The organism is Hymenobacter rubripertinctus, from assembly GCF_003583925.1.
In the GTDB taxonomy this organism is placed as follows: Bacteria; Bacteroidota; Bacteroidia; order Cytophagales; family Hymenobacteraceae; genus Hymenobacter; species Hymenobacter rubripertinctus.
Genome location: NZ_QYCN01000006.1, coordinates 1 through 57138 on the forward strand (window position 1 = coordinate 1; position 57138 = coordinate 57138).

General features: G+C 60.4%; 48 protein-coding genes and 2 tRNA genes (1 of these 50 only partly in view). 20 read left to right on the forward strand and 30 right to left on the reverse strand.

Translation table 11 applies throughout. The features are described from left to right. Positions 1-329: 329 nt before the first annotated feature. The 4 genes from D0T11_RS05590 to D0T11_RS05605 form a co-directional block, all read right to left on the reverse strand. Entirely contained in the window at positions 330-1601 is a 1272-nt protein-coding gene (locus D0T11_RS05590; RefSeq protein WP_119654800.1) for an adenylosuccinate synthase, read from the reverse strand. After that, on the reverse strand, positions 1601-1948 hold the full coding sequence (locus D0T11_RS05595; protein ID WP_119654801.1) for an STAS domain-containing protein: 348 nt from the start codon (positions 1946-1948) through the stop codon (positions 1601-1603). Before D0T11_RS05595 ends, D0T11_RS05590 begins: the two co-directional genes overlap by 1 nt. After that, positions 1938-2432 (reverse strand): Fur family transcriptional regulator, encoded by a 495-nt coding sequence (locus tag D0T11_RS05600; protein ID WP_119654802.1) that lies wholly within the window; start codon positions 2430-2432, stop codon positions 1938-1940. Before D0T11_RS05600 ends, D0T11_RS05595 begins: the two co-directional genes overlap by 11 nt. 145 nt (positions 2433-2577) lie before the next feature. After that, on the reverse strand, positions 2578-4785 hold the full coding sequence (locus D0T11_RS05605) for a RelA/SpoT family protein (RefSeq protein WP_119654803.1): 2208 nt from the start codon (positions 4783-4785) through the stop codon (positions 2578-2580). Positions 4786-5076: 291 nt separating this feature from the next. On the opposite strand from D0T11_RS05605, the gene D0T11_RS05610 reads away from it, so the two are divergent. The 4 genes from D0T11_RS05610 (at position 5077) to clpX (ending at position 8954) form a co-directional block, all read left to right on the forward strand. Beyond that, positions 5077-5158: transfer RNA gene (locus tag D0T11_RS05610), tRNA-Leu, on the forward strand. 127 nt (positions 5159-5285) lie between these two features. Beyond that, positions 5286-6614, forward strand: a complete 1329-nt coding sequence (tig, locus tag D0T11_RS05615; RefSeq protein WP_119654804.1) for a trigger factor — start codon at positions 5286-5288, stop codon at positions 6612-6614. Positions 6615-6798: 184 nt separating this feature from the next. Continuing rightward, the gene (locus tag D0T11_RS05620; protein WP_119654805.1) at positions 6799-7509 is read left to right on the forward strand and encodes a ClpP family protease; all 711 of its coding nucleotides are present in this window, start codon (positions 6799-6801) and stop codon (positions 7507-7509) included. Positions 7510-7730: 221 nt separating this feature from the next. Beyond that, positions 7731-8954, forward strand: a complete 1224-nt coding sequence (clpX, locus tag D0T11_RS05625) for an ATP-dependent Clp protease ATP-binding subunit ClpX (protein WP_119654806.1) — start codon at positions 7731-7733, stop codon at positions 8952-8954. A gap of 113 nt (positions 8955-9067) precedes the next feature. Here the strand turns inward: clpX and D0T11_RS05630 are convergent, their stop codons facing one another. From D0T11_RS05630 to D0T11_RS05655, 6 genes are all read right to left on the reverse strand, one after another. Next, a complete protein-coding gene (locus D0T11_RS05630; RefSeq protein WP_119654807.1) occupies positions 9068-10195 on the reverse strand; it encodes a hypothetical protein in 1128 nt (375 codons plus the stop codon). Further along, positions 10192-10827, reverse strand: a complete 636-nt coding sequence (locus D0T11_RS05635) for an ABC transporter ATP-binding protein (RefSeq protein ID WP_119654808.1) — start codon at positions 10825-10827, stop codon at positions 10192-10194. Before D0T11_RS05635 ends, D0T11_RS05630 begins: the two co-directional genes overlap by 4 nt. A 239-nt stretch (positions 10828-11066) precedes the next feature. Further along, the gene (gene lpxB / locus D0T11_RS05640; RefSeq protein WP_119654809.1) at positions 11067-12176 is read right to left on the reverse strand and encodes a lipid-A-disaccharide synthase; all 1110 of its coding nucleotides are present in this window, start codon (positions 12174-12176) and stop codon (positions 11067-11069) included. Between the two features lie 169 nt (positions 12177-12345). Further along, positions 12346-12762 carry a 6-pyruvoyl trahydropterin synthase family protein gene (locus D0T11_RS05645; RefSeq protein WP_119654810.1) on the reverse strand — a complete coding sequence of 139 codons (417 nt, stop codon included), beginning with the start codon at positions 12760-12762 and terminating at the stop codon, positions 12346-12348. A 101-nt stretch (positions 12763-12863) separates the two neighbouring features. Continuing rightward, on the reverse strand, positions 12864-13865 hold the full coding sequence (locus D0T11_RS05650; protein ID WP_119654811.1) for a FecCD family ABC transporter permease: 1002 nt from the start codon (positions 13863-13865) through the stop codon (positions 12864-12866). A 77-nt stretch (positions 13866-13942) separates the two neighbouring features. Then, entirely contained in the window at positions 13943-14869 is a 927-nt protein-coding gene (locus D0T11_RS05655; RefSeq protein WP_119654812.1) for an ABC transporter substrate-binding protein, read from the reverse strand. A 162-nt stretch (positions 14870-15031) separates the two neighbouring features. On the opposite strand from D0T11_RS05655, the gene rfaD reads away from it, so the two are divergent. Together rfaD and D0T11_RS05665 are read left to right on the forward strand one after the other, a co-directional pair. Next, a complete protein-coding gene (gene rfaD / locus D0T11_RS05660) occupies positions 15032-15997 on the forward strand; it encodes an ADP-glyceromanno-heptose 6-epimerase (protein ID WP_119654813.1) in 966 nt (321 codons plus the stop codon). A gap of 164 nt (positions 15998-16161) precedes the next feature. Continuing rightward, on the forward strand, positions 16162-17559 hold the full coding sequence (locus tag D0T11_RS05665; RefSeq protein WP_182888263.1) for an FAD/NAD(P)-binding protein: 1398 nt from the start codon (positions 16162-16164) through the stop codon (positions 17557-17559). 173 nt (positions 17560-17732) lie between these two features. Here the strand turns inward: D0T11_RS05665 and D0T11_RS05670 are convergent, their stop codons facing one another. From D0T11_RS05670 to D0T11_RS05685, 4 genes are all read right to left on the reverse strand, one after another. Next, on the reverse strand, positions 17733-18020 hold the full coding sequence (locus tag D0T11_RS05670; RefSeq protein WP_119654815.1) for a hypothetical protein: 288 nt from the start codon (positions 18018-18020) through the stop codon (positions 17733-17735). A gap of 98 nt (positions 18021-18118) precedes the next feature. Then, positions 18119-19135 (reverse strand): zinc-binding dehydrogenase, encoded by a 1017-nt coding sequence (locus D0T11_RS05675; protein ID WP_119654816.1) that lies wholly within the window; start codon positions 19133-19135, stop codon positions 18119-18121. A 114-nt stretch (positions 19136-19249) separates the two neighbouring features. After that, complete coding sequence (locus D0T11_RS05680) at positions 19250-19657, reverse strand: thiol-disulfide oxidoreductase DCC family protein (RefSeq protein WP_119654817.1); 408 nt, start codon at positions 19655-19657, stop codon at positions 19250-19252. Positions 19658-19735: 78 nt separating this feature from the next. Continuing rightward, a complete protein-coding gene (locus tag D0T11_RS05685) occupies positions 19736-20515 on the reverse strand; it encodes a Dph6-related ATP pyrophosphatase (protein WP_245990613.1) in 780 nt (259 codons plus the stop codon). Between the two features lie 120 nt (positions 20516-20635). On the opposite strand from D0T11_RS05685, the gene D0T11_RS05690 reads away from it, so the two are divergent. Further along, on the forward strand, positions 20636-20962 hold the full coding sequence (locus tag D0T11_RS05690) for a hypothetical protein (protein ID WP_119654818.1): 327 nt from the start codon (positions 20636-20638) through the stop codon (positions 20960-20962). Positions 20963-21092: 130 nt separating this feature from the next. Here D0T11_RS05690 and D0T11_RS05695 read toward each other — a convergent pair whose 3' ends face one another. Continuing rightward, the gene (locus D0T11_RS05695) at positions 21093-21602 is read right to left on the reverse strand and encodes a DUF4126 family protein (RefSeq protein WP_119654819.1); all 510 of its coding nucleotides are present in this window, start codon (positions 21600-21602) and stop codon (positions 21093-21095) included. A gap of 401 nt (positions 21603-22003) precedes the next feature. On the opposite strand from D0T11_RS05695, the gene D0T11_RS05700 reads away from it, so the two are divergent. Next, positions 22004-25204, forward strand: coding sequence for a TonB-dependent receptor (locus D0T11_RS05700; protein ID WP_119654820.1), 3201 nt, complete (start codon positions 22004-22006; stop codon positions 25202-25204). Between the two features lie 204 nt (positions 25205-25408). On the opposite strand, the gene D0T11_RS05705 is transcribed toward D0T11_RS05700, so the two are convergent. Then, a complete protein-coding gene (locus D0T11_RS05705; protein WP_119654821.1) occupies positions 25409-27262 on the reverse strand; it encodes a DUF885 domain-containing protein in 1854 nt (617 codons plus the stop codon). Between the two features lie 181 nt (positions 27263-27443). On the opposite strand from D0T11_RS05705, the gene D0T11_RS05710 reads away from it, so the two are divergent. Next, positions 27444-28163 (forward strand): 3-ketoacyl-ACP reductase, encoded by a 720-nt coding sequence (locus tag D0T11_RS05710; protein ID WP_119654822.1) that lies wholly within the window; start codon positions 27444-27446, stop codon positions 28161-28163. Between the two features lie 122 nt (positions 28164-28285). Here the strand turns inward: D0T11_RS05710 and D0T11_RS05715 are convergent, their stop codons facing one another. Next, the gene (locus D0T11_RS05715) at positions 28286-29968 is read right to left on the reverse strand and encodes an ABC transporter substrate-binding protein (protein WP_119654823.1); all 1683 of its coding nucleotides are present in this window, start codon (positions 29966-29968) and stop codon (positions 28286-28288) included. Positions 29969-30043: 75 nt separating this feature from the next. On the opposite strand from D0T11_RS05715, the gene D0T11_RS05720 reads away from it, so the two are divergent. From D0T11_RS05720 to lepB, 6 genes are all read left to right on the forward strand, one after another. Beyond that, on the forward strand, positions 30044-30724 hold the full coding sequence (locus D0T11_RS05720; RefSeq protein ID WP_119654824.1) for a metal-dependent hydrolase: 681 nt from the start codon (positions 30044-30046) through the stop codon (positions 30722-30724). Between the two features lie 88 nt (positions 30725-30812). Then, entirely contained in the window at positions 30813-31643 is an 831-nt protein-coding gene (locus D0T11_RS05725; RefSeq protein ID WP_245990614.1) for a ParA family protein, read from the forward strand. A 236-nt stretch (positions 31644-31879) separates the two neighbouring features. Next, a complete protein-coding gene (locus tag D0T11_RS05730) occupies positions 31880-32830 on the forward strand; it encodes a ParB/RepB/Spo0J family partition protein (protein WP_182888264.1) in 951 nt (316 codons plus the stop codon). A gap of 161 nt (positions 32831-32991) precedes the next feature. Beyond that, complete coding sequence (locus tag D0T11_RS05735; protein WP_147374536.1) at positions 32992-33630, forward strand: DUF5683 domain-containing protein; 639 nt, start codon at positions 32992-32994, stop codon at positions 33628-33630. 75 nt (positions 33631-33705) lie between these two features. Beyond that, positions 33706-34425, forward strand: coding sequence for a 4-hydroxy-tetrahydrodipicolinate reductase (gene dapB, locus D0T11_RS05740; protein ID WP_119654826.1), 720 nt, complete (start codon positions 33706-33708; stop codon positions 34423-34425). Positions 34426-34557: 132 nt separating this feature from the next. After that, a complete protein-coding gene (gene lepB, locus D0T11_RS05745) occupies positions 34558-35766 on the forward strand; it encodes a signal peptidase I (protein WP_119654827.1) in 1209 nt (402 codons plus the stop codon). 204 nt (positions 35767-35970) lie between these two features. Here the strand turns inward: lepB and D0T11_RS05750 are convergent, their stop codons facing one another. After that, positions 35971-36636 (reverse strand): uracil-DNA glycosylase, encoded by a 666-nt coding sequence (locus D0T11_RS05750; RefSeq protein ID WP_119654903.1) that lies wholly within the window; start codon positions 36634-36636, stop codon positions 35971-35973. Between the two features lie 113 nt (positions 36637-36749). Between D0T11_RS05750 and apaG the strand changes: the two genes are divergently transcribed. Both apaG and D0T11_RS05760 read left to right on the forward strand, forming a co-directional pair. After that, the gene (gene apaG, locus D0T11_RS05755; RefSeq protein ID WP_119654828.1) at positions 36750-37136 is read left to right on the forward strand and encodes a Co2+/Mg2+ efflux protein ApaG; all 387 of its coding nucleotides are present in this window, start codon (positions 36750-36752) and stop codon (positions 37134-37136) included. A gap of 371 nt (positions 37137-37507) precedes the next feature. Continuing rightward, positions 37508-38338 carry an O-methyltransferase gene (locus D0T11_RS05760; protein ID WP_119654829.1) on the forward strand — a complete coding sequence of 277 codons (831 nt, stop codon included), beginning with the start codon at positions 37508-37510 and terminating at the stop codon, positions 38336-38338. A gap of 186 nt (positions 38339-38524) precedes the next feature. Here D0T11_RS05760 and kdsA read toward each other — a convergent pair whose 3' ends face one another. Together kdsA and D0T11_RS05770 are read right to left on the reverse strand one after the other, a co-directional pair. Next, the gene (kdsA, locus tag D0T11_RS05765) at positions 38525-39349 is read right to left on the reverse strand and encodes a 3-deoxy-8-phosphooctulonate synthase (protein ID WP_119654830.1); all 825 of its coding nucleotides are present in this window, start codon (positions 39347-39349) and stop codon (positions 38525-38527) included. A gap of 148 nt (positions 39350-39497) precedes the next feature. Then, the gene (locus tag D0T11_RS05770) at positions 39498-40121 is read right to left on the reverse strand and encodes a methyltransferase domain-containing protein (protein ID WP_119654831.1); all 624 of its coding nucleotides are present in this window, start codon (positions 40119-40121) and stop codon (positions 39498-39500) included. Positions 40122-40235: 114 nt separating this feature from the next. Here D0T11_RS05770 and D0T11_RS05775 point away from each other — a divergent pair, with 114 nt between their 5' ends. Next, positions 40236-41183, forward strand: coding sequence for a hypothetical protein (locus D0T11_RS05775; protein WP_119654832.1), 948 nt, complete (start codon positions 40236-40238; stop codon positions 41181-41183). A gap of 151 nt (positions 41184-41334) precedes the next feature. On the opposite strand, the gene cphA is transcribed toward D0T11_RS05775, so the two are convergent. From cphA to D0T11_RS05805, 5 genes are all read right to left on the reverse strand, one after another. After that, complete coding sequence (gene cphA, locus D0T11_RS05780) at positions 41335-43965, reverse strand: cyanophycin synthetase (RefSeq protein WP_119654833.1); 2631 nt, start codon at positions 43963-43965, stop codon at positions 41335-41337. Positions 43966-44397: 432 nt separating this feature from the next. Beyond that, positions 44398-44468 (reverse strand) — tRNA-Cys (locus D0T11_RS05785). Between the two features lie 193 nt (positions 44469-44661). Beyond that, positions 44662-46485 (reverse strand): 30S ribosomal protein S1, encoded by a 1824-nt coding sequence (rpsA, locus tag D0T11_RS05790; RefSeq protein ID WP_119654834.1) that lies wholly within the window; start codon positions 46483-46485, stop codon positions 44662-44664. 836 nt (positions 46486-47321) lie between these two features. Next, positions 47322-48386, reverse strand: coding sequence for a fatty acid desaturase family protein (locus D0T11_RS05800; protein ID WP_119654836.1), 1065 nt, complete (start codon positions 48384-48386; stop codon positions 47322-47324). Between the two features lie 197 nt (positions 48387-48583). Next, positions 48584-49855: a DUF3298 and DUF4163 domain-containing protein gene (locus D0T11_RS05805; protein ID WP_119654837.1), complete on the reverse strand. Its 1272-nt coding sequence runs from the start codon at positions 49853-49855 to the stop codon at positions 48584-48586. A 149-nt stretch (positions 49856-50004) separates the two neighbouring features. Here D0T11_RS05805 and D0T11_RS05810 point away from each other — a divergent pair, with 149 nt between their 5' ends. Continuing rightward, positions 50005-50871 (forward strand): alpha/beta fold hydrolase, encoded by an 867-nt coding sequence (locus D0T11_RS05810; RefSeq protein ID WP_119654904.1) that lies wholly within the window; start codon positions 50005-50007, stop codon positions 50869-50871. A gap of 141 nt (positions 50872-51012) precedes the next feature. Here the strand turns inward: D0T11_RS05810 and D0T11_RS05815 are convergent, their stop codons facing one another. From D0T11_RS05815 to tsaD, 5 genes are all read right to left on the reverse strand, one after another. Next, positions 51013-51507, reverse strand: coding sequence for an HNH endonuclease (locus D0T11_RS05815; protein WP_119654838.1), 495 nt, complete (start codon positions 51505-51507; stop codon positions 51013-51015). A 203-nt stretch (positions 51508-51710) separates the two neighbouring features. After that, entirely contained in the window at positions 51711-52517 is an 807-nt protein-coding gene (locus tag D0T11_RS05820) for a C40 family peptidase (protein WP_245990615.1), read from the reverse strand. A gap of 152 nt (positions 52518-52669) precedes the next feature. Further along, positions 52670-53134, reverse strand: coding sequence for an SsrA-binding protein SmpB (smpB, locus tag D0T11_RS05825; protein ID WP_119654839.1), 465 nt, complete (start codon positions 53132-53134; stop codon positions 52670-52672). Positions 53135-53220: 86 nt separating this feature from the next. Next, positions 53221-53616 carry a thioesterase family protein gene (locus D0T11_RS05830; RefSeq protein WP_119654840.1) on the reverse strand — a complete coding sequence of 132 codons (396 nt, stop codon included), beginning with the start codon at positions 53614-53616 and terminating at the stop codon, positions 53221-53223. Positions 53617-53801: 185 nt separating this feature from the next. Beyond that, entirely contained in the window at positions 53802-54803 is a 1002-nt protein-coding gene (tsaD, locus tag D0T11_RS05835; protein ID WP_119654841.1) for a tRNA (adenosine(37)-N6)-threonylcarbamoyltransferase complex transferase subunit TsaD, read from the reverse strand. Between the two features lie 214 nt (positions 54804-55017). Here tsaD and D0T11_RS05840 point away from each other — a divergent pair, with 214 nt between their 5' ends. Next, positions 55018-57138, forward strand: the 5' portion of a protein-coding gene (locus tag D0T11_RS05840) for a translocation/assembly module TamB domain-containing protein (RefSeq protein WP_119654842.1). Its footprint extends 2472 nt past the window's final position; the window shows 2121 of its 4593 coding nt (coding positions 1-2121); its start codon is at positions 55018-55020; the stop codon falls past the right edge of the window.

Sequence of the window (57138 nt, forward strand, 5' to 3'; positions counted from 1 at the left end):
GTGCAAAGGTAGCAAACCCGGTGGGAAGTTTGCAAGCCCGCAGCAAAACTATTTTTTCAAGCCCGGGCTGCCTGAGCGGCCGGTCCCTTCCGCGTTTCGGATTGGGAGTGCAAAAGTGCGCCCTTTCTGCTAACTGTGCAAACCCGGACGACAACTTATTTTGACAACCCAGTCATCTGTAGTTTCGAGTAGGCTGGATAGTAACAGTTTAGCGTCGCGATTAAGTTCGTATTATCCTGATTTTTTTTCTAGTGCTGTGGATAAGCACATGAAAAAACCCGGCTTGCCGTTCGCAATCCGGGTTTCAGGGAAGTGAAACTTATCGCCTATTATGCCATGTGCAGTGTGCTTACCCGATCGGGGCCGACGCTGACGATGCTTATGGGAACCTCCAGACGCTGTTCGAGGAAGTGAACGTAGTCCTTCAGTTGCTGGGGCAGGGCCTGTGGATCGGTTATTTCCTGAAGGTTGGTGCGCCAGCCCGGTAGGCTTTGGTACACCGGCGTCAGTTTTTCCAGGTCGCCATAATCGGGCAGGTGGTCAGTTTTCTCACCGTTGGGCAGCTCATAGTGCGTGCAGACCCGAATTTCATCGAACTCATCGAGCACATCGGCCTTCATGAGGTGGATTTCGGTAACCCCGTTGAGCATGATGCTGTAGCGCAGGGCCGGCAGATCGATCCAGCCGCAACGGCGGGGGCGGCCGGTGGTGGCACCGAATTCGCGGCCGGCCGTACGAATCTGCTCCCCTACCCCATCGTGTAGTTCGGTGGGGAAGGGGCCGCTACCCACGCGGGTGCAATAGGCCTTGCTGATTCCGTAAACCTTATTGATATGGCGCGGCGCAATGCCGAGGCCGGTGCAGGCCCCAGCCACGATAGTGCTCGATGACGTGACGTAAGGGTAGGTACCAAAATCAATGTCCAGCATGGAGCCCTGGGCCCCTTCGGCCAGTACGTTTTTGCCCTGGCGGAGCAGGTCGTTCAGCAGATACTCCGTGTCGGTGAGCTGAAGAGTGCGCAGAAACTCAACGGCGGAAAAGAAATCGGCCTCGAATTCTTCAATTTCGAGGCCGCGGCCGTGGAATTCAGCAATGGTGGCGTGGCGGGCCACGGCTTCCTGGTACCGTTCCCGGAAATCGGACAGGAGAATGTCGCCGACGCGCAGGCCGGTGCGGCCGATTTTATCCTGGTACGTGGGGCCGATGCCTTTCAGAGTGGAGCCAATTTTGCTGCCACCCCGGGCTTCTTCGTTGATACGGTCCAGAGCACGGTGCGAGGGCAGGATCAGTTGGGCTTTGCGGGAAACGTACAAGTTCTGGCCCCAGTTCACGCCCCGGTCGGTGAGTTTTTTGAGCTCCTGCCGGAATACCACGGGGTCGAGGACCACGCCGTTGCCGACTACATTGATAATATGGGGATGAAAAATACCCGATGGCACCTGGTGCAACACGTGCTTGATACCATCGAAGGTGAGGGTGTGACCGGCATTGGGGCCACCCTGGAAACGGGCTACTACGTCGTAGGTGGGGGCTAGCACATCGACAATCTTGCCTTTGCCTTCATCTCCCCACTGCAATCCTACTAGTACATCAACGGGCATTAGTTCGCGGTTTTCAGAAGTTGAGCAGCCGATGACTCATCGTCGGCAACGGAAAAAATAGCGTTCAGTTTGGTTAAGGCCAGCATTTTGCGCGGATGGTCGGCCGGATTGATAAGGACCAGCTCGCCGCCGCGGCTCCGGAACTTGGTCAGCAGCGACACCAGCACCCCGATACCCGTGCTGTTGATGTAGCGAATACCCGATAAATCGACGGCGCAATAGCGCAGTTCCTCCCCGAGGTGCTGGTCCACGTTCTGGAGCAGTTGCTGGGTATCGGGGCTGCCGATCAGGTCGCCGGAGAGGCGCACAAAGAGAATACCGTCTTGGACGGTGGAATCAGTTTTCATCGGCTTGGGAGCGGGCGGCTTTCGCGCGGCAGTCGCCGCACACGCCATAAAGGTTCAAAGAGTGGTGCAAGATATGGAAGTTGAGTAACTCCCCGACCATCGTTTGGATGCCGTGAATGCGCGGGTCGCAAAATTCGACCACTTTGTGACACTCGGTGCAAATGACGTGGTCGTGCTGACGGTAGCCATAACTTTTTTCGTACTGGGCCAGGTTGCGCCCGAACTGATGCTTGCTCACGAGGCCGTGCTCCACCAGCAGATCGAGGGTATTGTACACCGTAGCCCGACTCACCTGCAAGCCCTGCTGCTTCATGCCGGCGTAGAGCTCTTCCACGTCGAAGTGGCCGGTGCGGGAGTAAATTTCCTCCAGAATGGCGTACCGTTCCGACGTTTTACGCAGACCTTTATTTTCGAGGTAAGCAGTGAAAATCTTCTTGACCTCCTCATACTTTTCCTTGTCCAGATGCTTTGCTGAAGATGCCATAATGGGGCCTTATATATAAGGAGTGAAAACCGGTTTGATTCGTGACTGGAACTCCAGTCTCCAAACGGGCGCTGGAATCTGGGGGGCACGCTTTTCTTGTGCTGTTTTGTGCGCCCGGTTTTGAGAAATACTTTTTAAGACCACTTCAGGAATCGAAGCGTTCCACCGTCAGCACCCCGCTTACTTTACTCAGGCGCTGAATAAGCCGGTCCAGGTGAGCGGTATCGTTGACGAACACCATGATCTGGCCCTCGAAGATACCGTCGTTCGAGTCCATCGTGATAGAGCGCATATTCACCTTGAGGCTGGTGCTGATGATGCGCGTCACGTCGTTGACCAGCCCTACCCTATCCGAGCCCTTGATGCGGATGCCGGCCAGGAAAGCCAGCTCCAGCTGTTCCGTCCATTTGGCGCGCACAATGCGGTTGCCGTAGTTCGACATCATCTGCACGGCTTTGGGGCAGGAGGTGCGGTGAATAACGATGCCGTTATCGGTTTCGAAGCCGAACACGTCGTCGCCGGGGATGGGGTTGCAGCAGGGAGCGATGGTATAGTCGAACTTGTCGGTTCGCTCGCCGATGACCAGCATATTGGCGTTCACGCCCCGCACCTTCTGCACTTCGTGGTCGAAGGCCCGGGGTTCGAGGCGGGAAGGCAGGCGCGGGGTTTCGCTGGTCGTGTCAAACAGCCCCGCCACGATTTCACGGCCATCAACCTGGCTCACGGCCACGCGGTAGAAGAACTCGGGCAGGTTGGCCGTGTTGAAGTGGGCCAGCAGGCGGTTCAGGTTCTCCTGGCTGGCTTCCACACCCAGCAGTTCCAACCGCTTTTCCACCAAGAAACGCCCGTCCTCCGATTTGGCTTTGCGGTCGTCGCGAAGCCAGTCTTTGATGCGGGTGCGGGCCTTGGAGGTGGTCACGTACTGGAGCCACTCCTCAGTGGGCTTCTGCTTCTGAGAGGTCAGCACTTCCACCTGGTCGCCGTTGCGGAGCTGGTAGCTCAGGGGCCGCAGCTTCTGGTTGACCTTGGCCCCCAGGCATTGCAGGCCGATGTGGGTGTGGATTTCGAAGGCAAAATCGAGGGCCGTGGCCTTGTCGGGCAGGATGATGAGCTTGCCCTTGGGCGTGAAGGCGTACACCTCCTTCACGAACAGGTTCTGGCGGAACTCGTCCATGAATTCGAGGGCGCTGGAGTTGTTGGTTTCCAGCATCTCACGCACCTTGTTAATCCAGGCTTCGAGCGTCGACTCGGGCTGGGGTACGCCCGTGTCCTTGTATTTCCAGTGGGCGGCGTAGCCTTTCTCGGCAATGTCGTCCATGCGGCGGCTGCGCACCTGCACCTCCACCCACTGCCCGGTGCGCGACATGACGGTGGTGTGCAGGCTCTCGTAGCCGTTGGCCTTGGGCGTGCTTACCCAGTCGCGCAGGCGGTCGGGGTTGGGTTGGTAGAAATCCGTCACGATGCTGTATACCTGCCAGCAGGCTGCCTTTTCCTGTTCCGGCGGCACGTCCAGAATCACCCGCACGGCAAACAGGTCGTACACCTCATCGAAGGTGATGTTCTGCTTGCGCATCTTTTTGAGGATGGAATAGATGCTTTTGGGCCGCCCCTTCACCTCGTACTGGAAACCCTGCGCTTTCAGTTCCTCATCAATGGGCTGCACGAAGTCCTTGATAAAGCGGTTGCGCGAAACGCGGCTCTGGCGTACCTGCGTTACCAACTCGTTATATACTTCGGTGTCGGTGTACTTCAGATACAGGTCCTCCAGCTCCGTTTTGATGGCGTACAGGCCCAGGCGGTGGGCCAGCGGGGCGTAGAGGTAGATGGTTTCGGAGGCAATTTTGAGCTGCTTGTGGCGCGGCATCGAGTCCAGCGTCCGCATGTTGTGCAGGCGGTCGGCCAGCTTGATAAGAATCACCCGCACGTCGTCGGAGAGGGTGAGCAGCATTTTGCGGAAGTTCTCGGCCTGCTCGGAGGTACCGTAGTCGAAGACCCCCGAGATTTTGGTGAGCCCATCCACGATGCGCGCCACCTTGGGGCCAAACTCGCGGTTGACGTCGGCCACCTCCCAGGGCGTATCCTCCACCACGTCGTGCAGCAGCGCCGACACGATGCTGGTAGTGCCGAGGCCGATTTCCTCCACCACGATCTGGGCCACGGCCAGCGGGTGCATAATGTAGGGCTCGCCCGATTTGCGGCGCATTTCCTTGTGCGCCTCCAGGGACGTGTTGAAGGCCTTTTTGATCAGTTTAGCGTCGCCGTCCTTGAGGGAGGGTTTGGCGGTGCGAAGCAGGCGGCGGTAGTGACGCAGAATTTCCTGACGCTCTACTTCGGGGTCGATGACAGTGGACATGGCAGGCAGGCGGCACCCGGTGGTGCCAGAAATACGAGTAGCGAAGGTACGGCACTGGCCGGACGCATTCTAGTTAAAAAGCAACAAGAACGGCGGCCACTTGGTGCACAGCACCCAACGCACGAAGCGGCCGGCGCGCCTGTTGCTAACCCGCTGCTTTGCAAACGGCACCGCGCCCGGGCCTTGTTTCCCCTGAATTTGCCGGCCCGGACAATACGTTATCCGAAAATTCATTGGTTATTTGCCGACACTTGCGTAGTTTTGCGCCCCCGAGGTAAACGACTTCGTAATGCGGATGTGGCGAAATTGGTAGACGTGCCAGACTTAGGATCTGGTGCCGCAAGGCGTGTGGGTTCGAGTCCCTCCATCCGCACATAGTGGATTTCGGTTTGGCTGAAATCATTATTAAACCCTCAACCCACCCGTTGGGGGTTTCTGTTTTTGTGCCGGCTGCGGCCGGCTCTTTACCCCAACGTAGTACCCTTAACCGACCCTTAGTTTTGGACATTACCCTCGACAAGCAAGACGACCAGCTCAATGCCATCCTGACAGTGAACCTCACGGAGGCTGACTATGCCCCCGCCGTGGAGAGCAAGCTGAAGGAATACAGCAAGAAGGCGCAGATCAAAGGCTTCCGCCCAGGCAAGGTGCCCGTTACGCTGGTGCGCAAAATGTACGGCAAAGGCATCCTGGTGGACGAAATCAACGGTTTGCTGGGCAAATCGGTGGATGAGTACATCAAGAGCAACGACCTGAAAATTCTGGGCGAGCCCCTGCCCGTAGCATCCGACATCGATTTCGATGCTCAGAAGGACTACGCGTTTCAGTTCGAGCTGGGCCTGCTGCCCGACTTCGAGCTGCCCGCCGACCAGGCCGTGACCGTGGACCGCCACAAGGTGACGCTCGACGAGAACACGCTGAAGGAAACCTACGAGCAGCTGGAGCGCCAGTTTGGCGAATCTACCGAGCCCGAAACCGCCGAAGCCGGCGACTACCTGCTTGGCAAGCTCAAGAAGGCCGACGAGGAAGGCGAAGGTCGGATGGTGATGCTACCGACCAGCAAGCTCAAGAACGACGCCGACAAATTCGTGGGTGCCAAGGCGGAGGACGTGATTACGTTCGACCTGAAAAATGCTTTCGACGGCGACGCTACTGCCATTGCTGGTTTCACCGGCATGAGCAAGGAAGAAGCCGGTTCGCTGGAAGGCGACTACACGCTGGCCGTGGACAAAGTGCAGCGCACCGCCGCCGCCGAGTTCAACCAGGAGCTGTTCGACAAAGTATTCGGCAAGGACATCGTAACGTCGAAGGAAGACTTCGATGAGAAGGTGAGCTCCACCGTGATGGAGAACTACGACCGGGAGTCGGATAACCTGATGAATCGTCAGCTTATTGACAAAATGCTGGAGAACACCACCATTGAACTACCCAAGGAGTTCTTCAAAAAGTGGTTGCTGCGGGCCAACGAAGGCAAGCTGACTGCCGAGCAGATTGAGGAGCACTACGACGACTACGAGAAGGAGCTGAAGTGGTCAATGATCCGCAACAAGGTGGTGGAAGCCAACGCGCTGAAGGTGGAAAACGAGGAAATCGTGGACCGCACGATGCAGAAAATCCTGGGTCAGTTCAACATGGAAATGACGCCCGAGCTCGAAGAGTCGGTGCGCGGTTTCGCCGACAACTTCCTGCGCCAGGAAAACGGCAAGAACTACGTGCAGGAGTACGAAGCCATTCTGGCAGAGAAAGTGCTGGAAAACCTGCGCGGCAAAGTTGTTGTTAACGACAACGAGATTACGGCCGAGGACTTCCGCAATCAGAACGCCGGCTAATTCTGCCGCCGTTCGGGTTTTCAAAACCAACAAAAAAGCCCTTACTTGTCGTAGGGGCTTTTTTTATTGAGAAGCTAGGAGTCGGGAGCTAGAAGGTAGAATCGCAATTCTGCTTCTGCCCCCTCGTTCTTAGCCTATCGATTCTAGCTCCTAGCTTCTGTATTCTAACTCCTTTTTTCTCTCCATGCTGAATAGACAAGAGTTTCGCAAGTTCGCCGTGAAAGGCCAGGGCCTGAATGGTTTGGGCGTTGACCAGTATCTGAATCACGTAGAGGGCCAGGTGCGCAATGGCATGATGCTGCCCTCCAACATGACCCGCTCGGTGATTGAGGAGCGCCCCACCCGTTTCGCCGAAATCGATGTTTTCTCCCGCCTCATCATGGACCGCATTGTGTTCCTGGGCACCGCCGTGGACGATTACGTGGCCAACATCCTGACGGCGCAGATGCTGTTTTTGGAGTCGGTAGATGCCAAGAAGGACATTCTGCTCTATATCAACTCGCCCGGTGGCTCGGTGTACGCCGGCCTCGGCATTTATGACACCATGCAGTACGTGAACCCCGACGTGGCTACCATCTGCACCGGCCTGGCCGCCTCGATGGGCGCCGTGCTACTGGCCGGTGGCGCCAAGGACAAACGTTCGGCCCTGCCCCACGCCCGCGTGATGATTCACCAGCCCTCGGGTGGTGCCCAGGGTCAGTCGTCGGATATTGAGATTACAGCCCGCGAAATCCTCAAGCTCAAGAAGGAGCTCTACGACATTCTGGCCGAGCATACCGGCAAAACCTACCAGGAAATTCACGACAACTCCGACCGTGACTACTGGATGCGCGCCGATGAGGCCAAAGAATACGGCCTGATTGACGAAGTGCTCGAAAAGAAGAAAGCCGCCTAACTGACCGGGTGAAGTAAAAGAATGGTGTTTTGCCCGGCAGGGCACCGTTCTGCTTGTCAGCCGGATACCAAAAAAGCCCGCCCTTGCGGGCTTTTTTGTTTACTTCGCTTTCAGGCCCAACGGCACGTTTTACGGGCTTGCCGACGTTAGGCTTTTCGTACCTTTGAAGCAGGGATGGGCGAATGCCCTTTCCCTCCCCTATCCAGCGAGTTCCTTTGGCAATGGCAGATATTACGTGTTCGTTCTGCGGTAAGAGCAAAAAAGACGTTACGGTGATGATTTCGGGCATTAACGCCCACATCTGCGAGCGGTGCGTGGGGCAGGCCCAGCAAATTCTGAACGAGGAGAATAAGATTCGGTCCAATTCCAAGGCGCCGAAGTTCAACCTCGTGAAGCCGCGGGAGATGAAGGAGTACCTCGACCAGTACGTGGTGGGCCAGGACGAAGCCAAGAAGGTGATGTCGGTGGCCGTGTACAACCACTACAAGCGCCTGATGCAAACCCCGCAGAAGGACGACGTGGTGATTGAGAAGTCGAACATTATTATGGTGGGCGAAACCGGCACCGGCAAAACGTTCCTTACCCGGATGCTGGCCAACATTCTGCAAGTGCCCTTCTGTATTGCCGACGCCACCGTGCTCACGGAGGCCGGCTACGTGGGCGAAGACGTGGAAAGCATCCTGACGCGCCTGCTGCAAGCCGCCGACTACAACGTGGAAGCGGCCGAGCGTGGCATCGTGTACATCGACGAAATCGACAAGATTGCCCGCAAGAGCGACAACCCCAGCATCACGCGCGACGTGAGCGGCGAGGGCGTGCAGCAGGCCATGCTGAAGCTACTGGAGGGCACCACGGTGAACGTGCCGCCCCACGGCGGCCGCAAGCACCCCGAGCAGAAGATGATTACGGTAAACACCGAGAACATCCTCTTTATCTGCGGTGGGGCCTTCGTGGGCATCGAGCGCATCATCAAAAACCGCCTCAACACCAAGCCCATCGGGTTTGCCAAAACCCAGCTCGACGAGAAGGTGGACACCAACAACTTCCTGCGCTACGTGACGGCCCAGGATCTGAAGTCGTTCGGCCTCATTCCCGAGCTGATTGGCCGCCTGCCGGTGCTCACCCACCTCAACCCCCTCGACCACGCCACGCTGCGCAAAATCCTCACGGAGCCCAAAAACTCCATCGTCAAGCAATACCAGCGCCTCTTCGACATGGAAGGCATTGAGCTGAGCTTCTCGGAAGGCGCCCTGGAGTACATTGTGGTGAAGGCCGACGAGTACCGCCTCGGCGCCCGGGGCCTGCGTAGTATCTGCGAAGGCATCATGACCGACGCCATGTTCGACATGCCCTCCGAGGAAGGTGTAAAAGAACTGGTCATCGACGAGGACTATGCCCGGAGCAAGTTCGAGCAGACCGCCATTAAGCAACTACGAGCGGCGTAACGATTCCCGATTATAACGTAACAGCCCCGACAGAATATCCTGTCGGGGCTGTTGCGTTTTTTTTTTAGCGCGTGTAAACAATCTAATTCCCGCTGTTATTCGCTCGTTCTGCTCTACCCGAAGGACTGATACCGGTAGCGCCACAGCAACCCCCAGGCAACTATCAGGTTGGCACAAACTAACAGGGGAGCAAATCCAAAGAGATTGAGCAGGAGAAAGACGATAAAAAGTCCGAATGCGGTCCGCAGATAGCAGGTCATGCGCTGGCCAATCCGGTAGAGCAGCGTGCGGAATAGCATCAGTACGCTCAGTAGCAGCAATATCCCAACCAGCCCCTGGCGGAATTGCCCGGCCACTAAAAACCATATGATTTCGGGCAGCACCAGGCACCCGAACAATGCCGCCTGCTGCCCATATAGCTGCCAGCGGCTGTAGGGCAGATTACGGGCAAAACGCAAATAGAATAGCTCAAATTCGCTCGACTGATAAACCAGCACTACGTGCGCCAGGGCAATGCACAGGCTCAGCAGGGCCAGCAGCCGCACATCGGTATGCGCATCGGGCAAGACGCTGAAAAACCCGGCAATAATCACGACCGATAAGGCTTTGGTAATGCCGTAGGCCAAGCGTTTGCGGGCAACGATTTCGTAGAGAAACAGGCTGAAAAACGGCTTGGGCCAGCGGCGCAGCCAAGGCAGACGGCTCGCTTGGTCCGGTCCGGCGGCCGTATTGTTCAGCAGGTGGGTGTAATACAGGGCACTGGCTCCGAGTAGGCCGAGCAGGTACACCGGAATGAGCAGGGGCACCAGCCAGTAGCCGAACGCCAGCCCCACCAGCAGCGCGTAGCCGCCCAGCACGATAATCGGCAACGCTATTATCGATTGCACCACGGCCCAGGACCGCACCTGTTGCGGCCTCGGCAGGGCGTTGCTGCTATAGAACAGAAACTGCACATCCACTGCCTGCAACCGGCCGGCCACGTACTGGCACGACTTGACGGTGTACCCGAAGAACAGGCCAAACAGCAGCACTACGCCCAGTGGTTCGCTCACCGTAGTGATGGCCAGTTTCAGCGCATTCTCAACAATCTGCGCCGGCGTCAGATGCGTTTGGTTGAGGACGTTGGTGTAAAAGAAGTTGGTAAAAATGAGGATGAACAGAGTTAGCAACAGGCCGGTATGTTGCCGGTAAAACCCATTCGCCATCACCTTCACCAACACGCGCGTCAGGGGCCGTTTCATGGCTCGTAGCGGATGGTACCCTGTTCGACCACTATTTTCCGCACGTCGGGCAGTGTTTCTCCTTCAAATTCCTGGTGGGAGGAGAGCAAAAACGTGGTTTGGTGTTGGTGATGCCGGCGGGCAATCCAGGAATACACTACGGGCAGCGAATCCGTATCCAGCGTGGTCAGGGGCTCATCGAGCAAAATGCAGGCAGGCTGCCCCAGAAAGGCCAGCACGAGGGAAAGCTTCTTGAGCATTCCGCTCGAATACGTGCCAACCGGGTCGGGCAGATAGGAAGCCATACTCATGCTGTCCACGTAAAAATCCTCTTGCCGGTCCGGCGCGTTCTTCGCCTTTTTGAACAGGTGAATCAGCTCATTGCCCGTCAGAAATTCGGGAAAGACGGGCTCGGCCTCAGCAAAGTTCACCGCTCCCCGATAGGCTACCGACTGCTGCTTGCTGTTCAGATTTCCAGCAAGAATAATATCCCCCTGAAAATGCGCGATGCCAGCCAGGGCCTTCAGGAGCGTGCTCTTGCCCGACCCGTTGATGCCCCGGACCCAGTAAATCCCGGGCGGAATCGTGAACGCATCAATCTGGAGCGCGACCCGGCCGTTGTAAGTCTTGCGGAACTTATTGATTTGGATCATCTAAGGCACGATAGAACGGATGGAAGCATGTCGGATTTTCTTCAAACCGCAGTTAATCTGCTTTAGTATACACGCCCCCGAAAATAGCTGGCTTGATACCGATTAGCATTGTTACCCGTTAGCTGCCGACGAGCCGAAAAACACGGCGGGGCCGGCTGTTGCGAACTGCGTTTTAAAACGAGCCGGGGGCATCGCTCCAACTGGAATGATGCCCCCGGCTTATGGAGTGCGAACACTTTTTACCCCTTCAAATATCCCACCATCAGCCCGGCGGCCTTCTCGGCGGATTTCTGCTGCCCCAGCTTCGCGTGGATTTCGGCGTAGCCGGCTTTCTGTTGGGCAATGAAGGCTTCGTCGGCGGTGATTTTCTTGAGTTCGGTGACGAGGTTGCGGGAGTTGAAGTTGCTTTGAATGAGTTCTTTCACGACTTCGCGGCCGGCAATGAGGTTGACCAGGGAGATGAAAGGCACCTTGATAACGGCCTTGCCAATGGCGTACGATACGGCGCTGGTGCGGTAGCACACCACCTGGGGTACGTTGAAGAGGGCCGTTTCGAGGGTGGCCGTGCCACTCGTGACCAGGGCCGCCGTGGCGTGGGCGAGCAGATCGTAGGTTTCGTCGAAGAGGATGCGGACGTTGTTGCGCTCGAAGTTCGCGTAGTAGTTGCGCTCGAGATTATCGACGCCGGCCACGATGAACTGGTAGTCGAGGAAGGGCGGCAGAATGGCCAGCATCTCGTAGAGCATCTCCTCGATTTCCTGCTTGCGCGAGCCGGGCAACACCGCAATAATGGGCCGCGCGGGGTCGAGGTGGTGGCGCTCATAGAAATCGGTGGACTTCTGGAACTCGCCCACGCTGTCGGCAATCGGGTTACCGATGTAGTCGACCTTATAATCGAAGCGCTGGTAGAATTCCTGCTCGAAGGGCAGAATCACGAACATGCGGTCGACGACGGCCTTTACCTGGTGCACCCGGCCTTGGTTCCAGGCCCAGATTTTGGGCGAGATATAGTAGAACACTTTCAGGCCGGCGGCTTTGGCAAACTTGGCCACCCGCATGTTGAAGCCGGCGTAATCGACCAGAATCACCACGTCGGGCTGCCAGGCCAGCAAGTCGCGCTGGCACTCCTTGAGGTAGCCGCGAAACTTGAGCACGCTGGTAGCAGCTTCCCAGAAGCCCATGATGGCCATTTCCTGGTAGTGGCGCACCATTTCGCCGCCCTCGGCCTGCATCAGGTCGCCGCCCCAGAAGCGGAACTCGGCCGCCGGGTCCTGCTTGCGCAACTCCTGCATGAGGCTGGAGGCGTGAAAATCCCCGGACCGCTCGCCCGCTATCAGGTAGTACTTCATTTTTGGGAATTATGAATGATGAATTATGCGTGATGAATTCGGTCGTGCCAACTGCAACAACTATCCACAGACTCAATTCACAATCCGTTTTCGGCTTTCAAAAAAGTGCATTCATAATTCATAATTCATAATTCATAATTCATAATTCATAATTCATAATTCATACTATCTATTCCCCGTAGTATTCCACGAAGTTGCGGGGGGTTTCGTAGAGTTTGAGGCAGTGCAGACGGGCGGAGGAAATGCGCTCGATTTCGGGCTGAAGGATTTTCCAGAAGGCCACAACGAGGTTTTCGGTGCTGGCGAGCTGGCCCTGCATGAAGGGCACGTCGAGGTTCAGATTTTTGTGGTCGACCTGATCGATGACGTGGGTGAGAATGAGGGTGCTAAGCTGCTTGAGGTCGATGACAAAGCCCGTTTCCGGATCGGGCTGGCCCTTTACCGTCACGATGAGGTCGTAGTTGTGGCCGTGCCAGTTGACGTTGGCGCAGGGGCCGAATACTTCGCGGTTGCGCTCCTCGCTCCAGTTGGGGTTGTGGAGCTTGTGGGCAGCGTTAAAGTGTTCCTGGCGGCTGATGTAAATCATGGGGGTGTTGTGTGCTTGGAAGGCCGGGGGGCGTGGTGAATATTTTACTCCGGGGGTTGAGTGCCGGACAATAATTCCCTGGCACCAAACCCCTTAGCTGCTCATGCCCCCATTCGGCGCAGCAAATATACGAAGAACGGTACGCCGAACAGGGCCGTGACCAGCCCCACGGGCAGGCCGGCGGGCGGGTAGAGCAGCCGGGCCAGCAGGTCGCAGAGGACCAGAAAATTGCCGCCCAGCAACGCGCAGAACAGCAGGTTGCCCCGGCCCGTGGTACCCAACAGCCAGCGGGTGATATGCGGAATCACGAGGCCCACGAACCCGATGGGGCCGCAGAGGGCCACCACAGTGCCGGTCAGGCCCGAGGCCACGAGCAGCAGCAGCCACCGCGTACGGGCCACGGGCAGCCCCAGGGCCGTGGCCCGCTCCTCGCCCAGCAGCAGCAAATTCAGGTTGTTGTGCAGCAGGGCCAGCACCCCCAGGCTCACCCCCACGGCCACGGCCGGGTAGGGCAGCGTAGCCCAGCTGGCCCGCTCGAAGCCGCCCAACGACCAGAACGTGATGGTGCGCAGCTTTTCCTCGGTGGCGGCCAGAAACGTGAGCAGCCCGCCCAGCGCGGTGGTCAGGGAGCCGAGGGCCACGCCGGCCAGCAGCAGCAGCGTGGGCACGATACGGCCGCGCCGGCTGCCCACCACCACTACCACCAGCGTGGTGCCCAAAGCGCCCAGCAAGGCCGCCAGCGGGGGCGCATAGAAGCCCGCCACCGTGAGGCCGGGCAGAAACAGGAAGGTGAGACTGGCCCCCAGCGCCCCGCCCGAGGCCGTGCCCAGCAGGTAGGGGTCGGCCAGGGCGTTGTTGACCATGGCCTGCATGATGTAGCCGCTCATGGCCAGCCCGGCCCCGGCCAGCAAAGCCAGCAGCAGCCGGGGTAGGCGCAGCTCCATCAGCACCAGCTGGGCCGGGTCGCGGGCATCGTAGTGCAGCAACGTGCGGCCGATCAGGGCATAATCCGTTTCGTAGCTGCCCACGCGCAGGCCCACGGCCAACAGGCCCACCATCAGCAGCAGGCAGGCCATAATCCAGGGCAGAGCGGGGCGGGTCATCGGGCGAGGGAGGAGGGAGGGAGCTTGAATCGGAAGGGCTGAGCCAGCCGCTGACCAGGTTGAGCGGCTGGCCCCGTCTAATTGAGCATCAGGGCCCGCAGCTCCTTCACCGACTCCACCACCCGGGGTCCGGGACGGGACAGGAGATTATCGGTGGTGCCGTAGATGCGGCGGGTCTGGTAGGCAGGGAGGCGCCTGAGCTCGGGATAGAGCCGGAAGAAGGTGCTATCGAGCTGGCCGAAACTGCCCCCGATCAGCACATCGGGGCTGAGCTTGAGAATGTATTCGCGGGTGAGGGCCGGATAAGGCTGGGCAAACTTTTCTACTACCGCGTTCCGGCCGCCGGCCAGCCGGATTTTGTCCGTGAACAGCGTGTTCTGGCCGTACACGTAAATCGGGTCCTGCCACGTGATGGCCAGCACTGAGGCCGCCGGGTTCGGTATCGGCAGTGCGCGGATGGCCCGCAACTCGGCCCGCAACGAATCGGTGAGGCGGCGGGCCGGGGCCTGGCGGCCCAGAATGCGGCCCAGATCGGTGAGGCCCCGGAAAATATCCTCTACCGTATCGTACTGCTGATAATAGACCGGGATGCCTAATTCCTGCAACCGCTGGGCATCCGCCTCCGAGGTAATGCCAACCGTTGTGAACACCACCTCGGGCCGCAGGGCCACCAGGCGCTCCAGATCCAGCGGGTAGCTGCTGACGATGGGCTTGCGCAGCGCGGCGGCCGGGTAGTCGCAGACCTGGGTGCGGGCCACAATGGTAGCCGTGTCGGCCACGGCATAGAGCATTTCGGTCATGGAAGCCGCCAGGGCCATAATGCGGCGCGGGTGGGCGGGCACCGTGAGGGCGCGGCCGAGGTCGTCGCGCAGGTGCTGGGGGGCGGCGGCTTCCGCAGCAACCCTGGTGGCGGGCGCATCGGGGCGGCAGGCGGCCAACAGGGCCAGCAGGGCTAGCAGGGCCGGGCAACGCCGGGGGAAACGGGCAACGGGGGAGCGGAGCATGGTGGCAAAGGTAACCGGCCGGGCCGGACGCCCGGCCAGGAGGCGCTGGCGGCGCTGGCGGCGTTAGGGCAGGTCGGCTTGCTGACTTCAGACTAAACAAAACGCGCGGCCTGCGTATCATTCTCTGCTTACGGGTTACTTTTGAGCCTAAACCTCTGCCTTATGATTGTTGTCACCGGAGCGGCCGGCTTTATTGCCAGTGCCCTCGTCACCCGCCTCAACGCCGCCAACTTCAACCATATCGTGGTGGTGGATAATTTCACCAATGAGCGCAAGCTGGCTAACCTGTCGGGCAAGCACCTGAAGGAATACGTGGACCGGGAGGAGTTTTTCCCTTGGCTCGATGAGCACCACGCCGACGTGGAGTTCATCTTCCACCTCGGAGCCCGCACCGATACCACCGAAACCAACCGCGACGTGCTCAACGTGCTCAACCTGGAATACTCCCAGCAGATGTGGCGGGCCTGCTGCCGCTACCAGTTGCCCGTGGTGTACGCCTCTTCGGCCGCCACTTACGGCTCGGGCACACTGGGCTACTCCGACGACGATGCCCTGCTGCCGCTGCTGCGCCCCCTCAACCCCTATGGTGACTCCAAAAACGACTTCGACAACTGGGCCGTGCAGCAGCCGGAAAAGCCGTTTTTCTGGGCCGGACTGAAGTTCTTCAACGTGTACGGTCCCAACGAGTACCACAAGGGCCGCATGGCTTCCGTGATTCTGCACGCCTTCCGTCAGATCCAGGAAACCGGCTCGATGACCCTGTTCCGCTCCCACAACCCCAACTTCGCCGACGGCGAGCAGCAGCGCGACTTCGTGTACGTGAAGGACGTGGTGGACGTGTGCCTGTTTCTGATGCAGACCCGTCAGCATTCCGGCATCTATAACCTGGGAACCGGCGAGGCCCGCACTTTCCTCGACCTCACGCTGAGCACCTTTGCCGCCTTGGACCGCACCGCCGACATCCACTTCCGCGACACGCCCGAGGACATCCGCGACACCTATCAATACTTCACCCAGGCCGATATGAGCAAGCTGCGCGGCATCGGTTACGAGCAGCCTTTCACCCGGCTGGAAGACGGCATTGCGGACTACGTGCGCCAGTATCTGTTACCCAACGCCTACTACTAAATCCGCGCACGCGGGGCTTTTCGCCTGATGGTCTGCTAGCTGCCGGTTGCGCTACTTAACGCGAGTTGCGCAGTACTGGAAACCAGTTTTTCTGGCTGAACATAATCTTCATAGCATTTTTCTGAGATAATAGTACCTTCAACCTTTCTAATCTCCGGAAACTGGTGCAGCGCAAAACCATTACCATCATAGGCGGCGGATTTTCGGGTTCCACGCTGGCCGTGCAACTGGCCCGGCTGGCCGGCGACCAGCCTTTTGCCTGCGATGTTCATCTGGTGGAGCCGCGGCCGGTTCCGGGACCGGGACTGGCCTACACTGCCCGGCGGCCGGAGTACCTGCTGAACGTGCGGGCCCAATCCCTGAGCGCCTTCCCTGATCAGCCCGAACACTTCCGCAACTGGCTCCGCATTACAGAACCGGGGGAATGCCGCGAGCACGACTTCTGCTCCCGCCAAAGCTATGGCCGCTATTTGCAGCAGTTGGTGAGCCAGGTGCTGGAGTGGCCCTCACTGAACGGAATCCGGTGCCAGTGGCACAACCAGCTCGCCAAATCAGTGACCCTGGCCCCCGATGGCCGGAGCGCGGTGGTGCAGCTGCGCAACGACCTGCTGATTCAGAGTGACTTCGTGGTTCTGGCCCTGGGCAACTTTGCCCCTCTCCCACCCACTGCCACCGACTTCGCATACCTGCTTCATCCCACCTACCACGCCAGCCCTTGGGCGCAGGGAGGACTGCGCACAATTGGGTCCGATGAAACGGTGCTGCTCATCGGGACGGGCCTCACGGCCGTCGATGTGCTGCTGGGCCTGCGCGCCGATGGTCATCAGGGCCAGATTACAGTCGTTTCCCAGCACGGGCGCTGGCCCACCGCCCACCTGCTTTCTCATGAAAGATACCCCAGCTTTTACGCGGCAGACCTGGCGGGCCTGACGACGGTACTGGACGTGCTGCGTGCCGTGCGCCGCCACCTGCGCGCCGCCCGGCAGCAGGGCCTCGACTGGCGGCTGGTTATCGACTCGCTGCGCCCGGATTCGGGGCGGATCTGGGCGGCCTGGCCCCTGGCTGAACAGGCCCGGTTTCTGCGCCACCTGGCCGGACGGTGGGCAGTACTGCGCCACCGCAGCCCCCCGCACAATGCCGCCGTCCTGAACGAGCTGCTGGCGACCGGCTTCGTTCGCCAGCACACGGGCCGGGTTCAGGCCATCAGGGCCGTAGCCGACGACCTGGTGGTAACGGTGCAGCACGGCGCGGCGGCCGCGCAGACGCTCACGACCCGGCACATCATCAATTGTACGGGGCCGCTGCTCGATTACCGCCGCATTGCCGAACCCCTGGTAACCCACCTGCGCGGAGCCGGCCAGCTCGTGCCCGACCCGCTCGGCCTGGGGATCAGCACCGACGCCCACGGGGCACTGCTGGACGCGGCCGGCCGGCCATCAGACGTCCTGTTCACACTGGGTCCCAGCCGCCGCCCCCAGAACTTCGAGTCGACGGCCGTGCCGGAACTACGTGCCCAGGCCATTGCCCTGGCCCAGCAGCTGGGAGCGCGCCTCCGGCCGTAGCGCGGACGGCGGCATTTGGCTGCTATTTCAACCGGCAACGGGAGCTGGTGAATGTTGCGCCCGTGAAAGCAGTCCAGCGTTGCTGATGCGCCTTTCATTTACGCAGAATGCCCCATTGCCCGCGTGCGGGTAATGGGGCATTCTGCGTAAATGCGAAGTGAGCGGAGCGGCTATCAGGCCGCCAGCTCGTCGGGCGGGTAGAGGGGTAGCACGCGGGTATCGGTACCGGGCTCAGGAAACGGGAGCACCGAAAGCCTGGGGTAGATCTGCGGGCTGGCGGTAGCACTCCGGCGTAGGGCGCGCATGAGCAGGTACTTATACTTTTCGGCATCAGCCAAAGCCGCCTCCACGGCCTGCACAGCATCGGCATAGGCCACTACCGGCATCGCCTCCATCACTTCCCCAGTGGGATACGTCAGCTCAAAAACCGGGCAGCTCAGATATTCAGCGGGCATCTTCATAAGGCAAAAAATTAGACGGTTACCGGACTCAAAGCTAACCAAATTAGCAACAAGTTAATTCCCGATCAACCGCTTTATTATCCCTTTCAGCGCCCTTTTCACGCATTTTTATCTGCCTGTATCTTTAGTACCAGCTTTCCGAACTGCAAGCCGGCGGCCATGCGGCGCAGGGCCTGCTCGCCGGCGGCCAGCGGGAAGGTTTCATCTACTACCGGCACGAGTTTGTGTTGCTCGAACAGGCCGACCATGGCGGCGAAATCCTGCTCGGTGCCCATGGTGGAGCCCAGCAGGGAAAGCTGCTTCCAGAACACCTTGCGGGCGGCCAGCTCGGGCACGTCGCCCTGGGTTGCGCCGTAGAACACGATGCGGCCGCCGGGAGCCGCCGCGTCTACCAGATCGTTGAAGCCCGGTCCGGCCGCGCTGTCGACAATTACGTGGAAGCCGCCGCCCGCCTGCTTGGTAAGGGTAGCGGGCCACTTGCCGGTTTTGTAATTGATGCCGCCCTTCGCGCCCAGTTCTATGGCCCGGGCAATTTTCTCCTCCGAGCCCGACGTCACCCACACCTCGGCTCCCACGGCTACGGCCATCTGCAAGGCCAGCAGGGCCACCCCCCCCCCCACCCCGCTGATGAGAACCCGTTCGCCGGGTTGCAACTGGGCCCGCGTGAAGGTGGCCCGGTAGGCCGTAACGCCCCCCAGCGGCAAGGCAGCGGCCTGCTCAAAGCTCAGGTGGGCGGGCTTGGCCTGCACTGCCCCGGCGGGCACGCACACGTACTCGGCAAACGTACCGTCCTGGGGCAGGCCCAGAATCTGGAAGTCGCGGCCCTGGGCGGCGGGCTCGTCGCCCCAGTGCTGGCCGGGGTTGATGAGCACTTCCTGGTGGAGCCAGCTGGCCTCAACGCCCTCCCCCAGGGCCGTCACGACACCCGCGCCGTCGGAACCCAGGATGATGGGGAATTTCAGCCCAGCATACTGGCCCTGCTGAATCCAGACGTCGCGGTGGTTGAGGGCGGCTGCGTAGAGCCGCACCTGCACCTGGCCGGCGGCGGGCTGGGGGGTGGCAACGTCTTGCAGGGTGATGGGCTGGTTGATAGCGGTTAGAACGAGGGCTTGCATGTGAGTAGTGAGTAGTGAGTAGTGAGTAGTGAGTAGTGAGTAGTGAGGGAACGGGATTGGACTGGAAATAGGCGGTGTATAAATGATAGTTTCACTTAAAAGATGATGGTTTAGCTATAGAAACCGGGCTTTCAGCGCGGGCGTGGGCAGCCAGCAGGATTCCTGGCGGCCGAACCAGCGGTAGCGGTTGCGGGCGATCAGCCGGTATACGGCGTCGCGCAGGGGGCGCGGAAACCACCGGCCCACCCGGGCCAGGGTGGCCCAGCGGCCGCTCAAGCGGGCCAGGATACCCAGCGCGGCGGCCGAGTGGGTGTAGGCCCGGCCATCGGCCAGTAGCACCACCGAATCGGGCTCGGTGGGGGCGGGCAGGCCGTATTCGCGCAGCAGCCCTTGCCCTGCTCCCGACTGCAAAGCCGCGAACCGGAACTGCCCGCCCGCATCGTGCTCAAGCACGAACTGCACGAACCCGTTACAGAGGTTGCACACGCCATCGAAGAGGATAATGGTTGGCGAATCGGACATAGGAGGCGGGTAGGGAAGGAAACTGGCAGGTTGATTACAGGACTGCCCGCCGGGCGGAATTGTTTCATCCGGCCGCGTTTACTGCGCGGCGACTTCATCGGCCGGCAGCAGGTCGCAGTACCAGAAACCGGTATCGAAGGGGCTGGGAGCCGGGGTTGGTTCAGTCTCATCGGCGGCGGCGGAAGCGGGCGGGGCGGGGGCCGCGCTGCCGGCCGGGGCGGCGTAGGTGCGGCGGACTAGCTCGCCGCGCCGGAACGGAATGGGGCTACTGAAGTAGGGCGCATCGAAGACGAAGCTGTGGTACTCGCCGTTTTCACCGCAGGAATCCACGCCGGGCGGCAGGTCGCGGAGGAAATCAGCGTTCAGCTCGCGGCCGCAGAAGCTTTGATCCAGGTACTTTTCGTTTACGCAGACCACCACCGCCCGGAAGCCCAGGTCGAGGTACTCGCGCAGCAAATCGGCGTTGGGGCGCTGCCAGAGCGGAAACACCGCCTCCAGGCCCACCTGGGCCAGCTGCTGCTCCCGGTAGCGACGCAGGTCTTCGAGGTAGATGTCGCCGAAAATAGCCTGGCGGATGCCTTTCGCCTGCAACGGGGCCAGGGTAGCGCGCATCAGCTGCTCGTAGAGAGCCATATCGGGCATTTCGGGCAGCTCCAGGCGGGTGAGGGGCAGGCCGATGCGGCGGGCCTGCTCCTCCAGCAGCGCCACCCGCACGCCGTGCATGGACACGCGGCCATAGTGGGCGTTCACGCTGGTCAGCAGGTCGCTCACGCGCAGGGTGGGGTTGCGCAGGGCGTGGTAGAGGGCGAGGGCCGAATCTTTGCCGCCGCTCCAGTTCATCAGGGCCGGGGTGGACATGGGCCAAAGATACGCCCGCTGCCTACTCCGGCAAGGCTGAGCGCAACCACCGCGCCGTCCGGCACGTTTGCCGAAAACCTATTCGCCGCCTTTTCTCCCCCTGCTATTCCAGCCTCCGCCATGAAACGTCTACTTTCCTTCGCCCTGGTCGCCGCCCTCACTGCCGCCCTCGCTGCCAGCCTCACTGCCTGCGACTACAACAACACGCCCGGCAAAGACCCGCAGGCCAGCCAGGATTTCACCAACGCCCCCAAGGCCACGGCCACCGAAACCAACCTCGACAGCATCAGCGGCAGCCAGGAAGTGCATACACCCATCGGCAAGGGCTCGGCCGCCGACCAGCAAACGTCCGTCGATGCGGCCCTGGACGCCGCCCCCGGCAACTCGCCCACCAGCACCATGCCCCAGACCAATACCGAAGCCCGGGCCAGCACCCGCGAAGAATAACCTTTGGCCCTACGGGCGCCAGTACCCGGGTTTCCCGGTTTTCTCCCTATTTACCTGCTCTCCTTCCACCGCAAAGCCCCGCCGGACTATCCGGCGGGGCTTTGTTTGGTTGGCGGTTGTTGGTACCGTTTTACAAGGCCCAGCGGCGCGGTTCCGGCTCCCCCACGTGGGTGCCCTTGGTGAGCGCCAGCCCGGAACCCAGCGTGAGCAGATCCTCCAGCCCGCCTACCAAACCGCCCGGCAACCCCGATTCGAGGGTGGCCTGCTTGCGCAAAAAGAAGCTCAAGTAGGTACCCGCTACGGCAGCCAGGGTGCCCAGTACGGCCCCGTTCAGGGTTTTGTCGTGGCTGATTTTGAAGAGCGTGGCCCCCACCAAAGCGCCGGCGGCGGCCCGGCCCAGCAGGCCGGCCGGCTCGATGCGGTCCGGCGTCTGGGGGAGTTTGTCGCCCACCATCTCGCCGGCGGCCAGCAGCTTGAGGCCGTGGGCCACCCAAGGCTTTTGCAGGTAGCGCAACGGGGAGCCAGCCAGCGCTTTTGGGTGGTAGGTGAGCAGGTTACTGCTCAGCAGGGCGGGGGCCGTCATGCTCCGAAAACCGGCCAGGGTGCCCAGGCCGATGGTTTGCCAGTGGTGTTTGGTCATGGTCAGGAAATAAAGATACGCGGGACTATTCCGGGCTTCTTAACGCGTAGCGGCCCCCGATAGTCGGACCGGCAGCCAAAATTTTTCACTATCAGAACCCTAACCCGCCGGGCTGTTTGGTGCAAAAAATTCAATGCCACTGCAATTGGCCCGGCATTTCCGCAGCCGTTGGCCTGCCCACTGCATTGCGCCGTTTCCTTGCGGGCCACCCCTCGGCAACATGCTTGCATATCCGGAAAACAGGATTATTTTATAGCTTATTTGCCTGATAGTAAGACAAGTGACCCAATGTTTCCTTACTATTACCAAATTGGTATGCAAGCATACTTCACAATTACTTCATCTACTTTCGCGTCGAAATTCCGGGGAAAAGCCCTGGATAAACAAAAAAGCCCCCTTTTATGAAAAACAGACTCCTCCTGTTTTTACTGCTCGGCTTTGTGCTTTTCACGAGCGGAAATTTAGCCCTGGCCCAGGGCGTCACCACCTCCGCCATGAAGGGCCTTGTGCTCGACAGTAAAGGCGAACCGCTGCCCGGGGCCACCGTGGTAGCCACCCACCTGCCCACCGGCACCCAGTACGGCACCGCCACCCGCGACAACGGCCAGTACGACCTGCTGAACCTGCGCGTGGGCGGCCCTTACGAGCTGAAAGTATCGTTTGTGGGCTCCCAGACCTACACGGCTACCAACATTCAGCTGGTGCTGGGCAAAACCTACGAGAGCCGCGTGCAGCTCACCGACGGCACCCAGGCTTTGGGCGAAGTGGTGGTGAAAGGCAACCGCGACGGCCAGCTCAACAAGGATCGCACCGGCGCATCTACCAACATCAACAACGCCGCCATCCGCACGCTGCCCACTATCAGCCGCTCCCAGGAGGACTTCACCCGCCTCACGCCCCAGAGCAGCGGGCTGAGCTTTGGCGGCCGGAACACGCTCTACAACAACTTTTCGCTCGACGGCTCGATTTTCAACAACTCCTTCGGCCTCGATTCGCCCACGCCCGGCGGGCAGAGCGGTTCTCAGCCCGTGAGCCTCGATGCCATTGAGCAGCTCGAAGTGAGCCTGGCCCCCTACGATGTGCGCCAGGGTGGTTTTACCGGGGCCGGCGTGAATGCCGTAACCAAGAGCGGCACTAACGCCTTTAAGGGCACGGTGTACACGTTTCTGCGCAACGAGAACCTGATCGGCGAGAAAGTAGGCGACGCCCGCATCACGAATCCAGACCTCAAGTTCAACCAGACCGGCTTCTCGCTGGGGGGGCCGATTATCCAGAACAAACTGTTCTTCTTCACCAACGCCGAGCGCACCCGCCGCGACGACCCGGCCCTCACCTTCCGCCCCGCCACCAGCGCCGCCGAAGCCCAGCAGGCCCTCAACGGCCAGGCTTCCGGCGTGAGCCGGGTGCTGGAGTCGGACCTGATGGCCATTCGTCAGCGCCTGATTGATGTGTACGGCTACGACCCGGGCCAGTACCGCGACTACACCTACCGCACCAGCAGCGACAAATTTCTGGTGAAGCTCGACTGGAATATCAACCCCAAAAACACGTTCTCGCTACGCTATAACTACCTCAACAGCTACCGCGAGCAGGGCCCCCACCCCATTGCCATTGCCCCCTCCTCGCGGGTGCAGGGCGTGAACACGCTCCAGTATTCCAACTCGGGCTATACCATCAACAACAACCTCAACTCGGTGGTGGGCGAGCTGAACTCGCGCTTCGGCGAGAAATTCAGCAACAAGGCGCAGCTCAGCTTCTCGGCCTTCCGCGACTTCCGCGACCTGCCCGATGCCAAGCTGTTCCCGCAAATCGACATCACCAAAAACGGCACCACCTACGTGAGCGTGGGTACCGAGCAGTTTTCGGCCGAAAACCGGCTGGATCAGAACATCACCCAGTTTACCGACAACCTGAGCTACTTCGCCGGGGCCCACGTGCTCACAGCCGGCCTCACCTACGAGCGGTTCGATTTTGTGAATGCCTTCAACCTGCAACGTTTCGGCTATCCGTTCTTCGGTGGGCTGGACGTGGCGCGCTTCTTTGAGGTAACCGACCGCACCAACCCCGATTTCGTGGACCTGAACGGCATTGCCACGGCTGGCGGCCAGGCCCGCGTGAAGTCCGTGGACGTGAACGTGGCCCAGTTGGGGTTGTATGTGCAGGATGAGTGGACGGTAACGCCGGCCTTCAAGCTGACGCTGGGCGTGCGGGCCGACATACCGATTTATAACACCGACGTGCCCCAGAACCAGCAGATTGCCACCGCCCCCCTGCTCGACGCCGATGGCAACCCGGCCCAGGTAGACGTAACGCGCTTCCCGAAGGCTACGCCCCTCTGGTCGCCGCGCCTGGGCTTCAACTACTCGGTAGAGGGCGACTACACCACCCAGATCCGGGGCGGTACGGGCATTTTCACCGGCCGGATTCCCTTCGTCTGGATCAGCAACCAGGCCTCCAACTCGCAGTTTGACCCCGGCTACACGTTCCAGATTAACGGCACGAGCCGCGACTTCAAGTTTCCGCAGGTGTGGCGCTCCAACCTCGCCCTCGACCAGGAGCTGCCTGGTGGCGTGGTGGCTACCCTGGAAGGCATCTACACCAAGGATATGAACGCGGCCATTCACCGCAACTACAACCTGGTAACGCCCACCGACCGCGCCGGCGGCGCCGATGACCGCCTGATTTACCCGGCCGCCGGCCCCCGCATCACGCCCGGCTTCACCGGCCCCAATGGCCAGTTCAGCTTCCTCGACGCGGGCGTCATCGTGCTCGAAAACACCCGAAAGGGTTATCAGTACTCCCTCACGGGCCAGCTCAAGAAGGATTTCAGCAACGGCCTGTACCTGATGACGGCCTACACCTACTCGCGGGCCAAGGACGTGACGTCGAACCCCGGCGAAATTGCCGCCGATGCCTTCCAGCGCAACCCCGTGGTGGGTAACGCCAACAACCCCCAACTGGCGTACAGCGACTTCGGCCTCCAGAACCGCGTTATTGGGGCGGCCGGCAAGCGCTTTGCCTACGCCGATGAAAAACTGGCTACCACCATCAGCTTCTTCTTCGAGGCGGCCCAGGGCAACCGCTTTACCTACACCTACGCCGGCGACATGAACCGCGACGGTATCTTCGGCAACGACCTGGCCTTCGTACCCGCTTCCCAGGACCAGATTCGGCTGGTGAGTTACACCAACGCCGCCGGCACCGTGGTTTCAGCCGACCAGCAGTGGCAGCAGCTCAACGCCTACATCGGCCAAGACAAGTACCTGAGCACCCGCCGGGACCAGTACGCCGAGCGCAACGGCAACCTGAGCCCCTGGTACACCCAGCTCGACATGAAGCTGCTCCAGGATTTCTCCCTCATGGCGGGCGAGAAGAAGCACACCTTCCAGATCAGCTTCGACATTCAGAACCTGGGCAACCTGCTCAACTCCGACTGGGGCGTGCGCCAGACGGTGGCCAACAACCGGCCCATCGAGTTCGTGGGCTACCAGGGCACGGTGCCTACCTACCAGTTCCGGGGCGGTAACCAAACGTTCGTCAACAACACCGACCTCAACAGCCGCTGGCGCGCCCAGCTGGGCCTGCGCTACATCCTGGACTAGCTATTCTGGCTGTTAGCCGTTGGCCATTAGCTGATAGCTTGTCTCCATCAAAAAGCCCCGAAGCAAGCTGCTTCGGGGCTTTTTGATAGGTAAATACCCTGTCATTCCGACGAAGGAGGAATCTGGGTTAACGCCACTGAACGGTTTTGTTCGGTAGCGTTAACCCAGATTCCTCCTTCGTCGGAATGACAGGGCTTTTAGCGTCTACTTCTCGTTCGCGGCCCAGGTGTCCATTTTGCGCTCCAGCACGGCCAGGGGCATCACGCCGTCGTGCAGTAGCTCGTCGTGGAAATCGCTCAGGTTGAAGTGGGCGCGGTTCTGGCCGGCGTACTCCTCGCGCAGGCGGTTGGTGTTGCCGCCCAGCTGCTGCTCGTACTTCTGGCGCAGCTCCCTTATTTTGAGGGCTCCAATTTTGTAGCTCAGGGCCTGGCCCGGAATGGCCATATAGCGCTCAATTTCGGCCGTAGCTCCTTCCTCACTGATGGCTTCGTTGGCCATCATGTACCGGATGGCTTCCTCGCGGCTCATGTTTTTGGTGTGCATGGCCACATCTACCACCAGGCGCACGGCGCGGTGCATTTCGTCGCCGAGGGCACCCATGTACTGGTAGGGGTCGGTGTAGAGGCCCAGCTCCTTGCCCAGGCTTTCGGAGTAGAGTGCCCAGCCTTCGCCCATGGCCCCGTACCAGGCAAAGCGCCGGAACTTGGGCAGATCGGTGTTTTCCTGCTGCAAGGAAATCTGGTAGTGGTGGCCCGGAATGGCCTCGTGCAGGAACAACGACTCCATGCCCGAGGTCACGTTGAACGTGGTGGCGTCCAGAATCGGGAGGTAGAACACACCGGGGCGGGAGCCGTCGGGGCTGCCCTGGTTGTACTCGGCCGAGGCGGAGGCGGCCCGGAAGTCCTCGGTCTGGCGGATTTCGAACGGCGTTTTGGGCGTGCGGCCGAACATCGTTTTCAGGTTGGGCTGCATTTTGGCCTGAATGGCCCGGAAAGCGTCCAGCACCTCGGCGGGCGTTTTGTAGGGCATCAGCTTGGGGTCGGTTTTGAGGCTCTCGAAGAAGGCCTTCAAGCTCCCCTTGAAGCCTACCTCCCGCTTCACCTGCTCCATCTCCTGCCGGATGCGGGCCACTTCCTGGCGGCCGGTCTGGTAGATTTCCTCCGGCGTTTTGTCGGTAGTCGTCCACGTTTTCACGTAGTACTTGTACAGCCCAGCCCCGCCCGGAATACCCGCAATGCCGGTGCTGGTGCGCGCTTTGGGCAGGTACTCGGTTTCGAGGAAGTCGCCCAGTTTTTTGTAGGCGGGTACCAGCTCCGTGAGGATAGCTTCCTGATACGCCTTGGTGAGACGCTCCTTGTCGGCGGCAGCCAGGCCGGCAGGCAGCTTCGTGATGGGGCCGTAGAACAGGCTTTTGGTGGCGTCGGTGGTTTGCATGGCCCGCATCTGCGGAATCATTTTTACCACCAGCGCCCGGGGCAGCACCACGCCGGCCGCCATACCCTGGCGGAAATTGCTGATGGCCGTATCGGCCCACACCGAAAACCCGCGCACGCGGCCCAGCCAGTTGTCGTAATCCTGGGCCGTTTTGAAGGGCTGCACGCCCTCGCCCGAGCCGTATTGGCCCATGCTGATGGGCAGGCCCCAGAACTGCTGGAAGGGCATCATCCAGGTGTTGAGCTTCAGCCCTTCGAGCTTGTTTTGGAGGTCGTACTCGAAGATATCGTAGCTGGTTTTGTCGTTGGCCGAGAGCTCCTCGCGCTTGAATTTGTGCAGGCCGTCGAGGTACTTCTGGTAGAAGCCGCGCAGCTGCTCGCGGAAGGCGCGGGTGCCGTCGTTGGGCAGTTGGTCGTTGAAGCGGTTGTCGCCCTGGGTGGTGGCTTCGAGCGGGAACAGGCGGGCGTTTTCCTCCCAGTAGTACTCGAAAAGCGTTTTTAGCTCCTTCACGTTGGTCAGGTTCGGCACGGTGTAGGCGGCGGCATTGTCGTCGGCTGGTTTTTGCTGGTTGCAGCCCGCCAGCAGCGCGCCGGCCAGGAGAGCGGGAAGGAGAAGTTTCTTCATCAGATCACGGATTAGCGCGGATTTTAACGGATTTCACGGATTTTGTGAACGGACCTTGGGCAAGGTTCAAGGTTTCACGAAAGGTAAGCAGAACTGTTCTTCCCCACCTTGCATAAGCGCGGAAGTCAACCTTTACGGGGCAGTTGGGTTATAGCTGCTTATCCAACTAAACTCTCTCCTCATGGAAAATCTAACCGGCAAAACCGCCCTCGTTACGGGCGCGGGTAAAGGCATCGGGCGCGCTATTGCCGTGGCCCTGGCCCAGGAAGGCGTACGCGTGGCCCTGCTGGCCCGCACCGAAAAAGACCTGCAAGCCGTAGCCCAGGAAATAAAGAAACTCGGTGGCCCTGCCGCCGTGGTAGTAGTGGCCGACGTAGCCGACCGCGCCGACGTGGAGAAGGCCGTGAGCACCGCCCTCGGCGAGCTGAGCACCATTGATATTCTCATCAACAACGCCGGCATCGGCACCTTCGCCAAAATCCTGGACATGGAGCCGGCCGAATGGGAGAAAATCATTCAGGTGAACCTGCTGGGCGCGTATTACACCACCCGCGCCGTGCTTCCCCAGATGGTGGAGCGCCAGACCGGCGACATCATCAACGTGGCTTCCACGGCCGGCCTGCGGGCCTCGGCGGGCGGCAGCGCCTACAGTGCCTCCAAGTTCGCGCTGCTCGGCTTCACCGAGTCGCTGATGCAGGAGGTGCGCAAGCAGAACATCCGCGTGTCGGCCCTCACGCCCAGCACCGTAGCCACCGAGCTGGCCACCAGCAACAACCTCACCGACGGCAACCCCGACAAAGTGATGCAGCCCGAGGACCTGGCCGAAATCGTCATCAGCCAGCTCAAGCTCAACCGCCGCATCTTCATCAAGGAAGCCAGCATGTGGAGCACGAATCCCTAGCGAAGGGAGTTAAAAACTGGCTGCCATCCTGACGAAGGAAGGATCTTATTACGTTCGAACGAGTCGTTATTAATGGCCGTTCAGGCGTGATAAGATCCTTCCTTCGTCAGGATGACAGCCCGTCAATTCTTTTTCACCCTTTCCAGCACCAGCTGGTTCATGGGGTTGGGCGTGAGGCCTTGCACGTTGTTCTGGGTAAGGCGCACCACTTCATCATAATATACGCTGATGACCGGGCATTCTTCCACCACGAGGCGGTCCATCTGCTGGTAAAGGGCGTAGCGTTTGGCGTCGTTCTGCTCCAGCTTGGCCCGCTGGTAGAGCTGGTCGTAGGCGGGGCTTTGGAAGTGGGTTTTGTTGGGGCCGGCGGGCGCAAAGTTGGGGCTGTAGAACAGGGCCAGGTAGTTTTCGGCGTCGGGGTAGTCGCCGAGCCAGCTGCGGGTGAAGAAGGCGGCGCGGCCGTTGTCGATCAGCTCGCCGTGGGCCGCGCCCTGGTTCACGTCAATATCAACCTGCACGCCCACCTCGGCCCACTTTTTCTGGTAGTACTCGCAGTATTCCTTGGTTTCGGCCACCGTGTTCAGGCGCAGGCGCAACGGCTTGCCGGGGCCGTAACCGGCTTCTTTCAGCAGCTGCCGGGCCTTGGCGGGTTGGTAGGAGTAGCCGGGCACCTTGGCGGCACTGAACGAGGGCAGCGAGGCCGGTACGAACCCTGACAGGCCGGGCTGGCCCACGTCATTGAGGAAGTAGGCCAGAAACTCCGCCTTATTGAGGGCGTAGTTGAGGGCCTGGCGCACCCGCTTATCCTGCAAGGCGCGGCCGGTTTCGAGGTTGTCGCCGCGCAGGTTGCGCAGGTCCTGCTGCATGCCGATGTATTCGGTATTGAGGTAAGGCACCTTCTGAATCCGGAACTTGCCCCGGAAATCCTCCCGGATGCTGCCATCAGGGTACATGATCAAGTCGCGGGAACCGCTCCGGATGCCGCTCAGAAAGTCGAGCTTGCCCTGCATGAAGGTCAGGAACTCCGTTTTGCGGTCCTGGATAAAGGTAATCTGCACCGCGTCGAGGTAGGGCAGCCGTTTTCCCTGCGCGTCCTGCTTCCAATAGGTGGGGTTGCGGTGGTAAATGATGGCGTTGCCCTCGTCCCATTCCCTGAACTGGAACGGGCCGGTGCCCACCGGGTGGGCCCTAAAATCCTTGCCCCACTTTTCCACCGCCTCGTGGGGCACCACGTAGGCGTAAGGCATGGTAAGAATGCCCAGAAACGGAATAAACGGCTCCTTGAGGTGAATGCGCAGCGTGGAGTCGTTTACGGCCACGAAGCAGGTATCCGACGGCTCGCCCCCGGCCTGTTCCAGCACTTTGCCCCGGAAAATCCAGCCGCCGGGGCTGGCCGTGGCCCCATCGAGCAGGCGCTTAAAGGAGTACACAAAATCCTGGGCCACCACGCGCCGGCCCTGGCCGCCGGCAAACACGGCGTTGTCGTGAAAGCGCACATCGGGCCGTAGCCAGAACGTGTAGGTGGTGCCGTCGGGCGATACGTGGTAGCGCCGGGCCACGCTCGGGCCGGGGCGCAGGCTGTCGTCGAGTTCCACCAACCCGTTGTAGAGCTGGGTGGTGGCCCAGATGTTGGCCTGGTTGCGGGCGAAGGCCGGGTCGAGGGAAGTCAGGCTTTCGGGCTGATTGTAGCGGAACACCCGGCGGGCATCGGTGGCGGGCGTCTGCTCGGTGCAGGCGCTCAGCGCGAGCAGCAGAAACGGGGCAAAACCGGCGGCGCGGCGCGAAAACGGGAGCAGGGGAACCATGAAACAGTGTATATTTGCAAAGGTATCCCATCCTGGGTTGGCGGCCACCCTGCCGCTTTGCTTACCGTTCCTTCTATGAATCTGACCTACTACGGGCACTCCTGCTTCCTCCTGGAAACCGGGGGCAGCCACGTTCTTTTCGACCCCTTCATCCGCCCCAACCCGTTGGCCAAGGACGTGGCAGTCGATAAAATCGAAGCGGATTACATCTTCCTCAGCCACGGCCACGGCGACCATGTGGCCGACGTGGAGGAAATCGGCAACCGGACCGGCGCGCAGCTGCTGGGCATGTTTGAAGTGCTGGCCTGGTTTGAAGCCAAGGGCCTGAAAGCCGACCTGAAAATGAACATCGGCGGCACCGTGGAACTCCCTTTCGGCACCGTGCAACTGGTGGCCGCCGCCCACTCCAGCTCCCTGCCCGACGGCTCCTACGGCGGGCTGGCCGCCGGTTTCGTGATCAAGGCAGAAGGCAAAACCTTCTACTTCGCCGGCGACACGGCCCTGACCTACGACATGAAGCTCATCGGCGAGCAGCACCAGCTCGACTTCGCCATCCTGCCCGTGGGCGACCACTTCACGATGGGCGTGGACGATGCGCTGACGGCCGCCACCTGGGTGGGCGCCACCAAAGTCATCGGCATGCACTTCGACACCTTCCCTCCCATCAGCATCAACCACGACGAAGCCCGGGCTAAAGCCCAGGCCGCCGGCAAGGAGCTGGTGCTGCTGAAAGTAGGCGAAACGATTTCTTTCTGAGTTGTCAGTTGCCAGTTGCCGGTTGTCAGTCTTCGGAATGCAGCCAGCACTACCTGGCAACTGGTAACTGACAACTGACAACTGACTCATGGGCAAAATTATTGCGGTAGCGAACCAGAAGGGCGGCGTGGGCAAAACCACCTCCTCGATCAACCTGGCAGCCTCCCTGGCGGCGCTGGAGTATCGGACCCTGCTCGTGGACGCCGACCCCCAGGCCAACGCCACTTCCGGCGTGGGTTTCGACCCGAAGGACATTGAAAACAGCATCTACGAGTGCATGGTGGACGGCATCAACGCCCAGGACATCATCATTCAGACCAACATTCTGCCCCACCTCGACCTGATGCCCTCCCACATTGATTTGGTGGGGGCCGAGGTGGAGATGATTAACCTGCCCAACCGGGAGGAGAAGATGAAGGACGCCCTGCGCCCGCTGGCCGACCTCTACGACTTCATCATCATCGACTGCTCGCCTTCGCTGGGCCTGATTACGGTGAACGCCCTCACGGCTGCCCACTCGGTTATCATTCCGGTGCAGTGCGAGTATTTCGCTCTCGAAGGCTTAGGCAAGCTGCTCAACACGGTCAAAATCATCCAGAGCCGCCTCAACGAGGAACTCGAAATTGAGGGCATCCTGCTCACGATGTACGACGTGCGCCTGCGCCTGAGCAACCAGGTGGTGGAGGAAGTAAAGCTCCATTTCCAGCAGCTGGTGTTCGACACCATTATCCCGCGCAACGTGAAGCTGAGCGAGTCGCCGAGCTTTGGCATTCCCGTTATCCTGCACGACGCCGAGAGCAAGGGCAGCATCAGCTACCTGAACCTGGCCCGCGAAATCGTGGAGAAGAACATCGAAGCCACCGACGAGCCCGAACAGGCCCGCGAAGACACGGCAGGATTCGCCGGAGAAGGCAAGTAGCTTATAGTCTGCCAGAAACTGTCATTCCGACGAAGGAGGAATCTGGGTCAGGTCGTTGAACTGTCTGTTCGCTGACGTTGACCCAGATCCCTCCTTCGTCGGAATGACAGTTTCTGGCCTTGTGTTTCACGATTTTTCGCAGGGCGTGGAACATTTTCTCGTCGCCATCCCGCGCGTTTGTGTATTTTTGATTTCCGCTTTGGCTCCGTGCTATTGGGTGAAGGCGGCTTGCAGGTATGACTGAAAAAACCGAAGAGAAGAATACGCCGGCTGCGGCTCCCAAGCGCCGGGTGGGCGGGTTGGGGCGGGGCCTGAACGCGTTGATTGAAGGCAGCTACGAGAAGAAGAGCGAGCGGCTGGGCCTGGTGCCCCACCCCGTGAACTCCGTGGGCCTGATTCCGGTGGGCCAGATTCAGGCCAACCCCTACCAGCCCCGCACCCACTTCGACCAGGATGCCCTCCAGGACCTGGCCGAAAGCATCCGCGTACAGGGCATCATCCAGCCCGTTACGCTGCGCCAGACTGGCACCAACTCCTACCAGCTCATCAGCGGGGAGCGGCGCTTGCAGGCGTCCAAGCTCGCGGGCCTCGATGCCATTCCGGCCTACATCCGCAAGGCCGACGACCAGCAGATGCTGGAAATGGCCCTGATTGAGAACATCCAGCGCGAGAACCTCAACGCCATCGAAATTGCCCTCAGCTACCAGCGCCTGGTGAGCGAGTGCAACCTCAAGCAGGAAGAGCTGGGCGACCGGGTGGGCAAAAACCGCTCGACAGTGACCAACTACCTGCGCCTGCTCAAGCTCCCGCCCGATATCCAGATTGGCCTGCGCGACACGGTTATCAGCATGGGCCACGCCCGCGCCCTGATCAGCATTGAGAGCATGGACCAGCAGCTGGCCCTGTTCCGCCGCATTGTAGACGAGGACCTCTCGGTGCGCAAGGTGGAGCAGCTCGTGCGCAGCGGCGCCGGCCACGCCGCCCCGGATGCCGAGAAGAAAACTACCCAGCCCGCCGAACCGGCCGTACCGGTAGCCGAAATCAAGCGTACCGAGCGCCACCTCTCGGAGCGGTTCGGGAGCCGGGTGCTGGTAAAGCCCGGGCCCCAGGGCCGGGGCGAAATCAAAATTGCCTTCGACTCGGTGGAGGACATGCAGCGTATCCTGCATATTCTGCACCCGGCTTAACCCCCACGGCGAAGGGCGGACCTGGTTCCACCCTTTGTTGCCTTTTAATACGCGCTTGGTATACTAGCCGACCAGTAGTAGCCGTTGAACAATAGCCAGACCGCCCCGGCCTGATTTCAATTGCTGTCCGGGATTTGCTTTTCGCCAACTGCTTCATCCGTATGCTCCACTTTCGCTCTTTTTCGGCCCTTCGCTGTTCGCTGCTGCTGGGCACGCTGCTGGCGCTGCCCCAGGCAGGCCACGCCCAGGTAGTCACGGCCGGGTCCGACTCGGTGCGGGTGGCCGCCAAACCCGTGGCCGACTCCACCCGCCGCACCGAGCGCCTGTTCGGGCGGCCCGTTACCCGGCCCCAGAAGGCGGCCCTGCTGGCCCTGATGCTGCCCGGCGCGGGTCAGATTTACAACCGCCGCTACTGGAAGCTGCCGCTGGTGTACGGCGGGTTGGGCGGCGTGGGCTACGGCCTGTTCTTCTACCAGTCGCGCTACAAGGAATACGTGCAGGGCAAGGCTGATTTGCTGGCCGGCAAGCAAATCAGCGAGCTGTCCGGGGCGAATGTGGTCCAGGAATCCAGCCCTATTAATGTGCAGCGCGGCATCGTGTTCTACCGCCGCAACCGCGACACGTTCATTGCCTACACGGCCCTGGTCTACGGCGTGACCATCCTGGATGCGCTGGTGGATGCCCACCTGCGCGACTTCGACATCAGCGACGACCTGGGCCTGCGCCTCGAACCAGCCCTGCTGCCCACCCAAACCATTGCCCCCCGGGCCGGGCTGGCCCTTACTCTGTACCTGAAATAATACGTTGGCGCGAGCCGGCCCAATGCCTCCGGGCGGCCGGCCGGTGCCAATGCGCGTTCTGAAATTCTGCTTTCCATGAAGATTCTCCTGATCGGCTACGGCAAAATGGGCCGGGCTATCCAGGCCCAGGCCATTGCCCGGGGCCACCAGATTGCCGGCATCATCGACCCGGCCCGGCCCGAAACCCGCATCACCGATTTCTCGCCCGCCGAAGTGGACGTGGCCATCGAGTTCACCCACCCCGACGCAGCTTTCCAGAACGTGACCGACTGCCTGCAACAGGGCTTGCCGGTGGTGTGCGGTTCTACGGGCTGGCTCCATCACTTCGCCGAGGCTAAGGCCCTGAGCCAGCAGACCGGCACGCCCCTGTTCTACGCCTCCAACTATAGCGTGGGCGTGAACCTGTTCTTCCACTTCAACGAGTACATGGCGGCCAAAATGCACCAGTTCGGCGGCTACGACGTGCAGGTGCGCGAAATTCATCACACCCAGAAGGTGGACCAGCCCAGCGGCACGGCCCTCACCACGGCCGAAGGCATTCTGCGCCACTTCCCCGGCAAAACCCGCTGGCGCAACGATGCCGCCACCGAAGCCCACGAGCTGGCCGTTATTTCGGAGCGCGAGGGCGCCGTCATCGGCACCCACATCGTAACCTACTCCTCCCCCGCCGATACCATCGAGCTCAAGCACGAGGCCCACACCCGCGAAGGGTTCGTGCAGGGTGCGCTGCTGGCCGCCGAGTGGCTCCCGGGCCGGCAGGGCGTGTTCGGCATGAAGGATTTGCTGGGGTTATAAGTTGGTAAGTGTACTGGTCGGCAGGGCAGAATGTGCATCGCCTCCTCATCGGAAAGCAGGTGAATCATTCTCCCTTCTTTAGCAGCCTAACTTTTTAACTTTCTACCTTCCCGACTTTCTAACTGATACATCATGGCAGTACAATCCTGGGAGAAATACCTCGAACAGAATCCATCGGCTCCGGTACCCCCCGGGCAGGTGTCCAAGAAGCGTAAAAGCCCCGTCCGGGAGTGGGGCGACGCCATCCTGTTCGCGGTGGTGGCCGCCACGCTCATCCGCTGGGCTACGTTTGAGGCCTACACCATTCCTACACCCAGCATGGAGCACACCCTGCTGGTGGGCGACTACCTGTTCGTGAGCAAGCTGCACTACGGCCCGCGCACGCCCCAGACGCCTTTACAGGTACCCCTGACCCACCAGACGGTGTGGGGCACCAGCCTTAAAAGCTACTCCGAGCTGATTCAGCTACCCAGCTACCGGCTGCCCGGCTTTTCGGAGGTGAAGAACAACGACGTGGTGGTGTTCAACGTGCCCTTCGAGGCCGAGCACCCCGCCGACCTGCGCACCAACTACATTAAGCGCTGCATCGGTATTGCCGGCGACGTGCTGGAGGTGCGTCAGGGCCAGGTGTTCATCAACGGGAAGCCCGCCAAAAACTTCCCCGAGATGCAGAGCAGCTACTTTCTGCAAGTCCCCGAGTCGAACGACGACCTGCTGGCCGCGTTCAAGAGCCACGGCGTGGTAGAGTACGGCGTGCCCGAGGGCCTGCCCTATCAGATGGATACCGAGCAGTACGGCCGCGGTTTTGAGGTGAGCATGACCCGCGCCGCCTACGACTACTTCAAGCAGCAGTCCTACGTGAAGGGCATCATCGACCTGAAAACACCCATCGGCCAGAAGGAGCGCCAGGAGGTATTCCCCAACAACCCCGACTACCCGTACAGCCAACCTCTCCAGAACCCGCCCTTCCCCACCTGGAACAAGGACAACTACGGCCCGCTCCAGATTCCGAAGGAAGGCCAGACGGTGCAGCTCACGCCCCAGAATTCACCCCAGTACCAGAAAATCATTCTGCGCTACGAGCACAACGAGGGCATGAGCGTGGACGCCAGCGGGCAGATTCTGCAGAACGGCCAGCCTCTCACGAGCTATACCTTCAAGCAGAACTACTACTTCATGATGGGCGACAACCGCCATAACTCCCTCGATTCGCGCTTCTGGGGCTTCGTACCCGCCGACCATATCGTGGGCAAGGCCGTGCTCATCTGGCTCTCCGTAGACCCCAACGCCGACTTCATCCACCGCATCCGCTGGAACCGCCTCTTCAACTTGGTCGACTAGGATCACAGATGTTGCTGATGAAAGGGATGACGTTCGGTAGCAGATGAGCGCGTTTCATTACCGATGATCTAAAAAGAGAAAAGCCATTCTACCCGAATGGCTTTTCTCTTTTTAGATAGATATTCTCATCCGTCCTGGCGGCCGTTGAACGTCATCCCTTTCATCTGCAACATCAGCAACATCTGTGATCCATGTGTGATCTATCTACCAGTGAATCGGCTGCTCGCCGTGCTGTTGCAGGTAGTCGTTGGTCTGGCTGAAGGGGCGGCTGCCGAAGAAGCCCCGGTCGGCGGCGTAGGGCGAGGGGTGGGCCGCCTTGAGCACAAGGTGCTTGTGGGCATCAATGATTTCGCCTTTTTTCTGGGCGGAGGCCCCCCAAAGAATGAACACAACGTGCTCCTTCTCATCGGAAATATGCTGGATGACGGCATCCGTGAACTGCTCCCAGCCTTTCTTCTGGTGGCTGGCGGGCTCCTTGGCCCGCACCGTGAGCGTGGCGTTGAGCAGCAGCACCCCTTGCTCGGCCCAGCGGTCGAGGTTGCCGTTGGCAGCGGGCGGCGTGGCGGGCAAATCGGCCTGCAACTCCTTGAAAATATTCTGGAGCGAAGGTGGGGTGCGCACGCCTTCGGCCACCGAAAAACTCAGGCCGTGGGCCTGGCCCGGGCCGTGGTAGGGGTCCTGGCCCAAAATCACTACCTTAAGCTTACTGAAGGGGCAGGCATCGAAGGCGTGGAAGATCTGGGGGCCGGGCGGGTACACCGCCGCCGTGGCATATTCGCCCTTCACAAAGGCAATCAGGTGCTGGAAGTAGGGCTTTTCAAACTCGGGCGCCAACGCACGACGCCAGCTTTCTTCTATCTTTACCGACATAGGGGCAACAATTATTTTTTCGGTTTCCTGCGCCAATCCTTGCTTGGCTACCGTAGATAAACCAATTTCCGGCCTGCGCTGTTAGCTTTTTTCTTCTCTGGAACTCAGCTGTTATGAATACCACCACCACTCAGGGCGTAACCGTTAGTGTTACCACCAATTACCTGCCCGATTATTCCAGCCCGGGTCAGGAGCATTACGTTTTCGCCTACAAAATCGATATCCGCAACAACAGCGAATATACGGTGAAGCTACTGCGCCGCCACTGGTTTATCTACGATGCCAACGGCGTGGTGCGGGAAGTGGAGGGCGAGGGCATTGTGGGCCAGCAACCCACCCTGGAGCCCGGCGAATCGCACCAGTACGTGTCGGGCTGCAACCTGAAATCGGGCCTGGGCAAGATGCGCGGAACCTACCAGATGGAGCGCCTGATGGATGGCAGCGAGTTCACCGTCGAAATCCCGGAGTTTACGCTGGTAGTGCCCTACCGGCTCAACTAACCGTTTTTTTCCTCAGCTCCCAGATCAGCCGCTCCTTCGGGGGCGGCTTTTTTATGCCATTGAAAACGGCTCGCGGCCTGCCGCGCAATCCCGGGGCCATTTTCGCATTCCGTATACAGACCTCATCCGGGGAGGAAGCGTGTATACCTGCCCTAGTATACACGCTTCCTCCCCGGATGAGGTCTGTATACTAGGGTAGGTATACACGAGTCGTCCTTAGATGAAGAGTGTATACCAAACACAACTGGCAGCGGGTTGCCCGCGTCGGGTGAGGCTTTGCGACGGGAGGACGGGCATTCTGGCCGGCGCGAAGTAGCTTTGCTCACCTGCTTACTTTACCGGGGCAACGCCCCACTTTGCCCTACTGCGTCTTGCTTTTCCAAATCCTCAGCTTCCTGCGGTTTCTGCTGCGCTCCGGCAACGCCCACGGGCTGCATTCGCCCTTCGTGTTCGGGCTCTACACCCACGTCATCAACCACGCTGGCACGTTTGCGGCCAACACGCGCGTGGAAACACGCCGCACCGAGTTGCTGGCCGACTCTACCGCCATTGCGGTGCGCGACTTCGGGGCAGGCTCGCACACCGGGGCGGGCCGCACGCGCCGCCTGCGCGACATTGCCCGCACTGCTGCCAAACCGCCAAGGCTGGCGCAGCTGCTGTTCCGGCTCGTCAACCACTTTCAGCCGGGCACAGTGGTGGAGTTGGGCACGTCGCTGGGCCTCACCACGGCCTACCTGGCCGCGGCCAACTCCCAGGCCCGGGTGCTCACTTTTGAAGGGTGCCCGGCCACGGCGGCCGTAGCCCGCCAGACCTTCCAGGCAGTGGGCATACACAACGTAACGCTCATCGAAGGCAACCTCGACGACACCCTCACTCCCACCCTGGCCGCGCTGCCCGCCCCCGTCGATTTTGCCTTCTTCGACGGCAACCACCGCTACGAGCCCACCCTGCGCTACTTCGAGCAGTTGAACCGCCACCGCACCGACCACAGCGTGTTCGTACTCGACGACATCCACTGGTCGGCGGACATGGAACGGGCCTGGGCCACCATCCAGCAGCACCCCGACGTGACGCTGACTATCGACTTGTTTTACATCGGCCTGGTCTTCTTCCGCCCCAACCAGCCCAAGCAGCATTTCGCGCTGCGCTTCGATAATCTGCTGGATAAGCTCCTGGAGCAAACCCGGGCATTCGGGGCGTAGTTTTTGGTTGTCAGTTGTCAGTTGTCAGTTGTCAGTTGTCAGTAAAAGAACGTCATCCTGAACGGAGCGAAGGATCCTCTCAAGTCAGCACGAATCGTTATTACGGTCGTTCCAACGTGAAAAGATCCTTCGCTCCGCTCAGGATGACGTTCTGTTACTGGCAACTGACAACCAGCAACTGAAAACTCAACGCACTGCTTCCCGCACGCGGGTCAGCTTTACCAGCAGGTCTTCCAGCTGGTCCAGGACCAGCATATTGGCCCCGTCGGATTTGGCGGTGGCCGGCGTGGGGTGGGTTTCGATGAACAGGCCGTCGGCCCCCACGGCAATGGCGGCTTTGGCAATAGTTTCGATGAGCGCCGGCTGGCCGCCCGTCACGCCGCTGCTCTGGTTGGGGCGTTGCAGCGAGTGGGTTACGTCCATCACTACCGGTACGCCGAAGGCGCGCATAGCGGGCAGGTTGCGGAAGTCCACCACCAGGTCAGAGTAGCCGAAGGAGTTGCCCCGGTCGGTCAGCAGCACGTGCTCGTTGCCCGACTGCCGGATTTTGTCCACTGCGAACTGCATGGATTCGCCGTTCAGAAACTGTCCTTTCTTCACGTTGACGACCTTGCCGGTTTGGGCAGCCGCAATGAGCAAATCGGTCTGCCGGCACAGAAAGGCCGGAATCTGGAGCACGTCTACGTACTCGGCTGCCATAGCCGCTTCGCCCGATTCGTGGATGTCGGTGACGGTGGGCACCCCGATTTCGCGGCTCACTTTCTGGAGGATGCGCAGGGCCTTCTCGTCGCCGATGCCGGTGTAGGAATCGAGGCGGGAGCGGTTGGCCTTGCGGTAGGAGCCTTTGAAGATGAAGGGAATCTGGAGCTTGTCGGTGATATGCTGGACCCGCTCGGCGATACGCAGGGCCATGTCTTCACCTTCAATCACGCAGGGGCCGGCCATCAGAAAAAACTGGCCGGAGTTGGTGTTGCGGAAGTGCGGCAGCACGTTGGCTAAGGCTTCAATCATGGTGGTTGGGGGCTTGGGGACTTGGGCTGGGAAACGGTTTTGTCATCCTGAGCTTACGAAGGATCCTCTCACGCCGGAACAGTCCTATCAACGACTCGTTTTGACGTGAAACCACGGTCCTTCGCCAGCTCAGGATGACGGTTCTTTCTTATTCATCACCGTCTATCAGCGGCTTGCGTTTCAAACAGATAAAAAGCTCCTTACCCTGGCGGGGCTTAAGGGAGTTGGTGGCGGTTTCGAAGTGTTGGACGTCGAAGTAAGGGGCGAAATACGCCTCGTACTCCGGGCGGCTGCCCCCGAAGGGCGGGCCGGCCTTCTCAAATTCGGTGTCGAAGAGCAGGCCCATGAGCGTACCGCCGGGCCGGAGCAGGCCAGCAGCCTGCCGGGCGTAGGCGGGCCGCAGGGCCGGGTCGAGGGCGCAGAAAAACGTTTGTTCGACCAGCAAATCGAAAGCGGGCGTGGGCTGGAGGGCAAAAAAATCGGTGCGCAGCAAGTGTTCCGCCGGAAAATCGGGCACGCGCCGGGCCAGGGCTTCAAGGGGCGCGGGGGCCAGGTCGGCGACCCACACGTTGGGCCAGCCGGCAGCGTGCAGATACTCAGCCTCGTAGGCGTTGCCGGCCCCGGGAATCAGAATCCGACGGGCATCGGGCTTACCCAACTGGGCAAAATATTCGCGCAGGGGCGGCGTTATGGCGCCCGCATCCCAGCCGGTTTGGCCGCTTACGTAGCGCTGCTGCCAGTAAGCAGCATCAAAAGGCAAATCCGGGGGCATATCGTGGCAGGGTTGTACCTTCGGCGCTTGCCGGGGTAAGGAACTCCGTTATTTTTGTCTCAAAGGTAGTACCTGCGCCCGGACTCTCCGGGCTTCACTTAACCCCTCTCGACTATGGAACAAGATCAGAGCCCCGAGCCGAAGAACAACAACCGCGTCCTGCTGATTGTGGCCCTCATTCTGGTGCTGTTGGGCATCAATGGGTTCCTGTTCTACATGAACCAGCAAAAGACCAAACAGAACGAGCAGCTCCAGGCCGATGTCGTCACCAAAGATGCCAAACTCGAAGACCAGATCAAGCAGTACGAAGCCCTGAAGGCTGATTACGAGCGCCAGAGTCAGGAAGTGCAGGGCATGGGCCTGGCCAACGATTCGCTGGTAGCCAAGCTGGCCCAGATCAACTCCGACCTGCTGAAACTGCGCTCCTTCCGGGCCAGCAGCTTCAGCGTAGCCGAGCAGCGCCGCTTCAAGCAGCGCGCCGCCAGCTTCGAGGTGCAGCTGCGCAAGAAGGACGAAGAAATTTCCCAGCTCAAGGCTGATAACGAGGCGCTTTACACCGAAGCCACCACCCTTAAGGAGCGGCAAAACAAGCTTACCGATACCATTTCGTCGGTAGTGCGCTCCAACCGTGAGCTGATCGAAAAAGTAGCCGTGGCCTCGCGCCTGCAAGCCGAAAACATCCGCGTGGGCGTCGTCAACAGCCGCGACAAGGAGAAGGAGGACACCGACAATGAGTTCAAGGCCAAGCGGGTCGAGAAAATCAAAGTAACCTTTAACCTGGCCCGCAACGACGTTTCGCCGAAGGAAACCAAGGAAATCATGATGCGCCTGATCGAGCCCGACGGCGCGGCGCTCTACAACCTGAGCACCGGCGGTGGCACGTTCATGATTGAGGGCTCCGAGGCGTTCTACACGGCTAAGCAGGACCTCGTGTTCGACAATACGCGCCAGCCCGTGCAGTTCCTGTACGCCAAAGGCGCGCCCTACAAAACCGGCCTGCACACCGTGGAACTCTACGAAGGCGGCGTGATGATTGGCAAAACCACCTTCACCCTCAAATAAGGATCACGGATTAGCGCGGATTTTAACGGATTTCACGGATTTTGTAGCTGGGCCTAACGGCATCGTCTACTGCCACAAAAAAGCGAAAGGCCACCTCAGTTGAGGTGGCCTTTCGCTTTTTTAATAGGCTACAAAATCCGTGGAATCCGTGCTAATCCGTGATCTGGGCTTCAAAGTCGTCGAGCTTTTTCAGGGTGGCTTTGATGTCCTCGGTGAACATGGTGATGACGGAGCCGGGGCGGGCGGTAGCCAGCACATGGTCGATGGCCTCCATTTCGTTTTCGATGTAGGTGATGGGCACCTCCGGATCATCGAGGCGCAGGCCGCGCATCATGATTTCCCGGAGCTCTTCCGCTGTTTTACCGCGCAGGTCCTTGTCCTGGCGCAGAATCACTTCGTCGAACACCCGGCCAGCGATGCGCGAGAAGGCCAGCGTGTCTTCGTCGCGCCGGTCGCCCAGGCCCGAGATGATGCCCACTTTGTGGGTGGCCTCGGTCGCGTCGAGGAACTGGGCGAACTTCTCCATGCCGTGAGCATTGTGGGCGTAGTCCACGATTACCTCGAAGTTGGCAAACTTGTACACATTCATGCGGCCCGGTGTTTTGACTCCCGAGGGCACGAAGGTGCGCAGGGCCAGCTTGATATCGTCCTTGTCGAAACCGTAGCAGTAGCAGGCCAGCGCGGCGGCCATCGCGTTTTCGATGTTGAAGGTTGCCCGTCCCCCGAAGGTAATCGGGAACTCGGCGGCCCGGTCGATGCGCAGCTTGTAGCTGTTCTTATAAATGGTGATGTAGCCTTCCTCGTACACGGCGGCCAACCCGCCGTTTTCGGCGTGCTCCCGGATGCGGGGGCTGTGCTCGTTCATGCTGAACAGGGCCACCCGGCACTCCAGCTTTTCGCGCATGGCGTACACCAGGTCGTCGTCGGCATTGAGCACGGCCCAGCCGTTCTTGCGCACCGTGCGCGGCAGCACGCCCTTCACCGCGGCCATGTCCTCCACAGTATAAATATCGCGCATGCCCAGGTGGTCGGCAGCCACGTTGGTCACCACCGCTACGTCGCAGTTATGAAAGCCCAGGCCCGAGCGGAGCATCCCGCCGCGGGCCGTTTCCAGGACCGCAAAGTTCACGGTGGGGTCCTTGAGCACGAACTCGGCGCTCTGCCCACCCGTGCAGTCCCCGCTTTGCAGCTGGGTGCCCTGGATGTAGATGCCGTTGGTGGTGGTATAGCCTACCTTGAGGCCCTTCGAAGACACGATGTGGGCCACCAGCTGGGTAGTGGTGGTTTTGCCGTTGGTGCCCGTAATGGCAATAATCGGAACGCGGGCCTTGTTGCCGGCCGGAAACAGCATGTCGACTACCGGGGCGGCCACGTTGCGGGCCAGCCCTTCGGTGGGCGAAATGTGCATCCGGAAACCAGGGGCCGCATTCACTTCAATCACGGCCCCACGGGTTTCGTTGAGCGGAATGGCAATGTCGGAGGTCAGCAAATCAATCCCGCAGATGTCGAGGCCCACGATGCCGGCCACGCGCTCGGCCAGCAGCACGTTGTAGGGGTGCACCAGGTCAGTCACATCGGTGGCAGTGCCACCGGTGCTGATGTTGGCTGTGCTCTTGAGAAACAGCTCCTGCCCGGCCGGCAGCACCGAGTCCAGGGTCAGGTCCTGGGTTTTGAGTAAGTCCTGGGTGTGCTGGTCGGCCTTGATGCTGGTGAGCACCTTTTCGTGGCCCACGCCCCGGCGCGGGTCCCGGTTTACGTCCTCAATCAACTCCTGCACCGTGCTGGTGCCGTTGCCCCTGACGGCGGCGGGCGTGCGCTTGGCGGCGGCGATGAGCTTGCCGTTCACTACCAGCATGCGGTAATCGTAGCCGGCCACGAGCTGCTCCACAATCACGGCGCGGGAGTGTTTCTGGGCGGCTTTGAGGCCCTCCACGGCATCGTTCCAGTTGGTGATGCCGATGGTAGCGCCCCGGCCGTGGTTGCCGTCGAGGGGTTTGGTGACGATGGGAAAGCCCAGCTCCTCAATGGCGTCGCGCAGCTCGTCCTCGGAGTAGACCGTGGTGCCGTTGGGCACGGGCACGCCCGAATCGTGGAGCATGGCCTTGGTACGGTTCTTATTGCCAGCCACTTCCACGCCCGCGTGAGAGGTATAGCTGGTAGTAGTGGCCCAGATACGCTTCTGGTTCACGCCGTAGCCCAGCTGAATGATGTTGCTGTTTTTGAGCTGGATGTAGGGAATGTTGCGCGAAGCCGCCTCCGACACAATGCTCCAGGTGCTGGGGCCGAAAAATTCTTCTTCCCGGATTTCGTGCAGCTCGTCCACCAGCGCCTTCACGCTCACCGGCCGGCCGTGGCAGATGTCATCTATAATCTGCACCGCCGCTTCGGCCGCCATGCGGCCGGCCCGCTCCTCCTGGTAGGAAAACACCACGAACTCCACGCCCGCCTCGTGGGCCGGGTACGACTTACCCCAGTACACGGGCATACCCGCCATCCGCTGCAAGGCCAGCGCCACGTGCTGAATCACGTGGCCCAGCGGCTCACCATCAACCAGCTGCTCGGCCGTGAGGGGGGGGTGTTTCTGGGCCGATTTCTCCGATTCGGCGGGTTGGGGCTCCCCCAGTCCGGGCAGCAGCTTCGGTAGTTGCTCCGCCAGCGCCGGAATAGCGCCCGACCACACCTCGGCCTGGTCCTGCAAATCCACTTTCATTACAATCAGCTTGTAATGTTTCACGGACCAGAAGCTGGGGCCGCGCATCGTGCGGAGGTCAATAATTTTCATAAAGGGAGAAAGAAGAAAAAAGGGGACGTGGGCGATTCTACGCAGGAACGGAATGTAGGGATAATGTGGCAGGAAACCTGACCCGGTTTTTCGGTTTCAGCTCGTCCGTAGCCGGTTCATCCTCAGCCTCAACCGCTCCGTATTTTTTTTCCGGCGGAAGTTTTTCCACTATCAAAAGCCCCGGCCGAAACGAATCAACCGGGACTATGATAGAGCCGAATTTGAGTTGGTGCTATGGCTGCTTAGCCAGCGAAATTGTATGCACCACCTTGTTCTGCCCGTTGCCCGAATTAGTCAGCTCGAACGTGAGGGAACTATTGGTCAGGTTCTTTACCACGTGTTCAATAATGCCTTGCTGTCTGAAACAGCGGAGCGCAAAAAGCCCCGGCTGAAACGAATCAACCGGGGCCTGAGCACGCTGAAAACAGCAAGAGGTGACGGGCGGATTCGAACCGCCGTAGGAGGTTTTGCAGACCTCTACCTAGCCGCTCGGTCACGTCACCAGGGCTTTGAGGATGCAAACATACGCCTTAATCCGGGTTGCGCCAAAGCAGCAGGCCATTTTTCGGGCCACTTCGCCGTAAGTGGTTGGGGGCGTGCGGGAAATTTTACCGCCTCACGCCCGTGGGCATAGAACAAAAAAAGGCCCCGACTTGCGTCGGGGCCTCTCTTATTTAAGTGTGGTAAGCGAAGTGACTACTCGCCGCCCTGCTCGTTGCCCAGCATCTTGTCGCGCAGCGCCGACAGAGCGTCCAGGTCACCGAGGGTCGATTTCTCAGCGGTTGGCGTCTTCTTCAGGTCGCTCAGCTTGCCTTCGCCCTGCGCAGCAGCAGCCCCGGAGGTCGGCTTCTTCTTGGCGAATTTAGCAGCGCGGCCTTCTTCTTCAGCCTGCTGGTTGTACACGGCGTTGTGCGACAGTACCACGCGACGATCATCTTTCGAGAACTCAATCACGCGGAAGTCGAGGGTTTCGCCGTTTTCAGCCTGCGAGCCATCTTCCTTCTGGAGCGACTTGGGGTAAGCGAAGCCCTCGATGCCGTAAGGCAACTCGAGCACCGCGCCGCGGTCGTTCTTGTCGGTGATGGTCGCCTTGTGGATCGAACCGGGGGTGAATACCGTCTGGAACGTGTCCCAAGGGTTTTCCTCCAGCTGCTTGTGGCCCAGGGCCAAACGACGGTTGGTTACGTCGAGCTCCAGTACTACCACGTCCAGACGGTCGCCCACCTTCACCATTTCGGATGGGTGCTTGATCTTCTTGGTCCACGACAGGTCCGAAACGTGCACGAGGCCGTCTACACCCTCTTCCAGCTCTACGAACAGGCCGAAGTTGGTCAGGTTGCGCACCAGGCCGTTGTGGTTGGTACCGATGGCATACTTCTCGGAGAAGTCGCCACGAGTCCATGGGTCTTCGCTGAGCTGCTTGATGCCGAGGCTCATCTTGCGGTCTTCGCGGTCGAGGGTCAGAATCTGCGCCTCTACTACGTCGCCCTGCTTGATGAAGTCCTGCGGGTTGCGCAGGTGCTGGCTCCAGCTCATTTCCGACACGTGAATCAGGCCCTCTACGCCGGGGATGATTTCCATGAACGCGCCGTAGTCGGCCACGTTCACGATGCGGCCCTTCACCTTGGTGCCAACGCCCATGTCTTCGGGCAGCGAATCCCACGGATGCGGGGTCAGCTGCTTCAGACCGAGGCTGATACGCTTCTTGGCTTCGTCGAAGTCGAGAACCACGATATTGAGCTTCTGATCCAACTGCAACACTTCGCTCGGGTGGGCAATGCGGCCCCACGAGATGTCGGTGATGTGCAGCAGACCGTCGACACCGCCGAGGTCGATGAACACGCCGAAGTTGGTCATGTTCTTGATAACGCCCTCCAGGATCTGACCTTTCTCCAGGTTGTTGAGGATGGCTTCGCGCTGCTTCTCGAGGTCTTTCTCGATGAGCACCTTGTGCGAAACAACCACGTTATCGAAAGCGGCGTTGATTTTCACCACTTTCACTTCCATGCGACGACCAACATAGATGTCGAAGTCGCGGATAGGCTTCACGTCGATCTGCGAGCCGGGCAGGAAGGCTTCTACGCCGTCCAGGTCCATGATGAGGCCACCTTTGGTGCGACGCTTTACAACACCTTCCAGAACGGAGTCATTCTCCAGGGCGTCGTAAATGGCTTTCCAGGCCTGCTTGATTTTGGCTTTCTTACGGCTCAGGATGAGCTGGCCGTTGGCGTTTTCCTGCTCCTCAATGAATACCTCCACCGTGTCGCCGGCCTTCAGGTCGGGCAGGTCGCGGAATTCGGATAGGGGCACCAGACCATCGGACTTGAAGCCGATGTTCAGGATCACGTCGCGGTCGGTCAGACCTACCACGGTGCCGGTTACTACTTCTTCTTCCTGAACGGTGGTGAGCGTACCGGTGTACATCTCCTCCATTTCGGCGCGCTGCTCGGCGGAGTAATTACCCCCGAAGCCGCTGGCGTCTACGTTGTCCCAGTCGAAATTGTCAACTAATTCTGCCATGATGTAACATGGACCCTTGTGTACACGTCCGGTCCAGGGTCATCCTCCGGAACGCGTTTTTGTTTGATACCCAGGGCCGAAGCCCCAGTCCCGCCACCCTGGCGGGGGCGCAAAGATAAGGAGTATGCGCGAGAGATACTAGCTACAGTTATCTTCGAAATGGCTCTGCCATATTAGGAAGGATTGACTTCCACTGACCGTATTATTTTCTTCATCAAACCCATATTGTCTACCGTCTTAGCGGTCTGCACATAGACCGACAGGATCCGGTAAGGACTGACAATTTTCTTTATAGCAAAATAAACCTCTCTCCGATTACGCCAAGATTGGAAATAGATAATGCTGGTTTGTTGAGCTACGTCAATAAGTGTATCGACCATTATAGCCTGCAAATCTTTCACGAGAGAAAACCGCAACTCCTGTGCGGCATTTCGAAATCGATTGTCACCCGCAGGAAACACTGTTACACCAAAACCAGTGATGTACTATCAGAAGTACCGACAGCGTATTCATATTCGCTTCCTGAGCACACTACACAGTCCGGCCCCATCTCATGAATAGTACGCAAGTGCGTCCAATCCCTGGGTATCTGTAAATGAATTCTGTTGTTATTTAGATTAAGGGGCCGAAATATCGGCTGCGTCACGGAATTACTTACCGAAGCAGATGTATTAGATTCAGTATGTTTGTCACAGGCAATCAACAACGATGAAATAATAACGATTGGAGCAATTTTCATATAGCGGTTTAAAGAGAGGTTATTAAACATTAAAAAAAGGAGCGGAAAATTAACTTTCCGCTCCTTTTTTTCTTTCCAGAAAATCAATTACGAAAAGTTACCGCCGCCCCAGCTCCCGCAAATGGGCAACGTGGGAGGCTACGGCGTAGCGCATCTTGGGGTACTCGTTGTACTCGATGTTGAACTCCTCGCACATCTGGCGGATGATTTTATTCAAGGCCGGGTAGTGCACGTGGGAGATGGTGGGGAACAAATGGTGCTCGACCTGGAAGTTGAGCCCGCCCACCAGCCAGCTGATAACCTTGTTATCGGTGGCAAAGTTGGCGGTGGTCCGGATCTGGTGAATGGCCCACTCGTCCTCGATTTTGCGGGTGGTTTCGTGGGGCACCACAAAGCTGGTGTGCTCCACGGTGTGGGCCAGCTGGAATACGATGCTGAGCGTGAAGCCGGCCACGGCGGCAAACGCCAGGAAACCAACCACCCAGCCCAGGAACCCTACGGTGTAGATGGGCAGGGCCACGAACAGGGCCAGGTGCAGGGCCTTGAAGCCCCAGAATACGCCTTGGTCGGAGGCGGTCATCTTCTTAATAGGCATTTCGCCGATTTTGCCTTTGAAGTACTTCTGGTAATCCATGAAGAAAATCCAGGCGATGAACAGCAAGGCGTAGAAGAACCAGAAGTACAAGTGCTGGAAGCGGTGGAAGCCGTGCCGAGGCTGCTCGGGGCTCAGGCGCAGCCAGGGCTGGGCATCCAGGTCGTCGTCCACGCCTTCCACGTTGGTGTACATGTGGTGGATGAGGTTGTGCTTGTTGTGCCACATGAAGGAGTTGCCGCCCATCACGTTGAGGGTGAAGGCCGCGAACTGGTTCATCCATTTGCGCTTGCTGAACGAGCCGTGGGCGCCGTCGTGCATCACGTTGAAGCCAATGGCCGCGCCCAGCAGGCCCAGCAGGATGCACTCCAGCACGCCCACCAGCGCGGGCGGGGTCCGGAACACGAGGTGCAGGTATACGGCCACGAAAGCCGTAGTGAGCAACACAGCCTTGATGAACAGGGAGTTGCCGCCGGTAGTAGCCTTGCCGGCTTCGGCGAAATACGCATTCGTGCGGCGCTTCAACTCCTGATGAAAGGAGCGGGAAGGCGCGAACTTAGGTGCTAGCATGGGGGTGGGGAAATAAACGACTTCAAAGGTACCGCTTCTACAGCCGGGTTGCGCGGCTCGTTCCAAAAGCCCGGGATTTTGCACCTTCTAAAGTCGGTTTATCCATTAATGTTCAGGCAGCCGCCAACAGATAGGATTTGGGGCATAGAAACAGCCCGTCATGCCAGGCACAACGGGCTGTTGGTATTCGCGCCGGCTTACCGACTCGCCACGGCCGCCGTGTTACCCACTGGCAAACCGGGCTTCAGCAACCCCTGTAAGGCTGAGAAGGGCACAAACACGCTGATCTGGCCCTTGGCGTAGGAGGCAATTTCGTAGGGCAGGTACACGAACACGGCCCCGCCGCTGGTCAGGTACACGTTGCGCGTTACGGGCAGCGTGTTCACCGCCAAGGCCTTGGACAGTGGCTCCGAAGCCTTCAGGCCCACCACCGGCCGGGCGTACTGACCCAGCAGCTTCTGGAGCTGGGGTTTGATGCCCGACTTAAAGATGTCGTCGTAGCGCAGGGAGTGGCCGGTGCGGGTGTCGTAGCTCTGCACGTAGGTGCCGTAGATGCCGTGCGCCCCGCCGGAATAGTCGTAGCCGAAGTAGCCCATGCTGAGCAGGTTGCCCTCGTTCCAGAGTACATACGTGTTCACTTCCTGCTCGTAGGCCAGGTTTTCGAGGGGCTGGTAGTCGGCGGGCGACTTCTTGGCGTTGGCGGCCAGCAGCGGGGCCGCGTCGGTGCGGTAGTCGCGGGTGAAAGCGCGCAACTGCTCCTGCCAAATCGAATCCAGGACCGGCACGGGCATGCTGTCGAGGGAGTCGCCGTGCAAACCGCGGCGGATATTGGCGGCCAGCAGCTCCTGGTTAGGTGCCTGGAAAGGCAGCAGCAGCTGCATCGTCCGGCGGCCGCTCACGCTGTCTTCGGGGTGGCCAGGGCGGGCCGCCACTTCGGCCGACAGGCGGTGGGCTTCAAACTGGATGCCGCGCACCGGCTCCAGGCGGCGCAAACGCACAGGCTGGCCGTTGCGGATGCCCACCAGGGCGTCGCCCTGCTCCTTGAGCAGCCACTGGGGCGCTATCTCGGCCGGTTCCTCGTCCTCGTCGCCGGCCAGCTCATTGCTGATGTTATGCAGGTTGAGGCTGTCGCCGCGCAGGCCCAGGTCGCCGGCAATTTCGTAGGGGTGGCCGTCGGAGGCAGCATAGAAGCCGACCAGCCGGCTCAGGGCGGCTTCGCCGGAAGGGCTGCCCAGGCGTTGCAGGTGCAGGGTAATGCTGTCGGCGGAGCCGGGCAGCAGGCCACGGTACTGGCGGTACCAGGAGCCATCGTCGTTCTGGGGGCCGGCAGGCTTGGTGGTGGCCGTAGCGGTGGTGGCGTCCGAAGTATCGGAGCCCGAGTTACAGGCGGTCAGGAGCAGGCCGAGGGCCAGCGGGGCGGACAGCTGACGAAGCAGCAGGGCCGGACGGAAGCAGAAAATAGAGCTCATGGGTCAAAGAACGCAGATTATGGCCAGCAGTTCAACTCCGTGCAATATCTTGGCATTATTTAGCGCCCCGCAAGCTCCTGCGTATGTAGCAACCAGCCGCACTGCTTATGCGGGCGCGGCCGGTTTTTTATCACCCCATTTTCTTCCTCATGAGCTTTATTAAAGCGGGCCGGGATGCCCACGGCAACGACGTATTACTTGACTACATCGACCACGGCCAGGGCAAGCCCGTTGTATTGATTCACGGCTGGCCGGCGTCCTACAAAATGTGGGAATACCAGCTCACGGCCCTCACCGAGCGGGGCTTCCGGGTAATTGCCTACACCCGCCGCGGGTTCGGCAACTCCAGCAAACCCTACGAAGGCAACGACTACGATACCTACGCCGACGACCTGAAGGCCGTACTCGACCAGCTTGATTTGCAGGACGTAACGTTGGTGGGCTTCTCGATGGGCGGCGGCGAAGTGGCCCGCTACATGGGCCGGCACGGCGGCGCCCGCGTCCGGCAGGTAGCCTTTGTGTCCTCCGTAACGCCCTTTCTGCTCAAAACCACCGACAACCCCGAGGGCGTAGACCGCGAAACGTTCGACAAGATGATTGAGGGCCTGAAGAAGGACCGCTTCAGCTTCTTGCAGGACTTCGGCAAAGACTTCTACGGCACGGGTCTGCTCAGTAACCCCGTCAGCGACGCCACCCTGACCTGGACCCAGGCCATGTGCGAAGTAGCCGATCCGCACGCCACTATTGCCAGTGCCCGCGCCTGGTCGGAAACCGATTTCCGCCAGGACCTGACGACCATCAAGGTGCCCACGCTGGTTATCCACGGCGGCGACGATACGCTGGTACCGGCCAAAGTGAGCGGTGAGCGAATGACCCGCTACGTGCCGCATGCTGAGTTCATCGAGTACGCCGGGGCTCCCCACGGCCTCTTTATCCCCGACAAGGACCGCCTCAACCGCGACCTGATAACGTTCGTGCAGGGTGGCGACATCCAGAAAACCGCCGACCGCTACTAATCTTTCCGACCAATGCCGGCCAGTGGTTTTGACTGGCCGGCTCCGGCACACCCTCAAAAAGCCCGCMGCAGCTATGCTCCTGCGGGCTTTTTGAGGGTGTGCCGGGCGTAAAAAAACCGGTCAGCCATAGGGCCGCCGGTGTTAAAGCAGGTAGGGATGCCAGTTCTGGTCGAGGGTGCCGGCGCTGAGCTTGAGGAAACCGGTGAGGGTGGGTTTTTTGGGTTGCTGCCGGATGGTGAGGCCGGCTTCCTGGGGGGTGTAGTGGCCTTTGGCGTGGTTGCAGCGGGAGCAGGCCGTGAGCAGATTGCTCCAGCTCGAATCGCCTCCCCTACTTCGGGGCAGCACGTGGTCGAGGGTCAGGTTTTTGGTTGAGCCGCAGTATTGGCACTCGAAGTTGTCGCGCTTCATCACGTTATGCCGGCTCAGGGCAATGCCTTTGTAGGGCACGCGCACGTAGCGCTGCAACCGGATGATGCTGGGCTTGGGGTACGACCGGCTGACGGTGCGCAACACGCCGTGCTCTGATTTGGCAATCAGCTCGGCTTTTTCCAGATATAGCAGCACGAAGGCTTTTTGGACGCTGCACAGCGTAATAGCCGTATAGTCGCCGTTCAACACAAGCACCTTTTGGTCCATATAGCGCGAAGAAAAAAGAATCTGCTCTGGCAGAAAGCTAGATGATTCTTAGCGCATTAACAAGAGGCCAGCGGTTCTGGTTGCGAAAGGTAAAATGGTGAGATAGTGAAATGGTGAATTGTTATTCGGGCGGTTCTGAATTGGCGCAGTTAGCGCCGCCAGGCCTATTCGAACAGCAACTCACTATCTCACCGTTTCCCCTCCTACTCCTCGCTCAGAATCCGCTTGATCAGGCGCAGCTTGTGGCTGTACTTCTGCTGGTCGCGGCGGAAGATGCCGTTGTGGTCGAGCGGGTCGATGCGGACTTCGCCGCTGGCGTGCAGGATTTGCTGGTCGTCGAGCAGCAGGCCCACGTGCACGATGCGGCCCTCGGCATTGTCGAAGAAAGCCAGGTCGCCGGGGCGGGTCTGGGCCACAAAGTGCACCGGCTGGCCCACCTGAATCTGTTGGTGGGCATCGCGCGGGAGCTGCACGCCCACTAGGCCGTATAGTTGCTGCACGAGGCCCGAGCAATCGATACCGAACAGGGTTTTGCCGCCCCAGAGGTAGGGTGCTTTCAGGTACATGAGGGCCATTTTCTGGAGCAGGCGGCGGCGGCCTTCCACTGCGCCCTGGGGGCCGTGGCCGTTGCGCGGGTTGGTAGCGGCCCCGTTGTAGAAGTAAGTTTTGTCGCCGAGGCGCAGGGTCATGCCATCGAAAAACGGCAGACGCGTGCCCAGCGTCACGGGCATTTTGGTGGCGTCGTCGCTCACCATCTGCACCACGTCGAGCGTGCGCGGATGGTCCTCAGCCTGCCACTGACGCAGGTAGTCGGGCGTTACCGGCAGGTGCTGTTTCCCGTCCATCCAACCCACGTACTGGTCGGCGGCCAGGCGCACCTGCACCCAGTTGCCCTGCATGAGCAGAATGGAATAGCACTCCCCAAAGATGAGTTGTGTGACAATTTCGGCCTTATCGGAGGGTTCGGCCCGTACCGGCACGGCGCTCAGGGCGCAAATTCCGTGTTCCAAAACGGTGAACTGGTGAGGTGGTGAGTTGATGTTCGGGGAGCTTACCGGCGCGGTTGAGCCTGGTAAAGCGGTAATCAGCAGAAGGTAGGGCAGAAAAGTAAGCAGACAATTCCGCGCCAACAGGGCCGCTGAACATCAACTCACCAGTTCACCTAATAGTCCCGGGCACGGTCCATTTCGCGCTTCTGGTCCTTGGCTTTGAGGTCGTCGCGCTTGTCGTAGAGCTTCTTGCCCTTGGCGAGGGCAATTTCGAGCTTGGCGAACCCCCGGTCGCTGACGAACAGACGCACGGGCACGATGGTAAGGCCCTGCTCCTGGTTTTTGGCGGCCAGCTGCTTGAGCTCGCGCTTGTTGAGCAGCAGCTTGCGGGCACGCTTGGGCTCGTGGTTATTGTACGTGCCCTCGGTATACTGGGCGATGGTGATGTTGTGGGCCCAGAGGCTGCCATCGGGGTGGAACACGCAGAAACCGTCGCCGAGCTGCACGCTGCCGGCCCGGATGCTCTTGATTTCGGTGCCCTGCAGCATCATGCCCGCCGTGTAGTTCACCAGAAAGGCGTACTCGAAGCGGGCCCGCCGGTTCTGGATGTTGATGTGCTTAACCTTTTCTTCCTTCATCACTGATGTGCGCTGGTTGGTGCGCTGATTTCGCTGATTGTATATGCCGATGGCCTGCTGCCCGGGCGGGCGTGGGCACCTCGCCCCTACCCCCGCAGCGCCCGAAACCGGGCCTGCAGCTTCGCGCTGCTCACGATGCGCTGGCCGGTGCGGCCGGTGGCTACCAGCCGCCCACCCACCCGGGCTTCTACGCGGCACAGCAGCTCGGGGCCGTTGAGCTGCTCAAAAATAGCCCGAAATTCCACGGTTTCCCCCTCGAAGGCCGGCCCGCGGTGCTCCACCGTCAGCAGCGTGCCAATGCCCTGCTCCCCCACTTCCAGCATCTGCTCCACAAACTGCCGGCTCGTCCACTCCAGGGCCTGGCCCAGCGCAAACGTGCTCAGCACCGGATGAATCAGCCGTCCATCGAGCACCGCGAAATCGGCCGCCGTCACGGTCAGCTGGTACGTCTGCTCGTCGCCGGGCTGGAAAGGGTTGGTCATTGGTAGGGAGTAGGGAGTAGGGAGTAGGGAGTAGGGAGTAGGGATAGAACGTCATTCCGAGCGGAGCCAAGGAATCCCGCGTGCTGATGTTGTAATGGTAATCCAACGTCAGCACGCGAGATTCCTCGGCTCCGCTCGGAATGACGTTCTTTTTACCCTGGCAACTGGCAACTGGCAACTGATACCTACGCCAGCTTCAACCTTGGATCGGAGCTGACAAGCTGGTTGGCGAAGTCGTGGGCTTCGTAGTGGAATTTGGCCGTGATGGCCACCATGGCGGCGTTGTCGGTGCAGTACTGGAAGGCGGGAATGAATACCTGCCAGCCCTGGGCAACGGCTTCGTCCTGAAGGGCCTGGCGCAGGCCGCTGTTGGCGGCCACACCGCCGGCCAGGGCAACCTGGGTCAGGTTTTGGTCGGCGGCGGCGCGGCGCAGCTGGCGCAGCAGCGTCTGGATGATGGTGTGCTGGATGCTGGCGCAGAGGTCGGCCAGATTTTCCGCCACGAAGTCCGGGTTCTTCGCCGTTTCCTTCTTTATAAAGTAGAGCACCGCCGTTTTCAGGCCGCTGAAGCTGAAATCGTAGCCCGGCATGGTGCCTACCGGCAGCGGGAAGCGGGTGGGGTTGCCCTGGCGGGCGAGCTTATCGAGGTGGGGGCCGCCGGGATAGGGCAGGCCGAGCAGCTTGGCCGTTTTGTCGAAGGCCTCGCCGGCCGCGTCGTCGGTGGTCTGGCCGATGATGTGCATCTCGAAGGCGCTGCGTACCACCACCAGCTGGGTGTGGCCGCCGCTCACGGTGAGGCACAGGAACGGAAACTGCGGGCGGGGCTCTTCAATGAAGTGGGCCAGAATATGGGCCCGCATGTGATTGACGGCAATCAGGGGCTTGCCCAGGGCCAGGGCCAGGGTTTTGGCGAACATGCCGCCCACCAGCAACGAGCCCAGCAGCCCCGGCCCCTGGGTGAAGGCCACCGCGTCGAGGTCGTGCTTGCTGATGCCGGCCTGTTTGAGGGCGGCCTCCACCACCGGCACCACGTGCTGCTGGTGGGCGCGGGAGGCCAGCTCGGGCACCACGCCGCCATACTGCTCGTGCACCTGCTGGGTGGCCACCACGTTGGCCCGGATTTCGTCATCCACCAGCACGGCAGCGGACGTATCGTCGCAGGAAGATTCGATGGCGAGGAGGATCATGTAAGGTAGAAGCGTAAAGTTGGAGGACAGGAGCCGGAAGCAAAACTACAACGAACCAGCACGACGTAAGGCCGGGACTTGCCCTCGCCCTACGTTAAACCGCCCGTTCCCGCATCGTTCCCGCATCGTTCCACCGGCGGGCGGGGGCAAGCCCCGCCCCTACGTCGTCGATTTGAGCGCCTAACTCCTGACTTCTAGCTCTTATCTTTGTCCCGTGCCCCGCTTCCTGTCCATCCTCCTGAAAGTGCTGTTTGCCCTGCTGCTGCTGCTGCTGCTGGCCGTGGTGGGGGCGTTGGTGGCGCTTCGGGTGCCCAGCGTGCAAACCAACCTGGCCCAGCGCGCCGCCCGGATGCTTACCGACAAGCTGGGCCAGAAAGTGCAGGTGAGCCGGGTCGATATCCGGCCTTTTTCGCGGGTGCTGCTGGAGGGCGTGCGGGTGCTCGACCGGCGGGGCAACCCGCTGTTCAGTATCGGGCGGGCCGACGCCGACATCAAGCTCTTCAGCATCTTCGACCCCACGCACCTGCACGTGGGCCGGCTCACGCTGGAAGAGCCGCGCTTTCATCTGGTTACCTATAAAAACCAGCCCGATTCCACCACCCTCGACCAGTTTATCGGGGCGGTGAAACGCCTGCTCGGCCCCGCCGACACGACCAAGGTCAGCAAGCCGTTCGACTTTCAGGTGCAGGCCCTGAGTTTGCGTAACGGGCAGTTTGTGCTGGAGCGCCAGGACGTAGCGCGCATTCCGGAATACGGCCGCACGATGGATTATGCCCACATGCGCCTCGACAGCATCTACGCCGATGCCGACCAGCTCTGGTTCCGGGGCGACTCGATTCATGCCAACATCAGCGGCCTGCGCACCGTGGATACGCCCTCCGGCACCCGCCTGCGGGAGCTGACGGCCAACATGACCTACGCCAGCCGGTTCTGGGAGTTCGACAAGCTCATGCTGCGCGTGCAGAACAGCCAGATCCACGACTACCTGCGCTTCGAGTACCGTCAGTTCCTCAATTTCACCGACTTCAACGACTCGGTTAAAGTCATTGCCCGCCTCCAGCCCAGCCGGATCTATTCGGATGACATTGCCAAGTTCGCCCCCGACCCCTCAGTGCGCGACCTGAACGAAACCGTGCTCATTTCGGGGCAGGCCAAGGGCTACGTGCGCAACTTCACCACCAAAAACCTCGACATCCGCTACGGCCGCAACACGCGGGTGCGGGGCAGCATCAACGTGGAGGGGCTGCCCAACTTCAAGGAAAGCTTTATTGTGATGCGCCTGGAGCCTTCGGTGGTGGCGGGCTCCGACATCCGGCGCTACATTCCGGCCCAGGGCTGGCCCTACGTGCAGCGGTTGGGCACGGTGCGGCTCAACGGCCAGTTTCTGGGTTTCTACAACGACTTCGTGGCCAACGGCTCGTTTAAAACGGCCCTGGGCTCGGTCACGTCCGACGTCAACCTCAAGTTCAAAACCGACCCGCGCTACTCCAGCTACGAGGGCCAGCTGCGCACTACCGGCTTCCAGCTGGGCAAGCTGCTGGGCGACGAGAGTGTGGTGCGCGACATTACCATGAACGGCCGGGTGCAGGGCACGGGCTTCGATTTGCGCACCGCCCGGCTCACGGCCAACGCCTCGGTGGCCAGCATCTGGCTCAAGGGCTACCGCTACCGCAACATCAAAACCAACGGCCGCTTCAGCCGCGAGTCGTTCACGGGTAAAATCGCGGCCAACGACCCCAACCTGCAATTCGACGCCGACGGCACCATCAGCCTCAACCCGCGGGCCCAGGCCTTCGACCTACGGGCGCGGGTGCGCCGGGCCGATTTGCAGGCCCTGGGCCTGACCCGCGAAAGCATAACGGTGGCCACCACCGCCGACGTGAAGTTCCAGGGCCTGCGCCTGGATGAGTTGCTGGGCTACGCCCGCCTGCGCGACTCCCGCCTGCGCTACGCCGGCCGCACCGTGAACGTGGACACGCTCGACGTGGTGAGCCGCCTGCGCGAGGACGGGCAGCGCCGCATCACGGTGCGCTCCGAAGTGCTGAACCTGGGCCTCACGGGCGACTTTACGCCCACCACCGTTATCGGTGACGTGGCCACGCTCATCGACGAGTACCGGCTCAACTTTGCCAGCAACGACGCGGCCATTGCCGACTACTACCGCCGCAAGCGCCAGCGCCCCCTGCCCGATTACCAGATTGCCCTCGACCTCTACCTCAAGCAGCCCAATCCGGTGCTGCACCTGTTCGTGCCCCAGCTCACGGTGTCGGATTCCACCCGCATGGAGGGCTCGTTCCGCAACGGGCAGACCTCCATTTTGCAGCTGGGCGGGCGG

Excerpts from the sequence above, each read along its gene's own strand:
- D0T11_RS05590 (WP_119654800.1), bottom strand. The coding sequence starts at position 1,601 with ATGCCCGTTGATGTACTAGTAGGATTGCAGTGGGGAGATGAAGGCAAA.
- D0T11_RS05595 (WP_119654801.1), bottom strand. The coding sequence starts at position 1,948 with ATGAAAACTGATTCCACCGTCCAAGACGGTATTCTCTTTGTGCGCCTC.
- D0T11_RS05600 (WP_119654802.1), bottom strand. The coding sequence starts at position 2,432 with ATGGCATCTTCAGCAAAGCATCTGGACAAGGAAAAGTATGAGGAGGTC.
- D0T11_RS05605 (WP_119654803.1), bottom strand. The coding sequence starts at position 4,785 with ATGTCCACTGTCATCGACCCCGAAGTAGAGCGTCAGGAAATTCTGCGT.
- D0T11_RS05620 (WP_119654805.1), top strand. The coding sequence starts at position 6,799 with ATGCTGAATAGACAAGAGTTTCGCAAGTTCGCCGTGAAAGGCCAGGGC.
- clpX (WP_119654806.1), top strand. The coding sequence starts at position 7,731 with ATGGCAGATATTACGTGTTCGTTCTGCGGTAAGAGCAAAAAAGACGTT.
- D0T11_RS05630 (WP_119654807.1), bottom strand. The coding sequence starts at position 10,195 with ATGAAACGGCCCCTGACGCGCGTGTTGGTGAAGGTGATGGCGAATGGG.
- D0T11_RS05635 (WP_119654808.1), bottom strand. The coding sequence starts at position 10,827 with ATGATCCAAATCAATAAGTTCCGCAAGACTTACAACGGCCGGGTCGCG.
- lpxB (WP_119654809.1), bottom strand. The coding sequence starts at position 12,176 with ATGAAGTACTACCTGATAGCGGGCGAGCGGTCCGGGGATTTTCACGCC.
- D0T11_RS05645 (WP_119654810.1), bottom strand. The coding sequence starts at position 12,762 with ATGATTTACATCAGCCGCCAGGAACACTTTAACGCTGCCCACAAGCTC.
- D0T11_RS05650 (WP_119654811.1), bottom strand. The coding sequence starts at position 13,865 with ATGACCCGCCCCGCTCTGCCCTGGATTATGGCCTGCCTGCTGCTGATG.
- D0T11_RS05655 (WP_119654812.1), bottom strand. The coding sequence starts at position 14,869 with ATGCTCCGCTCCCCCGTTGCCCGTTTCCCCCGGCGTTGCCCGGCCCTG.
- rfaD (WP_119654813.1), top strand. The coding sequence starts at position 15,032 with ATGATTGTTGTCACCGGAGCGGCCGGCTTTATTGCCAGTGCCCTCGTC.
- D0T11_RS05670 (WP_119654815.1), bottom strand. The coding sequence starts at position 18,020 with ATGAAGATGCCCGCTGAATATCTGAGCTGCCCGGTTTTTGAGCTGACG.
- D0T11_RS05675 (WP_119654816.1), bottom strand. The coding sequence starts at position 19,135 with ATGCAAGCCCTCGTTCTAACCGCTATCAACCAGCCCATCACCCTGCAA.
- D0T11_RS05680 (WP_119654817.1), bottom strand. The coding sequence starts at position 19,657 with ATGTCCGATTCGCCAACCATTATCCTCTTCGATGGCGTGTGCAACCTC.
- D0T11_RS05685 (WP_245990613.1), bottom strand. The coding sequence starts at position 20,515 with ATGTCCACCCCGGCCCTGATGAACTGGAGCGGCGGCAAAGATTCGGCC.
- D0T11_RS05690 (WP_119654818.1), top strand. The coding sequence starts at position 20,636 with ATGAAACGTCTACTTTCCTTCGCCCTGGTCGCCGCCCTCACTGCCGCC.
- D0T11_RS05695 (WP_119654819.1), bottom strand. The coding sequence starts at position 21,602 with ATGACCAAACACCACTGGCAAACCATCGGCCTGGGCACCCTGGCCGGT.
- D0T11_RS05700 (WP_119654820.1), top strand. The coding sequence starts at position 22,004 with ATGAAAAACAGACTCCTCCTGTTTTTACTGCTCGGCTTTGTGCTTTTC.
- D0T11_RS05705 (WP_119654821.1), bottom strand. The coding sequence starts at position 27,262 with ATGAAGAAACTTCTCCTTCCCGCTCTCCTGGCCGGCGCGCTGCTGGCG.
- D0T11_RS05710 (WP_119654822.1), top strand. The coding sequence starts at position 27,444 with ATGGAAAATCTAACCGGCAAAACCGCCCTCGTTACGGGCGCGGGTAAA.
- D0T11_RS05715 (WP_119654823.1), bottom strand. The coding sequence starts at position 29,968 with ATGGTTCCCCTGCTCCCGTTTTCGCGCCGCGCCGCCGGTTTTGCCCCG.
- D0T11_RS05720 (WP_119654824.1), top strand. The coding sequence starts at position 30,044 with ATGAATCTGACCTACTACGGGCACTCCTGCTTCCTCCTGGAAACCGGG.
- D0T11_RS05725 (WP_245990614.1), top strand. The coding sequence starts at position 30,813 with ATGGGCAAAATTATTGCGGTAGCGAACCAGAAGGGCGGCGTGGGCAAA.
- D0T11_RS05730 (WP_182888264.1), top strand. The coding sequence starts at position 31,880 with ATGACTGAAAAAACCGAAGAGAAGAATACGCCGGCTGCGGCTCCCAAG.
- D0T11_RS05735 (WP_147374536.1), top strand. The coding sequence starts at position 32,992 with ATGCTCCACTTTCGCTCTTTTTCGGCCCTTCGCTGTTCGCTGCTGCTG.
- dapB (WP_119654826.1), top strand. The coding sequence starts at position 33,706 with ATGAAGATTCTCCTGATCGGCTACGGCAAAATGGGCCGGGCTATCCAG.
- lepB (WP_119654827.1), top strand. The coding sequence starts at position 34,558 with ATGGCAGTACAATCCTGGGAGAAATACCTCGAACAGAATCCATCGGCT.
- D0T11_RS05750 (WP_119654903.1), bottom strand. The coding sequence starts at position 36,636 with ATGTCGGTAAAGATAGAAGAAAGCTGGCGTCGTGCGTTGGCGCCCGAG.
- apaG (WP_119654828.1), top strand. The coding sequence starts at position 36,750 with ATGAATACCACCACCACTCAGGGCGTAACCGTTAGTGTTACCACCAAT.
- kdsA (WP_119654830.1), bottom strand. The coding sequence starts at position 39,349 with ATGATTGAAGCCTTAGCCAACGTGCTGCCGCACTTCCGCAACACCAAC.
- D0T11_RS05770 (WP_119654831.1), bottom strand. The coding sequence starts at position 40,121 with ATGCCCCCGGATTTGCCTTTTGATGCTGCTTACTGGCAGCAGCGCTAC.
- D0T11_RS05775 (WP_119654832.1), top strand. The coding sequence starts at position 40,236 with ATGGAACAAGATCAGAGCCCCGAGCCGAAGAACAACAACCGCGTCCTG.
- cphA (WP_119654833.1), bottom strand. The coding sequence starts at position 43,965 with ATGAAAATTATTGACCTCCGCACGATGCGCGGCCCCAGCTTCTGGTCC.
- rpsA (WP_119654834.1), bottom strand. The coding sequence starts at position 46,485 with ATGGCAGAATTAGTTGACAATTTCGACTGGGACAACGTAGACGCCAGC.
- D0T11_RS05800 (WP_119654836.1), bottom strand. The coding sequence starts at position 48,386 with ATGCTAGCACCTAAGTTCGCGCCTTCCCGCTCCTTTCATCAGGAGTTG.
- D0T11_RS05805 (WP_119654837.1), bottom strand. The coding sequence starts at position 49,855 with ATGAGCTCTATTTTCTGCTTCCGTCCGGCCCTGCTGCTTCGTCAGCTG.
- D0T11_RS05810 (WP_119654904.1), top strand. The coding sequence starts at position 50,005 with ATGAGCTTTATTAAAGCGGGCCGGGATGCCCACGGCAACGACGTATTA.
- D0T11_RS05815 (WP_119654838.1), bottom strand. The coding sequence starts at position 51,507 with ATGGACCAAAAGGTGCTTGTGTTGAACGGCGACTATACGGCTATTACG.
- smpB (WP_119654839.1), bottom strand. The coding sequence starts at position 53,134 with ATGAAGGAAGAAAAGGTTAAGCACATCAACATCCAGAACCGGCGGGCC.
- D0T11_RS05830 (WP_119654840.1), bottom strand. The coding sequence starts at position 53,616 with ATGACCAACCCTTTCCAGCCCGGCGACGAGCAGACGTACCAGCTGACC.
- tsaD (WP_119654841.1), bottom strand. The coding sequence starts at position 54,803 with ATGATCCTCCTCGCCATCGAATCTTCCTGCGACGATACGTCCGCTGCC.